A 48,964-nucleotide genomic window follows, 5' to 3' on the forward strand; every position below is an offset into this window, starting at 1 on the left:
CTTTCTGCTGAATTGCAGACAGCCGGTCTGCTGTATTTAGCATTAAAAACTATTTTTTTGGCTTTATTTAAATCTGCATCTTTATTAACATAAACATGACAGTTTCCTACCCCGGTTTCTATAACAGGTACCCTGGATTCGTTAACTACTTTCTGAATCAGACCTCTTCCACCTCTAGGGATAAGTACATCCAAATATTGATTTAATGTAAATAATATATCTACTGCTTTTCTGTCAGTTGTACCTATAAGCTGAACAGAATCCTCTGGAAGATTAGCCTCCTTTAGACCACCCTGTATAATATTTGTCAATATCTTATTTGAGTTAAATGCATTTGAACCACCTCGTAAAAGAACTGTATTCCCCGACTTTAGGCATAAACCTGCTACATCAACTGTAACATTTGGTCTCGCCTCATAGATTATTCCAATTACTCCAAGTGGGACTCTAACTTTTCCGATCTGCAGACCATTTGGTCTTTTCCACATATGAAGCACTTCACCAATTGGGTCTTCCTGAGCTGCAACCTGTCTTAACCCTTCTGCCATAGATATTATTCTATCTTCATTAAGTTTAAGACGGTCTAAAAGTGCCTCTGATAATCCCTCCTTTTTTCCCTTTTTCATATCTTCTTTGTTTATTTTTAGTATCTCTTCTTTTCTGGCAATTAGTTTATCAGCTACTAACATAAGTGCTTTATCCTTATCTTTACTTGATAAATTGGCCAATTCTCTTGCAGCTTGTTTAGCCTTTTTAGCCTGCGAAATAAGATTTTCTCTAATACTCATTATTTATCTCCTCCTAATACCATATTATCCCGATGAACTACCTCAGCCTGATTATAGTAACCAAGCACCTCACTTATTTTATTAGAATGCCTTCCCTTAATTTGTTGGATCTCATCAGAACTATAATTTACTAAACCTCTGGCAAATTCTCCTGTGAAATCCTCTATGATGACAAGCTCTCCTGCATTAAATTCCCCTTCAACATCCTTTATTCCCCCTGGAAGAAGACTTTTCCCTCTTTTTTTGAGAGCCTCTGCTGCTCCTTCATCTACTATTAATTTCCCAGCAGGTGTTATATTATAATTAAGCCACTGCTTGCGCTTACATAAACTATCACTGCAGGGCATAAATGTTGTCCCAATATTAGTTTTTTCTTTTTCAGCCATTTCCACCAGTTTAAGAATAATATTTCTATCATGTCCAGGTCCAATTATCATCATTATCCCTGAATTTACAGCAATTTTAGCAGCAGCAATTTTGGTCATCATCCCACCAGTTCCAATTTTACTGCCTTTACCTCCAGCCATTTTTTCAATTTCTTCTGTAATTTTTTCTACTTTAGAAATTAGTTTTAACTTATCACTTTTTTCACTTGGATTACCATTATACAGGCCTGGAACATCAGATAAATTAATTAATAAATCAGCTTCTACTAATCCAGCAACTCTTGCAGCTAACCTGTCATTATCTCCTACCTTGATTTCATTAGTAACAACCGTATCATTTTCATTAATTACTGGAATAATGCCATAATCAATTAAAGTTTTTAAAGTATTAAAAGCATTTAAATAACGATTTCTATTCTCTAAATCACTTGAAGTCAATAAAATTTGAGCACATTTTGCCCCATACTCTCTAAAAAATTTGTTATAGATTCCGATTAAAACTCCCTGACCAACAGCTGCACATGCCTGTTGTTCTGGAATAGATACTGGTTTTTTTGCATAACCCAGCTCTCCCATGCCAGCTGCTATCGCTCCTGAACTAACCAATATCATTTCTCGACCCTGATTTTCTAAATCAACTAACTGCCTAGTCAGAGCCTCAATTTGACTAAAGTTTAGCTTGGCGTTTTGATTGCTTATTGAACTGCTGCCTACCTTTACTACAATTCTTTTGAAATCCATTATTAATCATCCCGTTTTTAATATTAGATAAAAGTGTTTTTTTTATTATATCAAATTTATCTAAATATAAAAAGGGAAATAACTAAGTAGCAGATATCTCCCTTATTAAACATACTATTTAAGGAATTTCCCCCAAAATTACTTTTATAGTTAAAAAAGGGAGAAACTCCTTTTCTATTAAATATTTAAATAAATTATTTAATTAAGCTAATTCTATTTTAAGAACTTTTGTTCCAGCCTTAACTTTACCTGTTTTAACCAAATCCATGCTTTTAACTTTTTCCATATTGGTAATAATAACAGGAGTTAAAATAGAAGGAGCGTTATTTTTTATATACTCTAAATCTATTTCTATTAAAGGTGTTCCCACCTCTACTTGATCTCCATTTTTAACTAATTTTTCGAATCCTTCTCCATCCAATTTTATAGTATCTATACCGATATGAACTAGTACTTCTAGCCCTTTTTTAGTTTTGATTCCAACTGCATGTCCTGTTGAAAAAATCTGTACAATTTCTCCAGCACAGGGTGACTTAACTACATTTTCTTCTGGAGTTATAGCAAAACCATCTCCCACCATTTTTTGGGCAAAGGCTTCATCTGGTACCTGTTTTAAATCAGTAACATCTCCGGCAAAAGGTGCAGTCAGATATTCTTCTTTTTTCTTAAATATATTGAACATTAGATCTCCTCCTAAAATCATCATAATATATTTATTTTAATTTAGACAAGCTAATTCATTTAACCAATTTAACCAAATATACTTTATTTACATTAAACTCTTTATTTTATCCTTTAAAGCATCAGATCCTGGGCCAAATACTACTTGAACACTGTTCCCTGATTTCATAATACCTGACGCCCCTAATTTTTTCAGCTCTTTTTCATCAATTACTGCATTATCTACAACTTCTAACCTCAATCTTGTTATACAGGCATCTACACTTTCTAAGTTTTTGCTGCCTCCTAAAGCAGCTAATGTCACTAGAGCTTTACCAATCTTTTGTAATTTCTTAAAACCTTTCATTAAAATAATTCCTCATATTTATGTTGTAAATAAAATTTATCGATTAATTGAAAGTGCCATCCGGCGATAGGTATGTCTTTTTCCTCGAATTGTTTTAGATAAAGTTAAAATATTTTCAGGTAAAGCTATCCCTGCATATCCGGCATCTCCTATATGCTGAATATCAGCTCCTGCCATTTTACTCATCATAGCTATATCTCTTATTGTCTGCTGATCAGAACTTTCCTGTGAAGTTCCAATTGCAGTTAAAGCCAATTTACCACGATTATGAATCAATTGAATTATTTCTTTAAGGGAATTTAAATCAATTCCGGGAACTGTACCGGGAGCAGGTAATAAAATTATATCTGTGCCTGCAGAAATTAAAGAATCTATATATTTAGCTGCTAAATAATCTTCATTTATACCTGACATATGCATTTTTCCAGCTGCTATAATTATTTGACCACCAAAATTTTCGTCAGCAGCTTTAACTGCTTCAATAATTGCCTGATTACTAACTCCAACTGAAGGATTTCCTGTAAAAGTTATCATATTAAAACCTGCTTTGACAGCCTTTTCTATATTATTTAAAGTTGCTTTGCGGCCAGAACTCAATTTTATAAAACGTTCAGATTGAAGTTCATCTGTACTAACCGGTTCTAGGTTAATTGCTAAAGGACGACCACATAATTTTTTTATTTCTTTAACTATCTCAAAAGCTGTCTCCTTTGCTATGTTTTTGAATTTTGCCTGTTCAAGATCAAATAAATTTAAAAGTAAAATATCAGCTCCAAAAGCAGCGGCTATTTCTGCATTGCTGACATCGCGAAAAAGAGATGTTTTACCAATTACTTCACTCAAAACAGTTCTCCCTTCAGAAAGTTTAATGCTTTCTAAAAGTTCTTCTGCATTATAGTTTAAAATCTCTTTAGGAGTAGAACTCAACAGTCTCTTTAACATTTTTAATCTCTCCTATCATTTTAATTCTAAAATTTTTAAAGATGGATATAGCCCCTAGTTTCGGTCATTTACACAACTTATTATATAACTGCTAGTAAATGTTTTTTTATCATTAATCTTAAAACAAATGACACTTTTTTTGAAAAAAAATTTTAATACTTATGTATTAACTCAAATATAAAAGGTAGGTAGGTCCTACCTCCCTTTTATAGTCATATTATCTGGATAGCTCTTTTTTTATTTTATCAGCAATTAATTCTGCTTTTGTTCCAACAACAACCTGAGCATTGTTTTTATTTGCTTTTAATACCCCGGCAGCTCCCAGACTCCTAAGAGCATTTTCATCTATTTTATCCGAATCTTCTACTTCAAGTCGCAAACGTGTAATACAGGATTCAACTTTATTAATATTATTTTTTCCACCAAGAGCTGCTACATATTTTGCAGCATCACTTTCTTCTTCTGCTGTTTCAGAAGAAGATTTTTTCTTCTGTGATTCTGGCATAATATTCATTCCTGCACTGACTGCTGCTTCTTCTTCTAAACGCCCTGGTGTTGGAATATCAAATTTTTCTATCACAAAGCGAAATAAAAAATAATAAACAACAAATGTAACTAGCCCAATAGGTATAATCAAAAATGGTTTTGTGGCAAGTCCATAATTTAAAAAGTAATCTATTGCCCCTGCCGAAAAGCCAAAACCATGTTTAATACCCAAAATATATGTTACAACAAGCAAACCTCCAGTTAAAAGTGCATGAATTACATATAAAACTGGTGCCAGGAACATAAAGCTGAATTCTATCGGTTCAGTTATACCTGTCAAAAAGGAAGTTAAAGCAACACTTAAAAAAATACCTGCAACTGCTTTTTTATTTTCCTCTTTAGCTGAATTATACATTGCTAGAGCAGCAGCTGGCAGTCCAAACATCATCATTGGGAAAAATCCAGCCATAAATATACCTGCAGATGGATCACCAGCAAAAAATCTTGATAAATCTCCTGTAACTACCTCTCCTGCAGCATTTGTAAATTCGCCAAATAAAAACCAGATAAAACTGTTCATTACATGATGTAAACCAACCGGTATTAATAATCTATTTAGAAATCCATAAACTCCAACTCCAAGAGCTCCAGCATCAATAATCCACTGTCCAGCTGCCTGAATTGCCTCCTGTATTGGCGGCCATATAAATCCAAATATACCAGCCAGTATAACACTGGCAGCTCCAGTTACAATTGGCACAAAACGGCGTCCGCCAAAAAATCCTAAAAAATCAGGTAGTTCAATATCATGAAAGCGATTATAAAGAGCTCCCGCCATCAATCCACCAATTATACCAGCTAAAACTCCCATATTAATATCAGAATTAATTGCCTGTGTACCTCTGGTTAACACAAAATATCCAACTGCACCTGCAAGTCCAGCAGCACCTGAACTGTCAAAAGCAATTCCTACAGCAACACCAATACCAAATAATAAAGCAAGATTATCAAATATTGCTGAACCTGCTGCCATTACAAAAGGAATATCAAAGACATCTGGTGCTCCTAATCTTAAAAGAAGAGCTGCTGCCGGTAAAACTGCAATAGGCAGCATAAGTGATTTACCAATTCTCTGAAGCTGTGAAAAAAAATTTCTCATTTTATTTTCCTCCTATCTATTAATGGTTTCCTGACAGTTAGAAGAGATTAATCCCCCCTTTCCAATATTATATTTATTTTCCAACCTGCAGCCTCTGCAGGTGTAAAGCAAGATAACCGACTTCATCTATGGGCAAAGATTTACCTGTACGCTTTTCAATAATTTCTGACAGATTTAATGCCAGCTGAAAACTCTGTACAAATTCTTCTTTAATTTTATCTATTAGAGGATTTTTAATGGTTTTTTTATTTTCAAGCCTCTGCAGTGAAAATCTTAAATGATTGATCAATCTCATATACGAAAGATCTTCTTTAGAAAAATCAATTTTCAGTTCTGCTTTTACACATTCGACCAGTTCCTTAATTAATGAGGTCTGTTTAACTGTTTTTGAAACATCTTTATTTAATCTTGCTGCATGAATATGCATCGCAATAAAACCAATCTCAGATTCTGGAATTTTAACATTTAATTTTGACTCAATAATTTTTTTTCCCTCTTCTGCTACCTGATATTCTTCAGTATAAAGTGCTTTTATTTCTTCAATAAATGGATTGGCAACTTCCATATTATTAGCAATTCTTTCCACGGAAAAACCAATGTGGTCTGTTAGAGCTATATGTATATGAGGATTTAACGAACCAAATTTATCTACAGCTAAATCAATAATTTCTTCACTTACACCTATAACAGAATCGTCAAGCTGATTAATTAATTGATGATATTTTTCTCTATCTCCACTTTTATATGCCAGAAAATATTTTTCTATTTCTCTGGCAGGAATTTCTACATTACTGCCAACTTTAGTATTAAAACCTATACCTTTACCTACTACTACCACTTCTCGATTATCTTCTGAATTTATAGCCAGAATAACATTGTTATTATAAATTTTCTCTATTCGAAAACTATATTTAGCTGCCAATTCTCTCCTCCCTTCAGTAACTTTTGATCAATAATTAAATTTTAAAAGACAAAATATCCTTAGAAATTCTTTATTACAGTAAGGTTAAATTTTGTTGATAGCGGAAATTATGGATCTATAAATTTTATCCACAATAAATCATCCAGTATCATTTCCTGGTATTATATACTGTTGATAGATAAGAAAAAAGGACTTTTCCCATAGACATTAATAAAACCAGGATTAAGGATGATATAACTATCCCAAATCCTGGTTTATGCCTGCCAAACAGTAACACACCAATTAACTCACTATCTACTTATCTGAATATTCAATTCTATTTTTATTATACTCAATTAAAATAATTTTGTCAAGAATTTTGAGTTTTTATAAAATTCCATAATTGATTATATTTTATAGAACCCTTTCTCAAATAATCTATATTAGTTTTTTGGTCTTGCTTTGTATTTTGTATGCAGCAGGTGATGAGATTCTCCACTGAGTGGTTCTCCCAAAAATTCTTCATATAATTTGATTATCTGTGGATTTTCGTGTGATTTTCTAATTTCATTGCTGACATCTATATTACTTAAACCAGCAGCTCTTTTATCTTTTTTCTCATTTGTTGCAGGACGAGGCTGACCCCCTCCACCAACACATCCGTGTGGACAGGCCATAATTTCTATAAAATCATAATCAGATTCACCTGCTCTGACTTTATTAAGCAGTTTTTCTGCATTGGCCAATCCATTAGCAATGCCAACTTTTATTTTTCTATCTCCTATCTCCAGCTCTGCAGAATTTATACCTCTAAAGCCAAGATTCAATCTTTCAAGAGGTTCACCTGTCAATTTTTCTTTAACAGTTCTTACAGCTGCCTCAGTAACTCCACCTGTCGTACCAAAAATAGTACCTGCCCCACTAGACTCTCCCATCAGTTCATCAAATTCTTCATCAGGCAGTGAATTAAAATCTATTCCTATTTCTTTAATCATTCTTGCAAGTTCTCTAGTTGTTAAAACTGCATCTGTATCTTTAAATCGGCTTGCATTGATCTCATCTCTGTCTTTTTCGAATTTTTTAGCTGTACAGGGCATTACTGCCACTGTATATATATCTTCTGCATCAATTCCACTCTGCTGAGAGTAATAAGTTTTGCTAAGAGCAGAAAACATCTGCATAGGTGATTTAGCTGTTGAGAGATGATTAAGCAGATCCGGAAAGTTGTGTTCTGCATATTTTACCCAACCCGGACAGCAGGAAGTAATATGTGGCAGTTTTTTATTTCCTTTCAATCTCTTTAAAAACTCATTACCCTCTTCTAAAATCGTCAGATCAGCTGCAAAGTCAGTTGAAAATACTTTATCAAACCCTATTCTGTGCAGTGCAGCTACAAGTTGACCTGTAACAACTGTTCCAGCATCCATGCCAAATTCTTCTCCAATTGTCGCCTGGATGGATGGTGCAGTCTGTACAACAACATGTTTTTTATCATCTTCCAGTGCAGACCAAACTTTTTCGATTTCGCTCATTTCTGTTAGTGCTCCAACAGGGCATACTGTAGCACACTGACCACAGTTAGCACAATTTATTTCTGCCTGAGGCAGGTCAAATGCTGTTGTAACAATAGAATCAAATCCTCTCTGTGTAAATTGAAGTGCAGAAACGCCCTGTATTTCTTCACAGATTCTGACACAGCGGCCACAAAGTATACATTTATTTGGATCTCTTTTTAGAGCCGGTCCAACCGTATTAAGTGGTAGTTCTCTTCTATCACCTTCATATTTTTCTACATCTTCTTTCTGTATTCCAAGCTTATAAGTTATATCCTGAAGTTCACAGTGCCTATTTCGGTCACATCCCAGACAATCATTGGGGTGATTTGCCAGCAGCAGTTCAACATTTTTTCTTCGGGCCTTTCTCGCCTTCATACTTCTTGTGCTAATCTTCATCCCATCACCAACTGGGGTGGCACATGAAGCAAGTAGTCTGCCGCTTTCCAGATCTTCTACAACACATACTCTGCAGGCTCCGTGCAGGCTGAGATCCGGGTGATAGCACAAATAAGGAATATCTATTCCTATTTCTCTGGCAGCTTCAAGTATTGACTGATCTGATTTTGCCTCAATCGTCTGACCATCTATAGTTAAATTTATTTTACTCATTTTTAAACCTCCTATATTTCCAGATTAACCCTGGGAGATAGCGTCAACAGGACACCTATCAGCACATGCTCCACAGGAAATACATGTTTCTGCATCTATTACATAAGTTTCTTTCGGCTTACCAGAAATCGCATCAACAGGACAAACTTTAACACATTGTCCACAGCCCACACAGGATGATTCATCAATCACATATGCAGCTGCAAGTTCTTTACATACACCGGCAGGACACTTGTTTTCATATATATGTGCTTCATATTCATTTCTAAAATAATGTATTGTACTTAAAACTGGATTTGGTGCTGTCTGGCCCAGACCACATAAAGCTGTATCTTTAATATGCTGGCCTAAGTCTTCCAGAAGTTCAATATCTCCCTCTTCACCTTCACCCTCACAGATGCGGTTTAAGATTTCCAGCATTCTTTTTGTACCTTCACGACAGGGAGTACATTTTCCACATGATTCGCTCTGAGTAAAGTTTAGAAAAAATCTGGCTACATCTACCATACATGTTCCTTCATCCATTACAACCATACCACCTGATCCCATCATTGCTCCAACTTCCAGCAGAGAATCATAATCTATCGGTAAATCAAGATATTCCTCCGGTATACATCCACCAGAAGGTCCACCTGTCTGTACAGCTTTATATTTTTTACCTTCCTGCAGTCCACCACCAATATCAAATATTACTTCTCTTAAAGTCGTACCCATCGGTACTTCTACTAAGCCAGTATTATTTATTTTACCGGTCAGTGCAAAAACCTTTGTTCCTTTACTTCCTTCAGTACCAATGGAAGAAAAGGCTTCAGAACCTTCTTTTATGATATATGGAATATTACCTAGTGTTTCCACATTATTTATATTGGTTGGTTTACCCCACAGTCCACTTACTGCCGGATAAGGAGGCCTGGGACGAGGCATGCCTCTTTTGCCTTCTATTGAAGCCATAAGAGCTGTTTCCTCACCACATACAAATGCTCCAGCTCCTTTTTTAATATGAAGTTTAAAGTTAAATCCACTTCCGAATATATCTTCACCAAGCAGGCCGTATTCTTCAGCCTGTTTGATAGCTTTTTCCAGTCTTCTTATTGCCAGTGGATATTCTGCTCTTACATATACATACCCTTCATCTGCTCCAATTGCATAAGCAGCAGTCATCATTCCTTCAATAACTCTGTGGGGGTCTCCTTCCAGCAGACTTCTATCCATAAATGCTCCTGGATCACCTTCATCAGCATTACAGATTACATATTTTTTTTCACTATCAGAATTTCTTGCAAACTGCCATTTTAATCCTGTGGGGAAACCTCCACCCCCACGGCCCCTAAGTCCTGCTTTCTTAACTTCATCTATAACCTCCTGTGGAGTCATTTTGGTTAATGCTTTACCGACTGCTTCATATCCGCCTAAAGCAATATATTCGTTTATATCTTCGGGATCTATGCGGCCGCAGTTGGCAAGAACTATTCTTTTCTGCTTTTTATAAAAATCTATATCACTATATGAAGGAATATTTTCTTCAGTAAAAGGTTCTTTAAAAAGCAGCCTATCCACGATTCTTCCTTTAAGAAGATGTTCTTCTACTATTTCGGCAACATCTTCTGATTCTACCTGACAGTAAAATACACCTTCAGGATAGACAATCATAATAGGTCCTTTTTCACAGAAACCGTGACATCCTGTTTCTACAATCTTAATTTCATCACTGAGATCTTTTGCAGCTAACTCATCTTCAAGAGCCATTTTTATATTTTTTGACCCAGAAGAAACACAACCAGTACCTGTACAGACCAAAACATGGGAACGGTAAATTGTTTCTTTCATTAATCGATGCCTCCTTTTCTATATTTAATCTTCGTGTTTTGCTATTACAAGATCTTTAACAATATTTCCGTTAATAACGTGTTCCGCAATTATTTTTTTTACATCATCGGTACTTAAATTACCATAGGTAATTCTTTTTTTACCGGGCATTTTTACATCTATAAGCGGTTCTTTTTCGCACATACCTATACATCCTGTTTGAGTCACTCTTAAATCAATATTTCTTCTGTCTACTTCTTCCAGTATTGCTTTTAGAATATCTCTTGCTCCTGCTGCTATTCCACATGTTCCCATGCCAACTATAATTTCAGGTTTTGTACTCTGATCTCTCATTTCCATTTCTTTTTGCACTTTATTTCTTAATTCTTTTAATTCTTTTAAAGATTTCAACTTAATTTTCACCTCCATATATTTCAGCAAAGCTATCTTTTAGATAATTTTTTATCCAACTTATTATTTCTTTTGATTGAATAGAAATACCATCCAATTCTTTTTTTACTTCTCTGCTGTCAAAACAAAATTCTCTATTTTTAAATTTATGCCTGTAAATTAAATCGATAGAATCTCCATTTACTGCTATAAAAGAAATTATTGTGGTAATAATATCTCCCAGTGGAGCTCTATCAATATGATTATAGGGAAATTCCACCATTACTTCGGTACCTTTTCCTTTTTCTGATTTAATATAAAAATTTCCACCACATCTTTCAGCAGCTTGTTTAAACAGCGATAGGCCCAGACCAACTTCTCTGGTTGTGCGCGTGGTAACAAATGGATTAGTAATATCTTCTAATTTATCTTCATCTATACCTGAACCATTGTCTTTTAAAAAAATTTTTAAACTATCCTGTTCGGGCTGTTCAAAAATTTTGAGTTTTATTAAATCTGCTCCCGCTTCACGAGAATTCTCAATGATATCCAGGATATGAAGTGTTAATTCCCTCATTTTAGCTGTATTTAGCCAGTATTTCCGGAATTTTTTCCGGAGTCAGCCGACCGTGAGTGTTATCATTAACCATCATTACCGGAGCCAGTCCACATGCACCTACACAGGCTACAGATTCCAGAGTAAATTTAAGATCTTCCGTTGTTTCTCCACTATCAACATTCAGTTCATCTTTAAGTGCCTCTAAAACTTTGTCACCACCCCTAACATGACAAGCTGTACCCATACAGACACGGATAATATTTTTTCCTCTGGGTTCCTGATGAAACTGACTGTAAAAAGTTACTACTCCATAAACCTGACTTAAGGAAAGATCGAGTCCACTTGCTACTTCTTTTAAGACTTCTTCTGGCAGGTAGCCGTATTCTTCCTGGGCTTCCTGAAGAACTGGAATTAAATAGTGCTCTTTTTTTTCATAACGCTCTAAAATTTTTCTAACAGGTGTCAGATATTTTTCTAATTTTTCTTCTTTAATTTCTGCCATAATATAAACCTCCTAAGTTTAATTATATATCGTTAAATTTTATTTTTCTGCCGTTTTTAGACTTTAAGGCCAGTAAAAATTCGGCAAAACTTTTTTCTTTCATAACTAAAGTAATATAAGATCTAATATCATCAAGATAATGGCTGTCAGAATTCTTCATTATATTTATCTGTTCTGATATGTTGTATTTTTTGCGGAAGTTAACTGGATCAGCATTTTTTGATATTTCTACTACATCTATTGCAAGATCATCCGGTATAAATCCCAGCTGACTTATTATACTTTTATTTCTATCCAAATGTGCAGGAACAGCTATTCCATTCAGGTTTTTACTCTCTTTTATCACCTCAGATAGTGTCATATTCACAGCAGCAGCAAGCATTTTATCGTTTTTTTTGCTGTATTTGTCATTAAAATCAAGTACAATTTGGGGTCCAAAAAATTCTTCGTCATTTTTTATATCTGGTAAAGATTTATATACTTTTTCCTGCCATTTTTTTAAGGTATTTATATCGGGGAAAAATGTTAGTACATGAATTTCTTCTTTTGTCTCTACTTCCATCCCAGGTACAAACATTATATTATTTATTTCACAATAATATTGAAAGATTTCTGCATTTTCTGCAGAGTTGTGATCGGTTAAAGATATGATATCTATCCCAATTTTTTTAGCTTTTTCTATAACTGCTTTAGCTGTCATAAGTAGATCTCCACAGGGAGATAGTACAGAATGCAAATGAAAATCAGCTTTATATTCATTCATTTTATAAATTTCTTTCACACAATTTGCAGGCAATTTCATAAGCAGTTTCTTTACTTTTAAGCAGATTTACTCCTTTTTGATATGCTTTTTTAACAGCTGCTTCGTCAAAATCAAACCCTTCCACAATAATAACAGCTGAAACATCTACTAAAAGAGCTACTGCAGTTGTGTTCTGATGTCCCTGTACTGTAAGCCAAATGTTATCTTTTTTTGCATTTGCCATTACATTACTCAGCAGATCACCACAGTAAACTCCACTGACTTCTCTATCCAAATCAGGCCCGGCAATAACCTCTAATTCTAACTCATCAATCAGATCTTTTACTTTCATTATTTTCCTCCTTTTTTGATGACATTACAGGCGGCAGCTCATGTGCAAGTTCAGACAGCTCATCTGCAAGCTGACCAACATTTTTTCTCAGCATAAAGATACAATCAGATTTATTTGCGAGTCCATTAACTATATCTTCTGCAAAGGTTTTGCAGTCAGGAGCACCACAGGCAGCACAGTCAAGACCGGGCAGGCTTTCTATTTCTTTTTCCATCTGTTCTAACTTTTCCATTGCTTTTTGGAAATCTGGATCCAGTTTTCCGACATCTTCAGCTTCTATTTTCTCTGTAATTAAAAAATTGTAAATAAAATCTTTTTTATCTTTTTTATCCAGCTCAGAAATTTGTTCCATTCTTTTCTGAAGATTAAATTTTGCCTGGAAGGGATTTACCACATTTAATACTCCTCCAACACAGCCATTTATACAGGAACTGAGCTCAAAATATTTTATATCAGAAGAAATATTGTTTCTTTCAATTTCATCGAGAATTTTCTTAACCTGATGTATACCGGAAACATTTACAAAAGAAATTCCCTTCCATCTTTTTAATATATCTGTTTCTCCACCTTCCTGTCCCCATATTGTTGCAGGTGAAAAATCCGAAAACTGTTCTGTTTCTTCAGCAGTTATTTCAGAAAGTTTATCATATATTTTCTGATAAATATTTTCTACACCTATTGCACCAGTTAAAAAACTTTTTTTCTGACCCAAAGGATATTTTATGGTGGTTAATTTTGCAGGACAGGGAGTCAGCAGAAATATATCTGCTTTTATATTTTCCTTTTCCCACAGCAGTTTTTTTGTTTTTTCTGCACAGAGTTCAACTGGAGATTTAAAAGGTATGATCATATCTATGAGACCCGGATAAAGCAGTTTAATCAGCCGTATAATAACCGGACAGGAAGCTGATATAAAACTTCCGCTGTTATTTTCCAAAAATTCTAATGTTTTTCTGGAAAGAGCTGCTGCAGATTCTGCTACATCGTAAACTCTTTTAAAACCAAGTTTTAATACAGCTGCCTTTATTTTAGTTACTGAAATATCAGATTCAAATTGACCATAAAAACTCGGCGGTATTATAAGAACCGGATAATTATAATTTTTAATATCATCCAGCTGATCGGTTTCTGTATATTTAGCATGATATTCACAGGTGCGTATACACTCTGCACAATCTATACAGAGATCTTCTTTAATCCATGCTCTCCCCTGATGAACTCTTATCGCTCTTGTTGGACACTTTTTTACACAGTTTGTACATCCTTCACATTTATCTTCCTTAAGAAGCACAGAATGCTTATCTACCATCTTAATCCTCCCATGAACACTCTATAAAGGTTTTTCCAGTTTAATAGTCACTTTAATATTTGTACCTTCACCTTCAGCAGTTCTGATATCCATATTATCGGCATATCTTTTGATATTAACAAGCCCCATTCCGGCTCCAAATCCCATTTCTCTAATTTCACTTCCAGCAGTAGAAAAACCAGGAGTTAATGCCTTCTCTAAATCAGCTATCCCTGGTCCTTTATCATCTGCATAAATTACAAGCTCATCCTCTGATATTTGAGCAGTGATTTTACCGCCGAAAGAGTGAATTATTACATTCATCTCCAGTTCATAAGTCACTATTGCTGTTTTTCTAACAATATCCGAACTTACACCTAATTTGCGGAGCATATTTTTTAATTGACTGGATGCTTCTCCACCACTCTGAAAATCAAATCTTTCAATAGCAACATTTAAAATTTCTTTTTTCTGCAAGGAATAGTCAGCTCCCAATAATTTTTTTGAAGGTTATTAAATATAATTCATTTCTTCTGGACGAATACCATATTTATAAAGCAGACCACAAGCTTCAAAAAGAGTCTTTTCGGTACTGTAGAGCAGTATTTTTAACTCTTTAGCAAGAAAAACTGTTTCTGACGGTGGTTTTTTCCCCCTTACAAATATAATAGCCTGAATACCTATCATTTCAGCTGTTCTAACAACCTGTGGATTTGTCAGTCCTGTCAGCAGCATTGTTTTCTCCTGTGAAAAGGCAAGAACATCACTCATAAGATCAGCACCACAGGCACTTTTTATTATCAGGCTGTCTTCAATATTTTTTTCCCCATAAATTGTTTCCACATTGAGCAGGGATTTAACTTCAGATAGCTTCATTTTTAACCTCCATTAGCCGCCATAATAAATCATTAAAAAAGCCGATCCAGTCTAGAAAATTTATATTTATACCAAAAGCGGTGAATCAAATCACAATCTTTCTACAAAAAAAATACACCTGTAAAAATTATATGACACAAAAATCATATTGTCAAGAAAATAAATATAGGAGTTTCCCCAAAATTTATTTTCAAGCTGCAGAAAAGGTGATGTAGGAATATTTATATTTTACTTTAATTCTGCACATTTGAGCTATTTAAACACATAATCTGCTGCTTTAAAAATTAAGCAGCAGAAAAATATGTAATGATTTTAAATATCTATTAAGCCCAGACTTATTTCCAGTGAAGTATTAACATCTTCTATGACATCATCACCCAGATGGGCAATATGTCTCTGGAGTCTTTTTTTGTCTATTGTTCTTATTTGTTCCAGCAGAACAACAGAGTCTTTATCAAGATTTGTATAATCAGATGGAATTTCAACATGGGTTGGCAGTTTTGCCTTGTTTATTCGGGAAGTAATAGCCGCTACGATAACAGTAGGACTGTATTTATTACCAATATCATTCTGGACTATCAAAACCGGTCTTACTCCCCCCTGTTCTGATCCAATAACAGGATTCAGATCAGCGTAAAAAACATCACCTCTTTTTACTTTCAATTTTTTCACACTCCACAAGTCGTTGTTCATAACAATAAAAAGAATAGCAGTCAGTAGAAAGACCTTCATCGGCCAGCTGCCGGTTTAAAGCAGCCATTTTTAGGTATCCTCTTTTTAGATCATTTCTGACCTCTTCTTTTTTTCGTTCTCTTAAATATAATTTTACTGCATCAAGTAAAATAGCATTCCGATGCTCATCATTCTGCCCGGAGTAGGAGTTTAGTTCTTCTAATAAATAGTTAGGTAATTTTAGCTTTATTTCTTTAAATTCTGGCAAAGAAAGCACCCCCATTTATAAATTATATTCTTTTAAATCTAATATAATTATATACATTTATATTAAACTGTGTCAATAGAGATATTGGATATTAAAAATGGTGTATGTACTTTGAACAGCTTGATTATTTTAAAAAACAAGATGAGGCTATTTAGCCTCATCATCACTAAAAATATTTTCTTTTGCCAGGCTGCTGTTAATGGAAGCTATCTTTTTGTATCCTTCTATCATGTCCCTTGCAATCTGCCTTTTCTCAGCCTCAGTAAATTGACGCCGCTGCCGAATCCTTTTCACCATATAACCACCTCATTATTACTGAAATAAATTAAATGATTCTTTTCTCTTTTTTAGTATATAATAATAGAATATAGGTGTCAATCCCGGCAAAAAATATTATTTTTTTTTAAAGTTTATAAAAAAGTCCATTTTCTCTTATATAATCAACCAGTGATTTATATGTCTTATGTTTGGAGATAGTATTGATATCTCCAATAAATACCAGCTTTCTTCTTGCTCTTGTCAGAGCAACATTCAGCCTTCTTAAATCCCGCAAAAATCCGATATTACCTTTGCTATTGCTCCGCACTGAAGAGAAAATTATCATTTCTTTTTCTCTTCCCTGGAAACCATCTACAGTATTAATTTCAATATTTTCAAATTTACAATGCTGATAGAGCAGATCCACCTGATCTTTATAAGGAGTTATAACTGCTAAATCTTTTTCATCAACACCCCATTTTACAGCTTTATCAGCAATATCAAGTACTATTTCAGCTTCAACAGGATTGTCATAAGAATTTGATCCAGAAAGAGATCTTTCTGCTGCCTCCATTTCTGAAGTATCTAGAAAAACTACCGGATAATCTTCAAACAGAACTTTATCAGCAAAACAGTCACTTCCATCACTATCAACTGCGACTCCAATATCTTTAAGTGTGTGTTCTGCAACTTCCTCTGCTGCTTCTAAATTTGAATTGTAAAATTCCCTACTGGAAAATTCCATTATTTTTTTGTGCATTCTGTACTGTATTTTTAGCTGATAAGAAAATTCTTCTCCATACAGCTCCATAAATCTTTCAAACAAAGAACGATCCAGTCCCTGTTTCAGAACTTCTTTACTTAAAACAGTTGGAGGAAGCTGTTTGTGATCACCAATAAGAATGGTTTTTCTGCTTTTTAAATATGGTATCAGTGCAGATGGTTCTGTTGACTGTGTCGCTTCATCTATTACAGACAGATCAAAAAATTTATCTTCTAACAGTTCTGAACCGGCAGTAATATTTGTAGTGCAGACTACATCTGCTTTTTCTATCAATTCATTTACTGCTGACTGTTCTAATTCTTTTATTCTGCTGAAATAGTTATTTATTTTTGACTGAAGTTCAAGCCAAACTGCCATTTCATTAATTATTTTGGGTTTGATTCCTCTTACATGATGATCAATACCTTTTTCTGCATATTCTCTAATTTCCTGATCTGATAAACCGCGCCGATATTTCCCACTAGGATGAATATAATCTTCCTGTTCATTTATTAGTTCAGATACTTCATCTCTAAGTTTTTCGGCTTTTTTGTAATCTGGATGTTCAAGAACCATATAATCCAGGGTGTGTTCTCTTAAACTTTTTGTTATGCGAATTGGATGGCCGATTCTTAAGACATCAATATCTTCTGCAGCCAGCAGCTCCACCAAATTATCTACTGCAATATTTGAATCTGCTGCTGCCAAAACACTGTTATTTACTTCAATATTATTTTTTATAATTTCAACTGCTGTTATAGTTTTACCTGTTCCAGGTGGACCCTGAATTAAAAATATATCTTCTGCTTTTAAAGATTTTTCTACTGCCTTTTTCTGATATTCATCTAAATTATTATTAAGTACTTCAATTTCTTTTTCACTGTAGGCTGGTTTTACTTTATTAAGCAGCAGATCTCTTTTCTTTTTCATCTTTTTAGGACAATTTTTAACCTGTTCCAGAGCTGTAAACATACGCTGAAAACTTATATCATTTACATATAAATCCAATCTGAGATTTTTGCCGTAAACAAATGAAGGCGGCTGTCTGTCAAAAGCAACTGTTAATGAAAATCTTGTCTTTTCAGAAACAGTCCCGGTTGGATTATCTGAATTTAAAGGGTTATTTAAACTTATCATCACAAGATCTCCAGGGCCAATTTCTGTATCCGGAAGTTTTGTACCTTTATTTTGTTTAATAAATTTTACAGCAGGTTTATGGCCAAAAGCTGTTCCATCATCTTTACCTTTTAAATCTAATATAGCCCTTCCTTTGGCCTGCCTTTCTTTCGGACTGAGGTATTTTATCTCAAGCTTATGTCTTTCCATCTCTTCCTGTCTTTCCAATTCAACAAGACTGCGGAATTTTTTGTAATATTCAATTACTTTTTTATCATTTAAATCATCTGGGCTTTTTGCTTTTACTCTGACATGTACTCCACCGATCTGATTATCATCCATTATTTCCACAACTTTTTTAGCACTTTCTTCTGCTACTTCTACTTCTGCTTTTTTATTTTTCTTGTCTATTTTTATCTTTCCAATATCATTACTGTTAAGGCCAACCTCATTTATAAAAGCACCTACAATATCACCAGGTCCAATTGATTTATCTATATCAAAAATTTCGAGGTTTATAATTGTGAACACCTCCTACGGTTAAAATTACTTATTCTCTAAATCATCATATACTCTGCTTCCTACTGTATTTTGCTGGAACTGATATTTACCTCGATAAGGATTTTCAGCTGTATTATCCATTTTTGCAAAAACCAGCTGACAGATTCTGCGGTCAGCTTCCAGTTTTATCGGCAGACGATTAGCATTATATAATTCCAGAGTAATCTGACCTTCAAAACCGGGATCAACCCAGCCGGCGTTCTGTATAAACAATCCCATTCTCCCAATAGAACTTCTACCTTCCACAAATGCTGTTAAATTATCAGGCAGTTTAATATACTCATTTGTAGTTGCCAGCAGAAAAGAGTTGGGAGGAATAATTATTTCACTTCCCCTAAATTCCTTATATTTTATTTTATCAGTTAGTGTCATAACTGGCAGCATATTTTCATCAACTTTCAAAAAATCACGACCAAGTCTCATATCTACAGATGCAGGCTGAATCTGAATTTCATCCAGGGGTTCTATAATAAGTTCTTTATTTGCTAACATATTTTTAATTGTTTTATCAGATAATATCATGTCTTTTCTCCTTTATTAATTTATTAATATTTTCTTATCAGCTGCTTCCAGACAACTGATAAGTTTTCTATTATATCTCCTGCAGTCATATAGTATTCAGTATACTTTTCTGCTGCTTTTTCACCAGCTTTTCCATGTATATAAGCTGCCAGCACTGCTGAAGAAAAAAGATTCATCTGCTGAGCAGCCAGTCCTGCAGCAATACCAGTCAGAACATCACCACTGCCTGCAGTAGCCATACCATCTGTACCTGTTGTATTAATGTATGTTTCTCCATCAGGAGAAGATATGACAGTTGAAGCACCTTTAAGTATTAAATTAACTCCATATTCAGCAGCAAATTTTTCTGCAGTTTCAATTCTATTTTTATTTATTTCCACTGCTGTCTTCCCAAGCAGTCTGGCCATCTCTCCCGGATGTGGTGTTAAAAGAATCTCTCCTCTACTTTTTTTCAGTATAGCTGGGTTTATTATAGAATTAATTCCATCAGCATCAATTATAAGTGGTTTCGAAATACTGGTTATTAGTTCCTGCATAATCTCCTGAGTGTTTTTACTGCTGCCCATACCTGGGCCAACCACAACCAAATCAGCCGTTTCCGCTGCTGCAAATATAGTATCCAGGGCTGCTGTGTCCACAATGTTATCACTGCTTTTTAATGAAATTACAACAAGTTCTCTACTTAAAGACCCACAGGTTCTAGCAGCAGTTTCCGGTACAGCAATATAAACCAAACCCGCACCAGTGTGGAGGCAGGATTCGCCACTTAAAACAGCTGCACCTTCCATACCCATCTTCCCACCGATAATTAGTACTTTACCAAAACTGCCTTTATGACCATCTCTCTTCCGCTCCGGAAGAAGTGCTAAAATCTCCCTATCAGATAATACTTTTAAATTTGAAGTGTGCTTTTTTATTACATTATCAGTAATACCAATATCAGCTACACGAATTTTACCGGCATATTTTCTGCCCGGAAATAATAATAATCCTCTTTTGTATGCTGCCATTGTCACTGTAAACAGTGCTTTAACAGCTCTACCACATATCTCCCCGGTTTTTCCATTTATTCCTGATGGTATATCAACAGAAAGAACAGGAGAACTGCTTTCATTCATTACATCAATTAAATATCTGTAAACACCTCTCACTTCTCCTTTTATACCTGTACCGAGAAGTGCATCAATTATAAGATCAGAATTTTTTATTTTTAAGGCATTACTATCATTTAAACTACCGGTTATTTTACAAATATCGACTCCGCGATTTTTTAAAATGGAATAATTTTTAGCTGTTACACCCTTAAGATCATCCTCTTCTGCAGCAAGAAAAACCTTAACTTCATATCCCCACTGGTGAAGAAATCTGGCTGCAGTAAGGCCATCTCCTCCATTATTACCCTTACCTGCTGTAACTGAAATGATTATTTTATCTTTCTGCAGAATGCAGTCATCAACACTGGTAAGTATTTCATCTGCATACTCAGCAGCAGAGAGACCAGCAGACTCCATAAGTAAAATCTCCGGAAATCCATTTTCTATAGTTTCTTTATCACATTCAGCCATTTCAGATGGTGTTAAAATATACATTTAATCTTCTCCTTCCAGAATAACCTGGGCTATACTATAGTTTTGTTCATGTGAGATGGTGACAAATATTTTTTTTACACCCATTTTGGCTGCTATTTCAGCCGCATTACCTTTTAAATTAATTTCTGGTTTTCCCAATTCACTGTGAAATATTTCTATATCATGCCAGCTGTTGTCCCTAAGTCCGGTACCCAGCGCTTTTAAAGCTGCTTCTTTTGCTGCATATCTTGCTGCAAAACAGCTTACATATTGCGCCTTATCTTTACAGTAGTCAGCTTCAGATAACAAAAATAATTTTTCAATAAACCTGTCTCCATATTTTTTTATCAATTTTTCTATCCGCTGATTTTCTACAATATCAACACCTGTACCAATTATCATTTGGCCGATCCTTTCCCAAATTGCTTTATTTCTAAAAAGATTAATCTTTAATTTATTATAATAAATTAAGGCAATAAATGCAAAGTCCGGGCCAGACTCGACCCGGACTTGTTAATCTAAAATATATTTTACTCAACAGTAACACTTTTTGCTAAATTGCGCGGCTGATCAATATCCCTTTCACAGATAAGGGCTGTATAATATGCAAGAAGCTGCATCGGCACAACAGCAAGCAGGCCGGCAAAATAATCATCTATATCAGGCAGTTCAATGGCTTCATCAACAGTGTTTTTATCACAGCTGTTTCCTGCCAGAGTAATTAGAAATGTTTCTGCTCCTCTGGATTTAACTTCTTTTAAATTGCTGAATAATTTTGCAAAAAGTCTTTTCCGCACAGCAATTGATATTACCGGTACCCCTTCTTCAACAAGAGCAAGTGTACCGTGCTTCAACTCGCCGGCCGGATATGCTTCAGAATGTATATAAGAAATCTCTTTCAGTTTAAGTGCACCCTCTAAAGCCAGTGCATAATCAGTATTCCGACCAATAAAGAATATATGTTCTTTATCTGCATATTTTTCTGCAATTTCTTTTATTTTTTCTTCAGTATTATCTATTACCTGCCTCAGCAGTTCCGGTAATTTTATTAACTGATCTGTTAATTTTTTTAGCTCTTTTCTGCTAAAATCATCCTTCTGCCTTAGACCATCGAGAACCAGCATATAAAAAGCAGCTACCATATTGGTATATGCTTTGGTAGATGCAACAGCAATTTCCGGACCGGCATTTAAATAGAGAACCATATCAGATTCTCTGGCAATACTGCTGCCTCTAGAATTTGTAAATGCCAGAATATCTGCCCCTTTCTTTTTAGCAAGTCTGAGTGCAGCAAGTGTATCTGCTGTTTCTCCTGACTGACTTACAGCAATCATGAGGGTGGATTTATCTACAAGTGGCTTTCTGTATCGATATTCTGATGCAGCCTCAACTTCAACCGGTATCTGCAGCAGCTCCTCATACAGATATTTTGCCAGCAGTCCGGAATGATAGGCAGTTCCACAGGCAACAATATGAATTTTACTGTATTTAGACAGCCAATTCTTATCAATATTACTGTCTCTCAGATCTATCTGACCATCTGTTAGGTGATCCTGAAACAGCCATTTTAATGCTTCAGGTTGTTCATTAATTTCTTTGAGCATAAAATGTGCATAACCCTGTTTTTCAGCCATTTCTGCATCCCAGTCTATATGTGTCTTAATTTTTTCTTTTTTTTCACCGGAAAAAAAATTGTAGATATCTATAGAATCCTGCCTTATCTCAGCCAGTTCCCCATCTTCTAAGATATAAAATTCATTGGTTCTGCTCAAATATGCAGGAATATCAGATGCAAGAAAGTTTTCATTTTCTCCGATACCAATAATTAGAGGACTGTCTTTGCGGACAGCTATTATACGGTCACTATAATCTACCGACATAACTGCCATTGCAAAAGAACCTTCAAGTTTCTGCACAGATTTCTCAACTGCCTTTTTAAGATCATGCTTGTAATTGCTCGAAATAAGATGGGCCACAACTTCAGTATCTGTATCTGATTTAAATTGATGACCCTTTTCTATCAGCTCTTTTTTTAAGCTTTCAAAATTCTCAATAATCCCATTATGAACAATTACTATCTCCCCATTATAGTCATCATGAGGATGAGAATTTCTGTCTGATGGTTTGCCGTGTGTTGCCCATCTTGTATGTCCTATCCCTGCCTTCCCCGAAAAAATCTCTGATTTAATTTCCGAACTTAAATTATCAAGTTTACCTTTTTTCTTCTTTATTTTAATTTCATTGTTTTCATGTACTGCAATACCTGCAGAATCATATCCTCTGTATTCAAGTTTTTTTAAACCTGAAATGAGAATTGATGCTGCATCTTCTTTCCCAATATAACCTACAATTCCACACATTGATTAATTTAACCTCCATTTATTTTCTATATTTAACTGTCAGCCGACATTTATCTCCTCTGTACTGATAATCACTTATCAGTTTTTAAAGACAAACTATTAGGTGCTCGGCCAGCACCTGAGAGCATCCGCCGAATTTTCGATAACTCTCTCCCTCGTCAACTTGGATTTTCTGCGTCCATCCAAGCCCTGGCGCTTTTTTTATTTTCTTTTCTGGCCTCACCTCCTTAAATTAATACATATGTATTAATTTAACTCTTTCACTATTACTTCTCTTATTTTTTTAGACCATTTAGCCAATTTATTTTCTTCCTTTCCTTCCAACATAACTCTTACAAGTGGTTCAGTTCCAGATGCTCTGACAAAAACTCTGCCCTGACTGCCTAAATCAAGCTCAGCTTCAGCAATCACTTCAGCAATTCTGTCATTATCTTTCCACTTATTTTTTTTCTTCACTTTAATATTATCCAAAATTTGTGGCCAGTAATACATAACAGATTTCAAATCACTTAAACTCTTGTTTTCTTCTTTCATTATTTCTGCAATTTTAACTGCAGTTAAAATTCCATCACCTGTTGTATTATATTGACTAAAAATAATATGGCCGGACTTTTCTCCACCAAGTTTATAATCATTTTTCAGCATCTCTGCCAGAACATATCTGTCTCCATTTTTAGTTAAAACAACTTTTCCCCCAGCTTTATGTAATGTCTCTGTTAGCCCAAGATTGCTGTATCTTGTAGTAACAACAGTATTTTTGTTCAGCTCATTTTTTTTCATCATATTTAAAGCTGCAACTGCCATTATATTATCCCCTGGTACAACCTCTCCAGTTTCATCTATTAGTATTACTCGATCTGCATCACCATCATAGGCAATTCCTAAATCTGCATTTATTCTTTTTACTTCTGCTACAGCAAGTTCTGGCGAAGTTGAACCACAGTTAACATTGATTGCAGCTCCATCTGGATGATTATTGATTACACTTATCTCTGCCCCCAGTTTACGGAATACTTCTGGGGCTGTTTTGTAAGCAGCTCCATTCGCACAGTCAATTACAACTTTAAGTCCTTTTAAATTTTTTTCAGCAGAAGAAATAAGGTATGCTATATACTGAGAAATCCAGTCATATTTCTCATCTACAATACCAATATCACCATCCACAGGATAGGGAAGTTCTTTTTCTTTGCCTGCAAAAAAAATCGACTCTATTTCAATTTCTTCTTCATCACTCAGCTTTACTCCTCTTTCGTTAAAAAATTTAATTCCATTATCGGCAGTTGGATTATGTGAAGCAGAAATCATTATACCACCCTGTACATCTTTATTTGCTGTAAGGTAACATACTCCTGGAGTAGGTATAATACCAAGTCTGCAAACATCAATTCCAACAGAAGTTAATCCGGCCATAAGAGCTGCCTCCAACATATCACCAGATAATCTAGTGTCTTTACCAATGATGACTGTTGGACGCTGTTTCTTATTATAATTTTCCGTCAAAAAAAAGCCACCTATTCTACCCAGCTTATAGGCTAAATCGCCCTTCAATTCCTGGTTTGCAACACCACGCACACCGTCAGTTCCAAATAACTTCTTCAAAAAATTCACCTCAACATATAATTTATTTCTCTTCAATATTAACAACAACATAGCCAGGATCTATACTAATTAGTCTCGCTCCAGTTGGAACATTTACTTCAATTATTTTTATATTATCACCAATTGAAACATCTTTCAAATCTATATAAGCATTTATATCTTCTTTATCAAGCTGAACTAGATATGACACATAATCAATCCTTATCACAGCTTTATCGCCTGATATTGATTTAATTCGATATTTGTCATCCAGATTCCGGTATTCTAAATCAACAATAAACGATTCATTTTTTTCTTCACCAAAACTGAAGAGGTTATTAGCCTGATTATTGGCATAAGTCCACAGTAAAATAGCTATAAATAAAGCAAGCATTATCTTTTTGTGTTTTTCCTGCAGAGAAAACATATTATCCGTGCCTCCTCATAAAGGATTTCCCTTTACCTTTAGTAATATCAAAATAGCTGAAAAGGGATTCCCTTAATTCGGCTTCATCCAGGTGCCGCCTGAGCTGTCCCGAAGCCGCAAGGGATATTACACCTGTTTCCTCTGAAACAACTATGGCTAAAGCATCAGATTCTTCTGTAATACCTATAGCAGCTCTATGCCTTGTTCCCAATCGTGGATTGAGATCTGATCTGGTAGATAAATTCAAAAAACAGCTGGCTGCCTTAATTTTCCCATCTTCTATTATAACAGCTCCATCATGAAGGGGGGCATTGTGAAAAAAAATATTTTCCAGCAGCTGCTTACTTATATCTGCATCAAGGCTAATACCGGTCTGGATGTAGTTTTTTAAACCCACTTTTCTGGATAATACAATCAAGGCCCCTGTTTTATTTTCTGATAATTCTGTTGCAGCAGAAACAATCTCATTAAATTCTCTCGGTCCCCAATTCTGCCAGAACTGCTCACGCAGAAATCCACCTCTACCTATCTGTTCCAGTGCTTTTCTTAATTCTGGCTGAAATACAATCGGCAGAGCTACCATCACAACCGTTAAAAAGCTCTGCAGAAACCAATTTACAGTATTGAGTTCTAACAGCTGGCTTATTAAAGCTGCAGCAAATATTAAAATTAATCCTTTTATAAGCTGTACTGCTCTTGTACCTGATATTATATTTAAAAGATAATATATTATCACTGTTATTATAAATATATCTACTATACTGGTTATTATTTTCCAGTTCATATAAAAACACCTCTAAAATATTTATTCTGTAAAGATAGCTGTTTTACCTTCCTGATATATAATTATTAATTAAAAATTATTTCAATTTAAAGGTTTTCTCTAAATATTATAGAAAATATATTAAATGAGGTGAAAATAATGGAAAATCTATTTAAAGATGAGAGATTAAATTATAAAGATGTACTGATAATATTATTCACCTGGAGTTTTTTATTTATCACTGTTTTTTATTTAAACACCTCTGAATTTGCTGACATTATTATTATAAATGATTTTCTAGCATTTATGCTAAAAACTACTGCTTTAGCTGTTTTTACTGCTGTTTTTTACAGCTATTTTAATCTAATTTATGACTTGTCTCTTAAAGATCTGGGCTTTGATTTTAAAAATTTTAATTTCAATATCTCTCTATCAGCAGCTTTTTTTGTTATATTTTTTATATCAGCAGTTTTAATAACTTATACAGCTGACCAATCAAATACAGTTGGGGAATTTAATCCTGTTTATAGAGCAAACAGTTTAAAAGCAATAATGAGTGGTTTCCCACTCATTATGATAATCTTAATTTCAACAGCTATTATTTCAGCTGCAGAAATGTTTTTAGTTAACAAAGTAATCTTTGCCCTTTTTGACCTAAAATTCCCGTCTGCTATTGCATCTGTGCTAACAGCTCTGTTTTTTCCGATAATGCTCCTGGAATTTAGGCCGAATAAAATACTAATATTATTTCTGGCCGTTTTAACAGCTAATTATATCTACAGGATCAGCAAAAGCAACCTGCTGCCTGCTGTTTTATTTTACACAGCTTATCTGACAAATTATATAATATTTATTTACGGATATGATTTTTTGCTTTAAATTTAAAATTGACCATTTACAGCAGTTTTACAGTAAGGGCATTTACCATTTTTAATTAAATTTTTTATGCTGTATCCACTTCTGTTTATTATAGTTTCCCCACAGTTGGAACAGATAGTATCTCCAGCACCCGCTATATTGATATTACCCAGGAATATATAGGAAAGCTTTCTTTTTGCTGTTTGATAGGCCTTTTTTAATGTCTCAGGATCCGTAGATTTTTTCTTTAGTTTATTAGCAGGGTAATATCTGCTCAAATGGAGAGGTATATTTTTATTAATAGATGCAATCCAGTCTGTTATTTTTTCTATCTCTTCTCTGCTGTCATTCAAATCTGTTATTATAAGATTGGTCAGCTCCAGATGTATAGTCTCTGCCATTATTTTTATTGTATTTTTTACTGGCTCTAAACTTCCACCACAGTATTTTTTGTAGAAACTGCTGTTAAAAGACTTTAAATCAATATTTGCTGCATCAATAAATGGAATCAGTTCTTCCAGTGGGTCTTTCTCTATAAAACCATTGCTGACAAGAACTGTCTTTATATTATTTTTTTTGGCCAGTTCAGCAGTCTCTTTAACATATTCATACCAGACAATAGGTTCAGAATAAGTAAAAGCAATCATTTTTATATCCTCTTTTTCAGCAGCAGCAATAATTTCTTCAGCACTGTATTCTCTTAATACAGGTGTCTCCTGACTAATCTGCCAGTTCTGACAGAAAGTACAGCTGAAATTACAGCCATAGGTCCCCACAGAAAGAACTTTACTGCCTGGATAAAAATGATACAGAGGCTTTTTCTCTACCGGATCAACTGCTAACGAACTTATTTTATTATAATTTAAGGAATATAACCTTCCTCCTTCATTTTTTCTTACTCTACAGATACCACTTTTCCCTTCTTTTATCAAACAGTTATGTGGACATAATTTGCAGTGAACCGATAAATTGTCCCCTCGGCTGTAATAAAGCGCTTCTTTTTTAGCCATTTTCTTCAAACCTTCTTACAGAAAACCTATATATTGTTATATCCTCACTTTCCGACAGACCCGCTTTTTTTCTTGCCACAGCAATCTGTTTTTCTACTGTATCTATACCATCTAAATCAGGCAGCAGAAGACCTGTCTGATGATTCCCCTGAACAATTATACCATACTTTTTTGGATCAAGCTCATCCAAAGATTTTACTTTTTCAGGTTCTGACAGCAGATCCACCGATATTTCCAGCTCATCAAGCTCATCTTTCTGCACCGGACTAAAACGCGGATCTTTTTCTGCTGCACTTATAGCATTGCAGATAATTTCTTCGGCTGCATTTTTTTGTACTGCTTTTATAGTCCCAATACATCCCCTGAGCTTATTATTTTTCTTCAATGTTACAAATGCTCCACATCTTTGCTGCAAAATTTCTGGCAAATCATCTGGAACATCAATCTGAATACCAGATTTAACATATGCTTCAACTGATTTTCTTGCAAGATCTGTAATAAATTTTGTATCACTGCTCATAGTTTTAACTCCTTTAACAATGTTTTTAAATAGTTTTTTAAAAAATGAAGTTTTTCTTCAAAAATTTATTTAACCTGAAAATATAATTCAGCATAACCAACACCAAAAGGTCCTTCATAAGAATAAAAATCGACATCAACATCTTTATTTTCTATAGATCCAAGCATCATAATTATTGGGCGCAGACCACATTCTCCTGCATTTTCGATTAATTTTTTATTAATCTCTAAAACTTCTTTAAATTTTTTGGTTTTTAGCTTATCAATTAATATTTTATCAAAAACTTCTCCATCAGGGTGATAACCAGCAGGTGCACCTCTTTTTAAGCGGTGAGAAAGATCTCCACTGGCTAAAACAGTAATATTATAATCCATCTGTTCTGCTGTTTCCGCTATAATTTTACCAATCTTAAAAAGTTCACTATAGGAAATAAAGCCTATGGTGATAGGAATAATCGGCAGATCGAGACCGGCCTGTTTGAGATAATACCAGGGAACCAGTATTCCGTGATCAAGCTCTTCCTCAATTCCATATTTCTTGAGAACTTCAGCTTCAAGTCCAGCCAAATTTAAACCCTTTTTTTCTGCATTATTGACCAGACTATGAGAAAAATCAATATCAGACTTTTCTTTAAATTTTAAAGATGGTTTTCCAAATTCTTTAAAGCTGCCAAATAAACTCTCTTTAATTATTACAGCTGCATGTGATTTAAATACCGGTCCATGTGGTGAAATTGTAATCAGCAGATCCAGATCTTCAGTTTTAGCGATTTTTGCAGCTGTTTTTTTAACCCCATCCACAGTCTTTTCAGCATTATCAAGCTCTCTACCACCAATTTCTGGTATAATAATCGGTGGATGTGGAAGCAGAGCTGTACATTTAACAGTCATTTTTACTCACCTCTTATTTTATTTAATATTTATATAAAAAAACAGAGAGATAGAAATCTCCCTGCTGTATAAATAAATTTATCTTTTTGAGAACTGAGGTGCTTTTCTCGCTTTTTTGAGTCCATATTTTTTTCTTTCTTTCATACGAGAATCTCTTGTTAAATATCCTGCTTTTTTTAGTGGTGTTCTGTAATCTTTATCAACTTCCAGTAGGGCTCTTGCTATTCCATGTCTTACAGCACCAGCCTGACCGGAAAGACCTCCACCCTGTACATTAACAATTATATCAAATGTATTAGTAGTATTGGTTACTTCTAATGGTGACATTATATCTTTAATTAGGGATTTTCTATTAAAATAGTTATCTATTTCACGCTCATTAACAATAAATTTTCCATCTCCAGGCAGCAGGCGAACACGTGCAGTAGAAGTTTTTCTTCGCCCTGTACCTCTGTATTGTACTTCAGCAGCCATCTATTAAAATTCCTCCTTTCTCATTTTACAGTTCGATTTTTTCAGGCTGTTGTGCCTGATGAGGATGATTTGCACCCTTATAAACTTTTAATTTTTTAAACATTTTTCTACCTAATTTATTACTCGGAAGCATGCCCTTAACAGCTTTTTCAATAATAAACTCAGGTCTTTTACTGCGCAGATCTTCATATGTGAATTCTTTAATACCACCTGGATAATTACTATGGCGGTAATATTTTTTATTATTCCACTTATTTCCAGTAAGTTTTACTTTTTCAGCATTAACTACAATAATATAGTCTCCAACATCAATATGAGGAGTATATGTTACCTTATGTTTTCCGCGGAGATATTCCGCTATTTTAGAAGCCAGACGGCCCAGAGTTTTTCCTTCTGCATCAACTATATACCAATCTCTTTCTGCTTCTTCTGGTTTTGCCATAAAAGTTGTCATCATTATCCCTCCTTATTACTTATTCGTTACGTCAACTGCTGAATATATTCTCAACGGGGCTTGTTGGACAGAATAATTCATAGTAATTTTAATACAATCTTCTTAATTTGTCAAGCTTCTTTTAAAATTAATCATAAAAGACTTCAATAAGTGTTAAACCTTTTGCAGGAGCTGTAAACCCAGCATGTTTTCTTTTACCTTCTTTTACAGCCTTTTTTACATTTTTTAAACTCCTCTTTTTTTTGCCAACTTCAATTAATGTACCTGCGATTATTCTCACCATATTATATAAAAATCCATCACCGATTACATCAATCCAAATCTGATTTGACCGGGCTGGATAAACATTCAGTGAATAAATATTTCTAACTGTAGAATCTGCCGCTCCACCAGAAGCCATAAAAGCAGCAAAATCATGACTTCCTTCTAAAATTTCTGCAGCACTCTGCATCAATTCTATATCCAGTTTTTTGTGAACTTTATATACATAATTTCTAATAAAAACTGAATTAAAATCACTGTTCAAAATCCTGTACCGGTATTTTTTCCCTCTTGCATTATATCTGGCATGGAAATCATCTGATACTTCTTCAGCATTTATACATACAATATCTGAAGGTAGATAAGTATTTAAAGCTAATGGTATTTTTTCTACAGGTATTGAAACATCAAGGAAAAAATTTGCCGACTGACCAGCCGCATGAACCCCGGCATCTGTTCTTCCTGCACCTGTAATATCTACTCTCGATTTATTTAATTCTGAAAGAGCTTCCTCTAATACCTGCTGAATAGTGTGTGGAGTATTTTTTTGTATCTGCCATCCACTGTAATTAGTACCATCATATTCAACAACTATTTTTATATTTCTCTTCATCATATTCACCTAAAAATTACTAACCAGTACAGACAAACATAGTATAATAAATAAGGCTATAAAATCAGTATAATGATATTTCATTTCATGTAATCTTGTTCTACCTTCACCACCGCGATAACAGCGTGATTCCATAGCAAGTGCAAGTTCATCAGCCCTTCTAAAAGCACTTATAAATAAAGGAACCAGCAGTGGAACAAGACTTTTAGCTCTTTCAATTAGGTTGCCTGATTCAAAATCTGCGCCTCTGGCCATCTGAGCTTTCATTATTTTATCTGCTTCTTCCAACAGTGTTGGTATAAACCTGAGGGCAATTGTCATCATCATTGATAGTTCACTGGCCGGAACACCAAATCTTTTTAAAGGGCTGAGAATATACTCAATTCCATCAGTAAGTTTTAAAGGAGAAGTTGTTAAAGTTAATAATGAAGTAAACATAATTAACAGAAAAATCCTTGTCACCATAAAAAATCCAGTATAAACTCCATTTGATTCAATAGATATAAATTTCCATGACCAGAGAACTTCACCCCCACCAGTTAAAAACACATGAATAAATAATGTAAGTAATATTAAAAATAAGATGGGTTTTAATCCTTTTATAACCCTCATCACAGGTAATTTGGAAAGCAGTATTGAAACCATCAAAAATAAAAAGAAAATACCAAAACCTGTAAAAGAATCGACCATAAATAGAGCTGCAATTAAAACTGCTGTTATTATTATTTTTATCCTGGCATCCAGTGAATGTACCAGAGAATCTCTGGCAATATACTGTCCTATTGTAATATCTTTTAGCATTTTCAACTACCTCTCAATGCTTTTATAATTTCAGATGAGGCATCATTAATCGAAAACAGATCTGTCCTAATATCAAGACCTTTTTCATTCAACCTGTGCAGTATTTCTGATATTTGCGGAAGCTCCAGCGAAAGCTGATGCAGTTTTTCCCCTTTGGAGAAAATTTCAATTGGACTTCCATCCATCACTATTTCACCTTCGTGCATAACAATTACTCGAGTTGAAAGCTGGGCAATTTCCTCCATTCGGTGTGAAATCAATATAATTGTCATATTTAAATTTTCGTGGAGATGTTTCAGCAGATTAGAAAGCTGATCTCTTCCATTAGGGTCTAAACCAGCAGTTGGTTCATCTAAAACTAAAACTTCCGGTTTTAACGCTAAAACTCCAGCAATGGCAGTTTTCCTCTGCTGACCACCACTTAACTTAAAAGGAGAGCGATCTTTAAACTCATTAAAATCCAGCCCTACCAGCTCCATTACTTCTGCAACCCTTGTTTCTATTTCATCTTCATTAAAACCAAGATTTTTAGGTCCAAAAGCAATGTCTTCATAAACTGTTTCTTCAAATAGCTGATGTTCTGGATACTGAAACACAAGCCCAACACGCCTGCGTATTTCTTTTAAATTTTTTTTCTCACCACTTACCTCTATATCATCAACCTTTACCACACCCTGAACCGGCTTAATTAACCCATTAAAAAGCTGAACCAGAGTTGATTTACCAGAACCTGTATGTCCTACAATACCAATAAATTCACCTTTATCAATTTTTAAATTTATATTATTTAATGCGGTTACATTGTTTTCATCATTATAAACATGTTTAACATTTTTTAGATCGATTAACATAAAGAATCCACCAACTCATCAATCGTTAAGATATCTGGAACTTTAATTTGATTCTGGCGCAGGATTTCTGCTACTTCAACAGCTACCGGAACATCAAGGTTAACCTCTTTTAATTCACTAACCTTCCGAAATATCTCTCTAGGGTTTCCTTGATGAATAACTTCTCCCTGGTGCATAACTAAAATTTTATCAGCACCTGCAGCCTCTTCCATAAAGTGAGTTATGTGTATTACAGTTATATTTTTTTCTTTATTTAAAAACTCAATAGTATCCATAACTTCTTTTCGTCCCCGTGGATCAAGCATTGCAGTAGGTTCATCAAGAACTATACAGTCAGGTTCCATGGCAATAACACCGGCGATTGCAACTCTCTGTTTCTGACCACCAGATAATTTATGAGGAGCAAACTTTTGAAAACCGGCCATCCCGACCATTTCCAGAGATTTATCTACTCTTTCTCTAATTTTTTCAGCAGGAATACCAAGATTCTCAGGCCCAAATGCTACATCATCTTCAACCATAGAAGCAACCAGCTGATTATCAGGATTCTGAAAAACCATGCCTACCTGCTGCCTAATTTTCCAGGTATTTTTTTATCTCTGGAATTTAACCCATTGACCAAAATATCACCTTCAGAAGGCAGCAGAAGAACATTTAATAATTTTGCCAGGGTGGATTTGCCAGAACCATTTGAACCAATTACTGCAATGAAATCACCAGACTCTATATTGATGCTTACATCTTTAAGGGCCGGCTTTTCATTATCATCATTTTCATATATATAACTTACCTCATTTACTTCTATAAGGCTCATAATAACACCTACATTCAGAATTATTCTACCAATTCAATAATAGCTTTTTCAGCAGCATCTCCTCTGCGTGGATACATCTTTAAAATTCTTGTATAACCGCCAGGCCTCTCTGAATACTGAGGTGCAATTTCATCAAAAAGTTTTGCAACTACTTTTTTATCTTTAATTTTTTTCATAACTCTGCGTCTTGAATTTAAATCATTGCTTTTAGCAGCAGTTATCAATTTTTCCGCATATGATCTCAGTTCTTTTGCTTTCGGCAGAGTAGTCTCTATACGCCCATGACGAAAAAGTGAGGTGGCCAAATTTCTCATCATGGCTTGACGATGAGCAGATCTCTTCTGCAGTTTGCGTTTCACCATCTAAACTCCCTCCTTAAACTTCAGTATCTTTTAATTCTAAGTCAAGTTCATCAAGTTTATCCTTAATTTCCTGTAAGGATTTTTTACCAAGATTTCTAACTTTCATTAAATCATCTTCGGTTTTGTTTATTAATTCTTCTACAGAATTTATTCCAGCACGTTTCAAACAATTTGAAGACCGTACAGATAATTCTAATTCTTCTATTGTTGTGTCTAAAATCTTATCTTTTTCTTCTTCTTCAACTTCTACCATTATTTCCACATCTTCTATTTCATCTGTTAAATTAATAAATAATTCCAGATGTTCTACCATTATCTTTGCTGCCAGGCTTATTGCATCATCAGGATGGATACTTCCATTTGTAAATACCTCTAATATTAAACGGTCATAATCAGTTACCTGTCCTACTCTAGTATTTTCTACCTGAAAATTAGCTCTAAGAATAGGACTGAAGGAAGAATCAATTGGAATTAAACCAATTACTTTTTCAAAATGTTCTTTATTTTCTTCAGCAGTATAATATCCTCTACCCTTTTCTACAGTAGCTTCCATTATCAGATGCCCATCTTCTGACAGTTCAGCAATATGGTGATCTTTATTAATTATCTCAACATCACCTGCAGAAACAAAGTCTCCTGCGGTGACTTCACCTTCACCTTCCACTTCCAGCCTGATAGTTGTTTTTTCGTCTCCAGAATACTTTAATACAACTTCTTTTAAGTTGAGAATAATATCAGTAACATCTTCTACAATCCCAGGCATAGAAGAAAATTCGTGTTTAACTCCTTCTATTTTTACAGATGTTATTGCTGCACCTGGCAGTGAAGAAAGCAGTATTCTTCGCAGAGAATTACCAAGGGTTGTTCCATATCCTCTTTCCAGAGGAGAAATCTCATATTTTCCATAGTTATCATTGCTTTCAAGTCTTTCCACATGAGGTTTTTCTATTTCTATCATTATTATTAGCTTACCCTCCTTTTATTATGCAGTTTTCAACCTGAGGGCAGTCAATTAACGTGAATAAAACTCGACAATCAGGTGTTCTTCAACTGGATAATCGATATCTTCCCTCTCCGGTAAAGAAACTATTTTTCCTTCTGCTTTTTCAAGATCAACATTTAACCATTCTTGATTAGAAAAGTCAGCATTATACTCAAAGATTTCTTTAAATCGCTTGGATTTTCTGCTGGAATCTTTTACACTGATTACATCATCAACATCTACCTGATAGGAAGGGATATTTACTTTTCTTCCATTAACAACTATGTGACCATGTAAAACAAACTGTCTTGCTTCATTTCTGGATACAGCAAAACCCAATCTATAAACAACATTATCCAGCCGTCTTTCTAACAGACTTAAAAAGTTCTCACCTGTTATTCCTGGAGCTTTTTCAGCAGCTTCGAAATAATTTCTGAACTGCTTCTCCATAATACCATACATTCTTCTTACTTTCTGCTTTTCCCGCAGCTGTAATCCGTATTCAGAAACTTTATGACGTCCCTGACCATGTTCACCTGGAACATACGGTCTGCGGTCAAAAGAACATTTATCACTAAAACAGCGGGCGCCTTTTAAGTAAAGTTTTTCACCTTCACGCCTGCATAATTTACAAACTGGCCCTGTATATCGTGCCATTATTTACACCTCCATTTATTTTAAACTTATAATTAAACACGTCTTCTTTTGGGTGGTCTACAGCCATTATGTGGAATAGGAGTGATATCTTTTATTAAAGTAACATTTAATCCAGCAGCCTGCAGAGTTCTAATTGCAGATTCTCTACCTGAACCAGGTCCTTTAACAAAAATCTCTATTTCCTTTAATCCCATATCTTTGGCTTCATTTGCAACATTTTCAGCAGCTAACTGTGCTGCAAAAGGAGTACTCTTTCTTGACCCCTTATAGCCAACTTTTCCAGCACTGGACCAGGCAACTACTTTACCTTCAGTATCAGTGATAGAAATAATTGTATTATTAAATGTAGATTTTATATGGGCCTGACCTTTTTCTATATTACGTTTAACTTTTTTTCTTTTTCTATTTTTTTTGGACTTAGCCATTTATTTCCCTCCTTACTTAGTGGCTTTGCTTCTACGTACACCAACAGTCTTTTTCGGACCTTTACGTGTGCGAGCATTTGTTCTTGTTCTCTGTCCGCGTACTGGAAGACCGCGGCGGTGACGAAGACCTCTATAACAACCAATATCCATCAACCTCTTAATATTAGCTCTTCTTTCTCTTCTTAATTCACCTTCTACAATATAATTATCTATTTCACTTCTCAAACTGGAAATCTCAGCTTCTGTCAGATCTTTTACACGGGTATCTGGATCCACTCCAGTAGCTTCTAAAATATTTTGAGAAGTAGTACGGCCGATTCCATAAATATATGTCAATCCTACTTCAATTCTTTTATTTCTAGGAAGATCAACACCTTCTATTCTAGCCATAATCTCACCTCCATTATATTATTAACCCTGACGCTGTTTATGTTTTGGATTTTCACAAATAACCATTACTTTTCCTTTACGCCTAATAACTTTACATTTATCACAGATAGGCTTTACTGATGGTCTTACTTTCACTACAATCACCTCTTATGATAATTTATTTTGCTTTATGCCTGTAAGTAATACGTCCACGGCTCAAATCATATGGAGAAAGTTCAACTGTAACCTTATCTCCGGGTAAAATGCGAATAAAATTCATCCTCATCTTTCCTGATACATGAGCGAGAACTTTATGTCCATTTTCCAATTCCACTCTAAACATAGCATTTGGTAGGGGCTCTACAACTGTACCCTGGACTTCAATAGGATCTTCTTTTGCCATAAAACTATTTAGCCTCCTCTTTTTTTCTGTAGTTCTTTAAAACATACTGAATATCTTCATTACGCAGTCTTTTACCTTCTGTAAGCCAGATTGAAAATTCTTCATGTACTATACCTGTGCTCTCAATGTGTTTTATATTTTTCTTTTTTGGATTATTTATTTTTTTATATTTTCCATCTGCAGCCAATATATATTTAGGTGAAAGTATTTCCACAACTATATAATAATTTCCCAAATCTCTCCCAGCTGTTGAACGGACAATTTCACCTGGTTGAAATTTTTTATCCATTATTTAATCACTCGTCCTATCATAATTAAAACCTGTATTTGTAAGCACACTGGTTATTATACCATAGATTAATTAATTAGTGCAATAAAAGTTAAAGTACACTCAAAATTCTCGGACCTTCTTCTGTCAGGGCAATAGAATGTTCAAAATGAGCAGAAAAACTGCCATCTTTGGTCACTACTGTCCATTCATCTGCAAGTGTTTCCACTTCATAACTACCCACATTAACCATTGGCTCAATAGCAAGGACCATTCCTACTTTTAATTTTGGTCCTCTTCCTGCAGGTCCAAAATTTGGAATTTGCGGATCTTCGTGCATATCACGACCAATTCCATGGCCAACATAATCTCTTACTACAGAAAATTTATTAGATTCAACATGTTTCTGAACAGCATGAGAAATATCAAATAATCTATTTCCAACAACGGCTTTTTCTATACCTTTTAGAAGTGATTCTTCAGTAACTTTTAGGAGCTTTTCTGCTTCCTCATTTATATCTCCCACTGCAAATGTTTTTGCAGCATCTCCATTAAATCCCTCATAAAAAGTACCAATATCGATGCTTACGATATCTCCATTTTTCAAAAAGCGATTTGGACTGGGGATACCGTGAACAACCTCATTGTTGATTGATATACACACAGAAGCCGGATAACCTCTATATCCTTTAAATGAAGGTACAGCACCTCTGCTGCGGATAAATTCATCTGCCAATTTATCAAGTTCAGCAGTTGAAATACCTGCTTCTATGATTTCTGATAGATACTGATGAGTTTCAGCAACAATTCTATTGGCCTCCCTCATGATATCTATCTCTCGTTCGGATTTTAAAATTATCATTAGCTATTCTCCTTAACCAAACTCAAAAGACGCGAATGTACTTTATCGATTCCTCCAGTACTTTGAACTTCATAAAGAAGGCCTTTATTATTATAATAATCAATCAGTTTTTTTAGTTTTTCTTCATTGACCTCTATTCTCCGTCTAACTGTTTTTTCTTTATCATCACTGCGCTGAATTAATTCAGTGCCGCACTTATCACAAATTCCTTCTTTTTGAGGAGGATTATTATGAATGTGATAAGTTGCACCACAATTAGGACATACCCTTCTGCCAGAAAGCCTTTTCACCAGTTCTGATTTTTCAGCTTTCAGATAAACGACCATATCCACTTCTCTGGAAAGTTTATCCAAAATATCATCCAGAGATTCAGCCTGATTTATAGTTCTTGGAAAGCCATCAAGAATAAAACCATTTTTACAGTCTTCTTCATTAAGTCTTTCTCTAACAATCCCAATTGTAACTTCATCTGGTACAAGTTCTCCAGCATCAATATAGGATTTAGCTTTTTCCCCAAGCGGAGTTTTTTCTTTTATTGCTTTACGAAAAATATCTCCGGTAGCAATATGAGGAATATTTAAATCCTCTTCCAATTTTTTTGCATGAGTACCTTTACCTGCCCCCGGCAGTCCCAGAAAAATCAAATTCATCTGACTTCCTCCTTCTTATTTCATAAAACCTTCATAATGCCTCATCAAAAGATGTGATTCAATCTGCTGCATTGTCTGCAGAGCAACACCTGTCATAATAATTAGTGAAGTACCGCCAAAGTTAATCGAGACACCTGTCAGCGGCTGTATAACAAACGGCAGCAGTGCAACAGCTGTTAGGAATACAGCTCCAGCCAGTGTAACACGCATTAAAACTTTATCAAGATATCTAACGGTAGATTTGCCAGGTCTGATTCCAGGAATAAAACCTCCATATTTTTTCATATTATCAGCAACTTCTTCCGGATTGAAAGTAATTGCAGTATAAAAATATGTGAAAAACAGAATCATTAAACCATATAATATCATATAAAGTGTTGAGCCAGGTCTTATCATATTTGCCATTGAAGCTGCCCAGTCATATGGTAGAACCTGTGCAATCACACCAGGGAAGAGAAGAACTGATGAAGCAAAAATTACCGGAATAACACCAGCCTGATTAATTTTCATTGGTATATGTGTACTCCTACCACCATAGACTTTTCTTCCAACAATTCTTTTAGAATACTGTACAGGAATTCTTCTTTCTCCCTGCTGAACAAAAATAATTCCAGCAATAATTATAATGGCCAAAACACCAAAAACTAACACATTTAAAACAGATATTGTTCCTGCCTGCAGCAGTTTAAAAGTATTGTACAGATCTCCCGGAAAGCGAGAAATTATTGAAGTGAAAATAATAATGGAAATACCATTTCCAATCCCTTTATCTGTAATCTGTTCTCCAAGCCACATCAAAAATGCCGTTCCTGCAGTTAAACTGGTTACAATTAAAATTAGATCAAAAATTCCTGGATTTTCTACAGCACCGAATCTCTGTATATAAAGAGTAATACCAACACCCTGAATAACAGCCAGTACAATAGTTCCATATCTTGTATACTGAGCAATTTTCTTCCGGCCCTCATTACCCTGTTTTGATAATTCCTCAAGTTTTGGTATTACAACAGTTAAGAGTTGAAGAATAATTGAAGCAGTAATATATGGAGTTATACTCATAGCAAATATGGTGAAATTCCTCAAAGCTCCACCGGCAAAAAGATCTAAAAAGTCAAATACTCCTCCTACACTTCCCTGGAAAAGCCTCTCTCTAATAATCTGAACATTTACTCCAGGAACCGGAATATGAGCTCCCAATCTATAAACAGCCATCATAGCAAGAACAAATAATACTTTTTTTCTTAACTCTTTTACCTTAAAAACATTACTGAGAGCCTTAAGCAAATTAAATCACCTCATACTTTCCGCCAGCATCTTCGATTTTTTCTCTGGCAGAAGAAGTAAAAGCATTAGCTTTAACAGTTAATGATTTATTCAATTTACCCTGTCCAAGTATCTTCACTCCACTTTTTGCCTTTTTTTCAATAATACCCATCTCCAATAAACTTTCAGATGTTACAATATCACCATCAGAAAATTTATTTAATTGATAGATATTAACTTCATTGTATTCTTTTTTAAATCTATTATTAAATCCTCTTTTCGGAAAACGTCTAAAAAGTGGAGTCTGCCCACCCTCAAAGGTAGGACGAACTTTACCGCCAGAACGTGCATTCTGACCATTAGCTCCGCGGCCTGAAGTATAACCACGTCCGGAACCAATTCCACGTCCAACACGTTTGCGATCTTTTTTATATCCTTCAGCAGGTTTTAGATTATTTAGTTTCATCTTGACACCTCCTCGGTATTATCCTAATAATTCTTCTACTGTTTTTCCTCTTAATTCTGCAACTTCCTCAGCACTCTTTAATTCTGTTAAACCTTTTATTGTAGCTTTAATCATATTAATAGGATTTGAAGTGCCAAGTGATTTCGTTAAAATATCGCTTATTCCGGCCAATTCAATTACCGCACGAACTGGTCCGCCAGCAATTACACCAGTACCAGGTGCGGCAGGCTTTAATAGTACTCTCCCGGCACCAAAAACACCTACTATTTCGTGAGGAATTGTTGTATCTACAATTGGCACTTTAATTATTTCTTTTTTGGCTGCATCAATTCCTTTTCTAATTGCTTCAGGAACTTCATTAGCCTTACCAATTCCGGCGCCGACATGTCCTTCTCCATCTCCAACAACAACTAAAGCGCTGAAGCTGAACCTGCGGCCACCCTTTACAACCTTGGCAACACGATTTATATTAACTACTCGTTCTTCAAGGTTGAGTTTTTCAGGATCTATATTTTTCATTATTATACCTCCTTTTTTAGAACTTTAACCCATTCTCTCTGGCTGCATCTGCCAGTGCTTTAATTCTTCCGTGATATTTATATCCACCTCTATCAAATACAACTGTATCGATACCTTTTTCCAGAGCTCTCTGGGCAGCAACTTCTCCGACCAGTCTGGCTGCAGCTTTATTGCTGGATACCTCAATGTTCTCTCGAACAGCTGGATCAAGGGTAGATGCAGAAACAAGTGTATTGCCTGATAGATCATCTATAAACTGCACATAAATATGTTTAAGACTGCGGTATACACTCATTCTGGGTCTGTCAGATGTACCAACAACTTTATTTCTGATACGCATATGACGTTTTTTTCTTGCTTCACTTTTACCCACTCATATTCACTCCCCTCTATTAACCAGTCTTACCAACCTTGCGTCTAATATGTTCTCCGACATACTTAATACCTTTTCCTTTGTAAGGTTCTGGTTTTCTTACTTCGCGGATTTTTGCTGCAACATCTCCAACCCGCTGCTTATCTATACCTTTAACGGTAATATTAGTATTTTTTTCTACCTCAAATTCTATATTTCCTTCAGCCTCAATAAATACTGGATGTGAATAACCAACCTCAAGTTTTAATTTGTCTCCCTGAACCTGAGCATTATATCCTACGCCAACCATTTCTAGCTTTTTTTCAAATCCTTTAGTAACACCTTCTACCATACCTTCAATCAGACTTCTCACCAGACCGTGCATAGAACGATCTTCAATATCATCACCATTGCGTTCTACAATAATCTGGTTATCCTCAACTTTTATATCAATACCCGGCTTAAATTTTTTAGTCAGCTCACCTTTGGGCCCTTTTACTGTAACAGAATGCCCATCAACAGCTATATCAACTTTTTCCGGTATATCAATAGGCAGTTTTCCTATACGTGACATTTATTTCACCTCCGTAGATTTTATCTTAGAAAAGTTCTCTCAAGCAAAAGTCATCAGTCAGTCACTAGAGACAATCTTAATCATCTCTAACATCCAACCTCTGACGCGCTCGATGCGCTAATGCTGAGCTATCCTTGCGTTTATAAAAGAAAGCTCAGTGCAACTTCGAACTACCAGATATAACAGAGAACTTCTCCACCCACACCTATTTCGCGAGCCTGCTTATCAGTCATTACTCCCTGAGGAGATGAAATTATTGCAATTCCTAAACCTCCCAGTACACGAGGCACTTCATCTTTACCAACATAAACACGCAGTCCAGGCTTGCTTATTCTCTTTAGACCAGTAATGACTTTTTTATCATCTTTACCATATTTCAGATATATACGAATCATATTCTGTGGTTTCTTTTCAACTACTTTTACATCATTGATAAATCCTTCTTCTTTCAATATCTCACCAATACTGGCTTTGATATTTGAAGCAGGAATATCAACAGTATCTTTCCCGACATTATTTGCATTGCGAATTCGGGTAAGCATATCTGCAATTGGATCAGTTATATTCATTTTGTTGACCTCCTTCCAAGTTTACCAGCTTGCTTTTTGAACTCCAGGTATTTCACCTTTATGGGCCAATTCTCTAAAACAAATTCTGCAAAGATCAAATTTTCTCATATATCCACGCACTCTGCCGCATCTGCTGCAGCGGTTAACTCTGCGTGTCTCATATTTCGGCTCTTTATTGGCCTTTTCAATTAATGCTTTACGTGCCAAATCAAACCCCCCTTATTTTATAGGTGTTTATTTTTTAAACGGCATTCCCATTGCACTTAACAGCTCAAATGCTTCCTCATCTGTTTCTGCAGAAGTTACAATGGTAATCTCTAATCCATGTACTTTATCTACATCATCGATATTGATCTCCGGGAAAACAGTGTGTTCGTTAATACCTAAACTGTAATTTCCACGCCCATCAAATGATTTTGGCGATACTCCTCTAAAGTCACGAATACGCGGCAGTGCAATATTAATAAGTTTGTATAAAAACTCATACATCATTTCACCGCGGAGTGTAACTTTAACACCGATAGGCATACCTTCACGAATTTTAAAATTTGCAATGGATTTTTTGGCTCTGGTAACTGTTGGTCTCTGTCCAGTTATTTCAGCAATTTCATCAACTACTGTATCAAGCAGTTTAGTGTCTTCTTTAGCATCACCGAGGCCGACATTAACAACCAGCTTTTTCAGTTTAGGAACTTCCATAACGTTGTTATAGGAAAATTTTTCGACCAGCTGTGGCGAAATTTCTTCCCTGAATTGTTTAGCTAATACTGACATCCCTTGACCTCCTTTCGATTATTATTTATCCACTATTTCATTACATTTTTTGCATTTACGAACTTTTTTTCCATTATCTAAAAATTCTGCTCCAACCCTTGTTTTTTCGTCACAACGGGGGCAGACGAGCTGTACGTTTGAAACATGAATCGGTGCTTCATTTTCTATAATTCCACCCTGCGGCATATCCTGTGTAGGTCTAACATGGCGGTTTACAATATTTACACCTTCAATAATTACTCTATCTTTCTTATGAATCGCTTTTAAAATTTTACCGCGCTTACCTTTATCTTTACCTGCAATAACTTCCACAGTGTCACCTTTTTTAATTCTCAATCTAATCCCCTCCTTTATAATACCTCCGGTGCAAGGGAGATAATCTTCATATAATTCTTATCCCTCAGCTCACGAGTTACAGGACCAAAAATACGTGTGCCTTTTGGATTGTTATTGTCATCTATAATCACTGCAGCATTTTCATCAAATTTAATATAGGTGCCGTCTCTGCGTTTTAAAGGGTTTTTCGTCCGCACAATTACTGCTCTTGCTACTTCACCTTTTTTAACCATTCCATCTGGAATAGCCTCTTTAACGGTCACTATAATTTCATCACCGATTTTAGCATATTTTTTCTTTGATCCACCAAGCACCTTTACACAAAGTAATTCACGGGCACCTGAGTTATCTGCTACCTTTAAACGGCTTTCAGATTGAATCATGGTCAGGTCCTCCTTTCCTATCAGAACTTATTTTGCTTTTTCTAAAACTTCAACTAACCGCCATCTTTTTGTTTTGCTGATGGGACGAGTTTCCATAATTGTAACTTTGTCACCTTCACTACAAACATTTTCTTCATCATGAGCAGTATATTTTTTAGTCTGTTTTATAATCCGTTTATATAAAGGGTGCTGTGTTCTTCTTTCTACAGCAACAGTAATGGTTTTATCCATTTTGTCACTAACAACAACACCTGTTCTCATCTTACGATTGTTTCTCTCCATGGGAAAACCTCCTTTCAACAAACGGTTAAGCCCGTTCTATACCTAATTCTCTTTCACGTAAAACTGTTTTAATACGTGCAATAATTCTTTTTACCTCTTTAATCCGCATAGGATTATCCAGCTGAGCTGTAGCATGTTGGAAACGAAGATTAAATAGTTCTTCCTTAAATTCGCGGGCTTTTTGTTCCAGTTCTGCATCAGTTAAATTTCTTAATTCATCAGCTCTCATCGGCCTCACCATCCATTCCCTCTCGTGTTACAAATTTAGTCTTGATCGGCAGTTTATGAGATGCAAGCCGCATTGCTTCCCTGGCAATTTCTGGTGATACACCAGCTAACTCAAACATGACTCTACCTGGCTTAACAACAGCAACCCATTTTTCCGGGGCACCTTTACCACTACCCATACGTGTTTCGGCAGGTTTGGCTGTTACAGGTTTATCAGGAAAAATTTTAATCCACACTTTTCCTCCACGTTTAATATGTCTTGTTAGAGCAACACGTGCAGCTTCTATCTGTCTATTAGTAATCCAAGCAGGTTCAAGAGCCTGCAGACCATATTCACCAAAAGTGATTTGGGTGCCGCGGACCGCCTTACCCTTCATTCTTCCTCTCATTTGCTTACGATGTTTTACTCTTTTCGGTACTAACATCAAAGAGCCTCCTTTCTTCCTGAAATTATCTATTCGTCAATTTCTGGTAATACTTCTCCTTTATTTATCCATACTTTTACACCGATTTTACCATATGTGGTATCTGCTTCAGCAAAACCATAATCAATATCAGCGCGCAAAGTATGTAGTGGTACACTGCCTTCACTGTATCCTTCTCTTCTTGCCATTTCAGCTCCACCAAGACGACCACTGCTCTGAACTTTAAAACCTTCAGCTCCCATACGCATTGCACGGTTAAGTGCCTGCTTCATGGCACGGCGGAAAGAAATTCTGCGGAGAAGTTGGCCAGCAATATTTTCTGCAACTAATTGAGCATCCATCTCAGGTTTGTCTACTTCAACAACATTTATCTGTACTGTTTTTCCAGTCAATGCTTCAATATCATTTCGTAAAGCTTCTACTTCTGAACCACCACGACCAATAACCATACCTGGTCTTGCAGTATATACATCTAATTTAAGGCGGTTAGCAGCTCTTTCTATTACTATTCTAGAAATACCTGCTTCGTACATTTTGTCCTTAACATGATTTCTGATTTTTTGATCTTCATTTAAGAGTTTTGAATAGTCATTTTTATCAGCATACCATTTAGCATCCCAGTCTTTAATGACTCCTACTCGAAGACCATGTGGATTTATTTTTTGACCCAAATTCTATCCCTCCTTTTTATCACTTAACACAATTGTTATATGGCTTGTCCTCTTATTTATCGGGCTTGCCTGTCCCATAGCACGGGCACGCCACCTTTTCATTGTTGGTCCTTCATCAACAAATGCTTTTTCTACATAAAGATCATCAACAAACATATCATGATTATTTTCTGCATTTGCAATAGCTGAATTAAGAATTTTTTCTGTCATTCTAGCAGCTCTTTTTGGTGTATTCTTTAAAATAGCAAGTGCTGTTCCTGCATCCTTACCTTTTATCAAATCAGTGACCTGTCTTGCTTTACGGGCAGTAATGCGCAGATACTTGCCAACTGCTTTTGCTTCCATTTTAAAACCCCCTTACTACGAAAGTGTTTATCCAGTCTCTATTTAAGTGCTGTTGAACGCTCGGTATGACGGCCATGCCCTCTAAACTTCCGTGTTGGAGCAAATTCTCCTAATTTATGTCCAACCATATCTTCAGTTATATATACAGGTACATGTTTGCGTCCATCGTGAACAGCAATTGTATGACCAACCATTTCAGGGAAAATGGTTGAACTTCTTGACCATGTTTTAACAACCTGTTTTTGACCGCTTTTATTCATTTCTTTTATTTTGGAAATTAATTTTTCCGAAACAAAAGGTCCTTTTTTTACAGATCTACCCATCTATAATCCTCCTTTCTACTATATTACCGTTTTTTAGCATGACGAGAACGAATAATATATTTATCAGAACGTTTTGGCTTACGTGTCTTTTTACCCATAGTAGGTTTACCCCAGGGTGTAACAGGATGTCGCCCGGCAGGTGATTTACCTTCGCCCCCACCGTGTGGGTGGTCATGTGGATTCATTACTACACCACGCACATGTGGTCTTTTACCTTTCCAGCGGCTGCGTCCAGCTTTACCAACTGTAATATTTTCATGATCAATATTTCCAACCTGACCAATAGTAGCTTTACATTCCTGATGAACAAGTCTAACTTCTCCAGAAGGCATTTTTACATGTACATATTTTCCTTCTCTAGCCAAAATTTGTGCCATAGAACCGGCTGAACGTGCAATTTGTCCACCTTTTCCTGCATGCAGTTCTACATTATGAATAATTGTACCTACAGGTATATCTTTAAGTTTTAGAGAATTTCCTGGAGTAATATCTGCATCCGGTCCAGTTTCCAGTATATCTCCCACCTGTACCTTATTGGGAGCAAGTATATATCTTTTTTCTCCATCAACATACTGCAGAAGAGCTATCCTGGCAGAACGATTTGGATCATACTCAATTGTTTTTACTTCAGCAGGAATTCCTTCTTTATCTCTTTTGAAATCAATCATACGGTAACGACGCTTATGTCCTCCACCGCGATGACGGCTTGTAATTCTACCATTAACATTACGGCCACCTGACTTCTTTAATGGAGCCAGCAGACTTTTTTCCGGCTCTACACTTGTAATTTCTTCAAAAGAAGAAACTGTCATATAGCGGCGTGATGGTGTGGTTGGTTTAAATTTCTTAATCGCCATCTTCTTTCCCTCCTTTTACTATAATTTTAGAGGCCTTCAAAAATTTCTATCTCATCACCGGCTGCAAGCTTAACCATTGCTTTTTTCCAGTCAGGTCTTTTCCCTTCATGAAAACCGAGTCTTCTTTTTTTACCTCTAATATTCATTGTATTTACATTAGTAACTTTTACATTAAAGATTTCTTCAACTGCTTTTCTAATTTCAACTTTATTTGCCTTTTTGGCAACTTTAAAAGTATAAGTATTTGCAGTTTCCATTAATTCCATACTATTTTCGGAAATAATAGGTGCTATTATAATATCACGTGCTTCTTTCACTGGCCAAGCACCTCCTCGATCATCTTAACTGCTTCCTCCACAAAAATTATCATTTCATTATCTAACAGATCATAAGCATTAACTGAACCTGCTAATAGAGTTTTTACATTAGGTATATTTCTAGCAGATAAATAGAGATTTTTATCTTTTTCCGGCATTACGATTACAACTTTTTTATCTATTAAATTAAAATTATTCAAAATCTCAACAACAGCTTTTGTTTTCGGTTTATCAATTTTAATTTCATCAACCAGCATAATTTCTTCTCTATTTAACTTATCTGTTAAAATAGATTTCAAGGCAAGCCTGCGCATCTTTTTGGTTAGCTTTTTATCATAATTTCTTGGAGTAGGACCAAATGTAATTCCCCCTCCTACCCAGAGCGGTGAACGAATGCTTCCGTGACGTGCACGACCTGTTCCTTTTTGTCTCCAGGGCTTGCGGCCACCACCTCTAACCTTGCCTCTTGTTTTTGTAGAAGCATTTCCACTTCTTCTAGAAGCAAGCTGTGCATTTATAACCTGATGAACAACATGTTTATTTATTTTTTCGTTAAATACAGATTCTTTTAAACTGACTTTATCTATTTCTTTTCCAGTTTGGTCGAATTTTGCTACCTGCGGCATCTGTAAATCCTCCTTCCTCTAACTTTATTTAATTTTCCACAGTCTGGATTTCTAGGATACCTTTTTTGGGTCCGGGAACAGGGCCTTTTATTAATAAAACATTGCGCTCTGTATCCACTTTTACGATCTCCAGATTTTTTTCTGTTACTTTATTTGAACCCATTCTACCGGGCAATTTAAATCCTTTAAACACTCTTCTTGCATCTACAGCTCCAATTGAACCTGGTGCACGATGAAAATGTGAACCATGTGATTTTGGACCTGTATTGTGATTCCAGCGCTTAATATTTCCTGCAAAACCTTTACCTTTTGAAATACCAGTTACATTTACCAGCTCACCGGCCTCAAAAATATCTACAGTTATCTCACTACCTTCACTAACATCCATATCATTATTTTTAAATTCTCTAAGATGCCTTTTTGCTTCTATATCTCTGCTTTCAAATTGGCCTTTTATGGGTTTGTTCAGCCTCTGAGTTTTAACTTCTCCAAAACCCAGCTGTACTGCATTATAGCCGTCCTTTTCAGTAGTTTTTACCTGTGTAACAACACAGGGACCGGCTTCTACTACTGTTACAGGTACGACTTCACCATTATCCTTAAAATACTGAGTCATTCCCAGTTTTTTAGCAATTATAGTTTTTGCCATGGCCTAATACACCTCCTGACATTAAAGTTTAATTTCTATATTTACTCCTGCGGGCAAATCAAGTCTCATTAATGAATCAACGGTCTTTGAAGTAGGATCTAAAATATCGATCAACCTTTTATGAGTCCGCATTTCAAATTGTTCTCTTGAATCTTTATGAACATGAGGTGAACGAAGTACAGTAAATACTTCCTTCTCTGTTGGAAGAGGCACAGGGCCAGATACGTTAGCTCCTGTTCTTTCAGCAGTAGAAACAATTTTCTGGGCTGACTGATCCAGAAGCTCATGTTCATAAGCTTTTAGGCGAATCCTTATCTTTTCATGTTTTGCCATTTGCTTACCTCCTTTATCTATCCGGTTTTGGCTGTATATAAGCAGCATAGAAAAAGAGAGGAGAGCAGCTCCTCTGCTTTTTAATACTTACTCAATAATTTCGGTAACAACTCCGGCACCAACTGTGTGGCCACCTTCACGGATTGCAAAACGCAGTCCTTCTTCCATAGCTATTGGAGTAA

69 protein-coding genes and 1 pseudogene (1 of these 70 running past the window's edge) are annotated in these 48,964 nt (G+C 35.3%); 1 reads left to right on the top strand and 69 read right to left on the bottom strand.

Annotated features, from left to right (window positions below):
• The 28 genes from DFR78_RS04420 to cdaA all read right to left on the bottom strand — a co-directional run.
• Positions 1 to 788, bottom strand: the 5' portion of a protein-coding gene (locus tag DFR78_RS04420; RefSeq protein ID WP_114457633.1) for a glutamate-5-semialdehyde dehydrogenase. Its footprint begins 469 nt before the window's first position; the window shows 788 of its 1,257 coding nt (coding positions 1–788); its start codon is at positions 786 to 788; the stop codon falls past the left edge of the window.
• Positions 788 to 1,915 (bottom strand): glutamate 5-kinase, encoded by a 1,128-nt coding sequence (gene proB, locus DFR78_RS04425; RefSeq protein ID WP_114457634.1) that lies wholly within the window; start codon positions 1,913 to 1,915, stop codon positions 788 to 790. The genes DFR78_RS04420 and proB overlap by 1 nt, the downstream gene beginning before the upstream one ends.
• 202 nt (positions 1,916 to 2,117) lie before the next feature.
• Positions 2,118 to 2,597 carry a PTS glucose transporter subunit IIA gene (locus tag DFR78_RS04430; RefSeq protein WP_114457635.1) on the bottom strand — a complete coding sequence of 160 codons (480 nt, stop codon included), beginning with the start codon at positions 2,595 to 2,597 and terminating at the stop codon, positions 2,118 to 2,120.
• A gap of 87 nt (positions 2,598 to 2,684) precedes the next feature.
• Entirely contained in the window at positions 2,685 to 2,942 is a 258-nt protein-coding gene (locus tag DFR78_RS04435; RefSeq protein WP_199505550.1) for a glucose PTS transporter subunit EIIB, read from the bottom strand.
• Between the two features lie 36 nt (positions 2,943 to 2,978).
• Positions 2,979 to 3,884: a haloacid dehalogenase-like hydrolase gene (locus DFR78_RS04440; RefSeq protein WP_114457636.1), complete on the bottom strand. Its 906-nt coding sequence runs from the start codon at positions 3,882 to 3,884 to the stop codon at positions 2,979 to 2,981.
• A gap of 217 nt (positions 3,885 to 4,101) precedes the next feature.
• Positions 4,102 to 5,529, bottom strand: coding sequence for an N-acetylglucosamine-specific PTS transporter subunit IIBC (gene nagE, locus DFR78_RS04445; protein ID WP_114457637.1), 1,428 nt, complete (start codon positions 5,527 to 5,529; stop codon positions 4,102 to 4,104).
• A 73-nt stretch (positions 5,530 to 5,602) separates the two neighbouring features.
• Positions 5,603 to 6,451 (bottom strand): PRD domain-containing protein, encoded by an 849-nt coding sequence (locus DFR78_RS04450; RefSeq protein ID WP_114457638.1) that lies wholly within the window; start codon positions 6,449 to 6,451, stop codon positions 5,603 to 5,605.
• A gap of 422 nt (positions 6,452 to 6,873) precedes the next feature.
• Complete coding sequence (locus tag DFR78_RS04455; RefSeq protein WP_114457639.1) at positions 6,874 to 8,595, bottom strand: NADH-dependent [FeFe] hydrogenase, group A6; 1,722 nt, start codon at positions 8,593 to 8,595, stop codon at positions 6,874 to 6,876.
• Positions 8,596 to 8,619: 24 nt separating this feature from the next.
• Positions 8,620 to 10,422 carry an NADH-quinone oxidoreductase subunit NuoF gene (nuoF, locus tag DFR78_RS04460; RefSeq protein WP_114457640.1) on the bottom strand — a complete coding sequence of 601 codons (1,803 nt, stop codon included), beginning with the start codon at positions 10,420 to 10,422 and terminating at the stop codon, positions 8,620 to 8,622.
• A 24-nt stretch (positions 10,423 to 10,446) separates the two neighbouring features.
• Entirely contained in the window at positions 10,447 to 10,812 is a 366-nt protein-coding gene (locus DFR78_RS04465; RefSeq protein ID WP_114457641.1) for a ferredoxin, read from the bottom strand.
• Between the two features lies 1 nt (position 10,813).
• Entirely contained in the window at positions 10,814 to 11,368 is a 555-nt protein-coding gene (locus DFR78_RS04470; RefSeq protein ID WP_114457642.1) for an ATP-binding protein, read from the bottom strand.
• A 1-nt stretch (position 11,369) separates the two neighbouring features.
• Positions 11,370 to 11,852, bottom strand: a complete 483-nt coding sequence (gene nuoE / locus DFR78_RS04475) for an NADH-quinone oxidoreductase subunit NuoE (protein ID WP_114457643.1) — start codon at positions 11,850 to 11,852, stop codon at positions 11,370 to 11,372.
• Between the two features lie 22 nt (positions 11,853 to 11,874).
• Positions 11,875 to 12,654, bottom strand: a complete 780-nt coding sequence (locus tag DFR78_RS04480) for a PHP domain-containing protein (protein ID WP_369834909.1) — start codon at positions 12,652 to 12,654, stop codon at positions 11,875 to 11,877.
• Positions 12,617 to 12,946, bottom strand: coding sequence for a serine kinase (locus tag DFR78_RS04485; protein ID WP_114457644.1), 330 nt, complete (start codon positions 12,944 to 12,946; stop codon positions 12,617 to 12,619). Before DFR78_RS04485 ends, DFR78_RS04480 begins: the two co-directional genes overlap by 38 nt.
• The gene (locus DFR78_RS04490) at positions 12,924 to 14,255 is read right to left on the bottom strand and encodes a [Fe-Fe] hydrogenase large subunit C-terminal domain-containing protein (protein ID WP_114457645.1); all 1,332 of its coding nucleotides are present in this window, start codon (positions 14,253 to 14,255) and stop codon (positions 12,924 to 12,926) included. The genes DFR78_RS04485 and DFR78_RS04490 overlap by 23 nt, the downstream gene beginning before the upstream one ends.
• Positions 14,256 to 14,276: 21 nt before the next feature.
• Positions 14,277 to 14,711 carry an ATP-binding protein gene (locus tag DFR78_RS04495; RefSeq protein ID WP_114457646.1) on the bottom strand — a complete coding sequence of 145 codons (435 nt, stop codon included), beginning with the start codon at positions 14,709 to 14,711 and terminating at the stop codon, positions 14,277 to 14,279.
• Positions 14,712 to 14,747: 36 nt separating this feature from the next.
• The gene (locus DFR78_RS04500; protein ID WP_114457647.1) at positions 14,748 to 15,110 is read right to left on the bottom strand and encodes a hypothetical protein; all 363 of its coding nucleotides are present in this window, start codon (positions 15,108 to 15,110) and stop codon (positions 14,748 to 14,750) included.
• Between the two features lie 312 nt (positions 15,111 to 15,422).
• Positions 15,423 to 15,773: a type II toxin-antitoxin system PemK/MazF family toxin gene (locus DFR78_RS04505; RefSeq protein ID WP_114457648.1), complete on the bottom strand. Its 351-nt coding sequence runs from the start codon at positions 15,771 to 15,773 to the stop codon at positions 15,423 to 15,425.
• Entirely contained in the window at positions 15,754 to 16,050 is a 297-nt protein-coding gene (locus DFR78_RS04510; RefSeq protein WP_114457649.1) for a CopG family transcriptional regulator, read from the bottom strand. The genes DFR78_RS04505 and DFR78_RS04510 overlap by 20 nt, the downstream gene beginning before the upstream one ends.
• 147 nt (positions 16,051 to 16,197) lie before the next feature.
• Positions 16,198 to 16,347 (bottom strand): hypothetical protein, encoded by a 150-nt coding sequence (locus DFR78_RS11920; protein ID WP_158531711.1) that lies wholly within the window; start codon positions 16,345 to 16,347, stop codon positions 16,198 to 16,200.
• A gap of 106 nt (positions 16,348 to 16,453) precedes the next feature.
• Positions 16,454 to 18,718, bottom strand: a complete 2,265-nt coding sequence (locus DFR78_RS04515; RefSeq protein WP_369834911.1) for an IGHMBP2 family helicase — start codon at positions 18,716 to 18,718, stop codon at positions 16,454 to 16,456.
• Positions 18,719 to 18,733: 15 nt separating this feature from the next.
• Positions 18,734 to 19,270 carry a dCTP deaminase gene (gene dcd, locus DFR78_RS04520; RefSeq protein WP_114457650.1) on the bottom strand — a complete coding sequence of 179 codons (537 nt, stop codon included), beginning with the start codon at positions 19,268 to 19,270 and terminating at the stop codon, positions 18,734 to 18,736.
• Between the two features lie 23 nt (positions 19,271 to 19,293).
• Complete coding sequence (locus DFR78_RS04525; RefSeq protein WP_114457651.1) at positions 19,294 to 20,859, bottom strand: NAD(P)H-hydrate dehydratase; 1,566 nt, start codon at positions 20,857 to 20,859, stop codon at positions 19,294 to 19,296.
• Complete coding sequence (gene acpS, locus DFR78_RS04530; protein WP_114457652.1) at positions 20,860 to 21,240, bottom strand: holo-ACP synthase; 381 nt, start codon at positions 21,238 to 21,240, stop codon at positions 20,860 to 20,862. It abuts the gene before it with no gap.
• Positions 21,241 to 21,368: 128 nt separating this feature from the next.
• Positions 21,369 to 23,198, bottom strand: coding sequence for a glutamine--fructose-6-phosphate transaminase (isomerizing) (gene glmS, locus DFR78_RS04535; RefSeq protein WP_114457653.1), 1,830 nt, complete (start codon positions 23,196 to 23,198; stop codon positions 21,369 to 21,371).
• 246 nt (positions 23,199 to 23,444) lie between these two features.
• Positions 23,445 to 24,797: a phosphoglucosamine mutase gene (gene glmM, locus DFR78_RS04540; protein WP_233486977.1), complete on the bottom strand. Its 1,353-nt coding sequence runs from the start codon at positions 24,795 to 24,797 to the stop codon at positions 23,445 to 23,447.
• 22 nt (positions 24,798 to 24,819) lie between these two features.
• Positions 24,820 to 25,203, bottom strand: coding sequence for a hypothetical protein (locus DFR78_RS04545; protein ID WP_114457655.1), 384 nt, complete (start codon positions 25,201 to 25,203; stop codon positions 24,820 to 24,822).
• A gap of 1 nt (position 25,204) precedes the next feature.
• On the bottom strand, positions 25,205 to 25,987 hold the full coding sequence (gene cdaA / locus DFR78_RS04550) for a diadenylate cyclase CdaA (RefSeq protein ID WP_114457656.1): 783 nt from the start codon (positions 25,985 to 25,987) through the stop codon (positions 25,205 to 25,207).
• Positions 25,988 to 26,125: 138 nt separating this feature from the next.
• Between cdaA and DFR78_RS04555 the strand changes: the two genes are divergently transcribed.
• Positions 26,126 to 26,845, top strand: coding sequence for a hypothetical protein (locus DFR78_RS04555; RefSeq protein WP_114457657.1), 720 nt, complete (start codon positions 26,126 to 26,128; stop codon positions 26,843 to 26,845).
• A 2-nt stretch (positions 26,846 to 26,847) separates the two neighbouring features.
• Here DFR78_RS04555 and amrS read toward each other — a convergent pair whose 3' ends face one another.
• From amrS to DFR78_RS12260, 41 genes and pseudogenes are all read right to left on the bottom strand, one after another.
• Entirely contained in the window at positions 26,848 to 27,834 is a 987-nt protein-coding gene (amrS, locus tag DFR78_RS04560) for an AmmeMemoRadiSam system radical SAM enzyme (RefSeq protein ID WP_114457658.1), read from the bottom strand.
• Positions 27,827 to 28,354, bottom strand: coding sequence for an AmmeMemoRadiSam system protein A (amrA, locus tag DFR78_RS04565; RefSeq protein WP_114457659.1), 528 nt, complete (start codon positions 28,352 to 28,354; stop codon positions 27,827 to 27,829). Before amrA ends, amrS begins: the two co-directional genes overlap by 8 nt.
• Positions 28,355 to 28,419: 65 nt before the next feature.
• Positions 28,420 to 29,244, bottom strand: coding sequence for an AmmeMemoRadiSam system protein B (amrB, locus tag DFR78_RS04570; protein WP_114457660.1), 825 nt, complete (start codon positions 29,242 to 29,244; stop codon positions 28,420 to 28,422).
• 78 nt (positions 29,245 to 29,322) lie between these two features.
• Positions 29,323 to 29,718, bottom strand: a complete 396-nt coding sequence (rpsI, locus tag DFR78_RS04575; RefSeq protein ID WP_114457661.1) for a 30S ribosomal protein S9 — start codon at positions 29,716 to 29,718, stop codon at positions 29,323 to 29,325.
• 25 nt (positions 29,719 to 29,743) lie between these two features.
• Positions 29,744 to 30,172: a 50S ribosomal protein L13 gene (rplM, locus tag DFR78_RS04580; protein ID WP_114457662.1), complete on the bottom strand. Its 429-nt coding sequence runs from the start codon at positions 30,170 to 30,172 to the stop codon at positions 29,744 to 29,746.
• Between the two features lie 127 nt (positions 30,173 to 30,299).
• Positions 30,300 to 31,046 (bottom strand): tRNA pseudouridine(38-40) synthase TruA, encoded by a 747-nt coding sequence (gene truA / locus DFR78_RS04585; RefSeq protein WP_114457663.1) that lies wholly within the window; start codon positions 31,044 to 31,046, stop codon positions 30,300 to 30,302.
• A 9-nt stretch (positions 31,047 to 31,055) separates the two neighbouring features.
• The gene (locus DFR78_RS04590) at positions 31,056 to 31,847 is read right to left on the bottom strand and encodes an energy-coupling factor transporter transmembrane protein EcfT (RefSeq protein WP_114457664.1); all 792 of its coding nucleotides are present in this window, start codon (positions 31,845 to 31,847) and stop codon (positions 31,056 to 31,058) included.
• A gap of 2 nt (positions 31,848 to 31,849) precedes the next feature.
• The gene (locus DFR78_RS04595; protein WP_114457665.1) at positions 31,850 to 32,698 is read right to left on the bottom strand and encodes an energy-coupling factor transporter ATPase; all 849 of its coding nucleotides are present in this window, start codon (positions 32,696 to 32,698) and stop codon (positions 31,850 to 31,852) included.
• Positions 32,692 to 33,512 (bottom strand): annotated as a pseudogene (locus DFR78_RS04600) (energy-coupling factor transporter ATPase). The gene DFR78_RS04595 and the pseudogene DFR78_RS04600 overlap by 7 nt, the downstream one beginning before the upstream one ends.
• A 20-nt stretch (positions 33,513 to 33,532) precedes the next feature.
• Positions 33,533 to 33,874, bottom strand: a complete 342-nt coding sequence (gene rplQ / locus DFR78_RS04605) for a 50S ribosomal protein L17 (protein ID WP_114457666.1) — start codon at positions 33,872 to 33,874, stop codon at positions 33,533 to 33,535.
• A gap of 13 nt (positions 33,875 to 33,887) precedes the next feature.
• The gene (locus DFR78_RS04610) at positions 33,888 to 34,832 is read right to left on the bottom strand and encodes a DNA-directed RNA polymerase subunit alpha (protein ID WP_114457667.1); all 945 of its coding nucleotides are present in this window, start codon (positions 34,830 to 34,832) and stop codon (positions 33,888 to 33,890) included.
• Positions 34,833 to 34,886: 54 nt separating this feature from the next.
• The gene (gene rpsD, locus DFR78_RS04615) at positions 34,887 to 35,513 is read right to left on the bottom strand and encodes a 30S ribosomal protein S4 (protein WP_114457668.1); all 627 of its coding nucleotides are present in this window, start codon (positions 35,511 to 35,513) and stop codon (positions 34,887 to 34,889) included.
• A gap of 32 nt (positions 35,514 to 35,545) precedes the next feature.
• On the bottom strand, positions 35,546 to 35,938 hold the full coding sequence (rpsK, locus tag DFR78_RS04620; RefSeq protein WP_114457669.1) for a 30S ribosomal protein S11: 393 nt from the start codon (positions 35,936 to 35,938) through the stop codon (positions 35,546 to 35,548).
• Between the two features lie 12 nt (positions 35,939 to 35,950).
• Positions 35,951 to 36,328, bottom strand: coding sequence for a 30S ribosomal protein S13 (gene rpsM / locus DFR78_RS04625; protein ID WP_114457670.1), 378 nt, complete (start codon positions 36,326 to 36,328; stop codon positions 35,951 to 35,953).
• A gap of 21 nt (positions 36,329 to 36,349) precedes the next feature.
• The gene (rpmJ, locus tag DFR78_RS04630) at positions 36,350 to 36,463 is read right to left on the bottom strand and encodes a 50S ribosomal protein L36 (RefSeq protein WP_013406387.1); all 114 of its coding nucleotides are present in this window, start codon (positions 36,461 to 36,463) and stop codon (positions 36,350 to 36,352) included.
• A 22-nt stretch (positions 36,464 to 36,485) separates the two neighbouring features.
• Positions 36,486 to 36,710, bottom strand: a complete 225-nt coding sequence (gene infA / locus DFR78_RS04635; protein ID WP_005487029.1) for a translation initiation factor IF-1 — start codon at positions 36,708 to 36,710, stop codon at positions 36,486 to 36,488.
• Between the two features lie 4 nt (positions 36,711 to 36,714).
• Positions 36,715 to 36,999, bottom strand: coding sequence for an RNA-binding protein (locus DFR78_RS04640; RefSeq protein ID WP_114457671.1), 285 nt, complete (start codon positions 36,997 to 36,999; stop codon positions 36,715 to 36,717).
• Positions 37,000 to 37,090: 91 nt separating this feature from the next.
• A complete protein-coding gene (map, locus tag DFR78_RS04645) occupies positions 37,091 to 37,840 on the bottom strand; it encodes a type I methionyl aminopeptidase (protein WP_114457672.1) in 750 nt (249 codons plus the stop codon).
• Positions 37,840 to 38,490, bottom strand: coding sequence for an adenylate kinase (locus DFR78_RS04650; RefSeq protein ID WP_114457673.1), 651 nt, complete (start codon positions 38,488 to 38,490; stop codon positions 37,840 to 37,842). Before DFR78_RS04650 ends, map begins: the two co-directional genes overlap by 1 nt.
• Positions 38,491 to 38,505: 15 nt before the next feature.
• Positions 38,506 to 39,774 (bottom strand): preprotein translocase subunit SecY, encoded by a 1,269-nt coding sequence (gene secY / locus DFR78_RS04655; RefSeq protein ID WP_114457674.1) that lies wholly within the window; start codon positions 39,772 to 39,774, stop codon positions 38,506 to 38,508.
• A gap of 1 nt (position 39,775) precedes the next feature.
• A complete protein-coding gene (gene rplO, locus DFR78_RS04660; protein WP_114457675.1) occupies positions 39,776 to 40,219 on the bottom strand; it encodes a 50S ribosomal protein L15 in 444 nt (147 codons plus the stop codon).
• An 18-nt stretch (positions 40,220 to 40,237) separates the two neighbouring features.
• Positions 40,238 to 40,744 carry a 30S ribosomal protein S5 gene (rpsE, locus tag DFR78_RS04665; protein ID WP_369834918.1) on the bottom strand — a complete coding sequence of 169 codons (507 nt, stop codon included), beginning with the start codon at positions 40,742 to 40,744 and terminating at the stop codon, positions 40,238 to 40,240.
• 10 nt (positions 40,745 to 40,754) lie between these two features.
• Positions 40,755 to 41,111 (bottom strand): 50S ribosomal protein L18, encoded by a 357-nt coding sequence (rplR, locus tag DFR78_RS04670; protein ID WP_114457677.1) that lies wholly within the window; start codon positions 41,109 to 41,111, stop codon positions 40,755 to 40,757.
• A gap of 19 nt (positions 41,112 to 41,130) precedes the next feature.
• Complete coding sequence (rplF, locus tag DFR78_RS04675) at positions 41,131 to 41,664, bottom strand: 50S ribosomal protein L6 (protein ID WP_114457678.1); 534 nt, start codon at positions 41,662 to 41,664, stop codon at positions 41,131 to 41,133.
• A 170-nt stretch (positions 41,665 to 41,834) separates the two neighbouring features.
• Positions 41,835 to 42,233 carry a 30S ribosomal protein S8 gene (gene rpsH, locus DFR78_RS04680; protein WP_114457679.1) on the bottom strand — a complete coding sequence of 133 codons (399 nt, stop codon included), beginning with the start codon at positions 42,231 to 42,233 and terminating at the stop codon, positions 41,835 to 41,837.
• Between the two features lie 21 nt (positions 42,234 to 42,254).
• Positions 42,255 to 42,440 carry a type Z 30S ribosomal protein S14 gene (locus tag DFR78_RS04685; RefSeq protein ID WP_114457680.1) on the bottom strand — a complete coding sequence of 62 codons (186 nt, stop codon included), beginning with the start codon at positions 42,438 to 42,440 and terminating at the stop codon, positions 42,255 to 42,257.
• A gap of 27 nt (positions 42,441 to 42,467) precedes the next feature.
• The gene (gene rplE / locus DFR78_RS04690; RefSeq protein WP_114457681.1) at positions 42,468 to 43,007 is read right to left on the bottom strand and encodes a 50S ribosomal protein L5; all 540 of its coding nucleotides are present in this window, start codon (positions 43,005 to 43,007) and stop codon (positions 42,468 to 42,470) included.
• A 21-nt stretch (positions 43,008 to 43,028) separates the two neighbouring features.
• Positions 43,029 to 43,343 (bottom strand): 50S ribosomal protein L24, encoded by a 315-nt coding sequence (rplX, locus tag DFR78_RS04695; protein ID WP_114457682.1) that lies wholly within the window; start codon positions 43,341 to 43,343, stop codon positions 43,029 to 43,031.
• A 14-nt stretch (positions 43,344 to 43,357) separates the two neighbouring features.
• Positions 43,358 to 43,726: a 50S ribosomal protein L14 gene (gene rplN / locus DFR78_RS04700; protein WP_114457683.1), complete on the bottom strand. Its 369-nt coding sequence runs from the start codon at positions 43,724 to 43,726 to the stop codon at positions 43,358 to 43,360.
• A gap of 27 nt (positions 43,727 to 43,753) precedes the next feature.
• Positions 43,754 to 44,008, bottom strand: coding sequence for a 30S ribosomal protein S17 (gene rpsQ / locus DFR78_RS04705; RefSeq protein ID WP_114457684.1), 255 nt, complete (start codon positions 44,006 to 44,008; stop codon positions 43,754 to 43,756).
• 25 nt (positions 44,009 to 44,033) lie between these two features.
• Positions 44,034 to 44,237: a 50S ribosomal protein L29 gene (gene rpmC, locus DFR78_RS04710; RefSeq protein WP_114457685.1), complete on the bottom strand. Its 204-nt coding sequence runs from the start codon at positions 44,235 to 44,237 to the stop codon at positions 44,034 to 44,036.
• On the bottom strand, positions 44,227 to 44,661 hold the full coding sequence (rplP, locus tag DFR78_RS04715; RefSeq protein ID WP_114457686.1) for a 50S ribosomal protein L16: 435 nt from the start codon (positions 44,659 to 44,661) through the stop codon (positions 44,227 to 44,229). Before rplP ends, rpmC begins: the two co-directional genes overlap by 11 nt.
• A 29-nt stretch (positions 44,662 to 44,690) precedes the next feature.
• Positions 44,691 to 45,332 (bottom strand): 30S ribosomal protein S3, encoded by a 642-nt coding sequence (rpsC, locus tag DFR78_RS04720; protein ID WP_114457687.1) that lies wholly within the window; start codon positions 45,330 to 45,332, stop codon positions 44,691 to 44,693.
• Between the two features lie 3 nt (positions 45,333 to 45,335).
• Positions 45,336 to 45,677 (bottom strand): 50S ribosomal protein L22, encoded by a 342-nt coding sequence (gene rplV, locus DFR78_RS04725; protein WP_114457688.1) that lies wholly within the window; start codon positions 45,675 to 45,677, stop codon positions 45,336 to 45,338.
• 38 nt (positions 45,678 to 45,715) lie between these two features.
• Complete coding sequence (gene rpsS / locus DFR78_RS04730) at positions 45,716 to 46,000, bottom strand: 30S ribosomal protein S19 (RefSeq protein WP_114457689.1); 285 nt, start codon at positions 45,998 to 46,000, stop codon at positions 45,716 to 45,718.
• A 23-nt stretch (positions 46,001 to 46,023) separates the two neighbouring features.
• Entirely contained in the window at positions 46,024 to 46,857 is an 834-nt protein-coding gene (rplB, locus tag DFR78_RS04735; RefSeq protein ID WP_114457690.1) for a 50S ribosomal protein L2, read from the bottom strand.
• A 26-nt stretch (positions 46,858 to 46,883) separates the two neighbouring features.
• Entirely contained in the window at positions 46,884 to 47,174 is a 291-nt protein-coding gene (gene rplW / locus DFR78_RS04740; protein ID WP_114457691.1) for a 50S ribosomal protein L23, read from the bottom strand.
• Positions 47,171 to 47,800 (bottom strand): 50S ribosomal protein L4, encoded by a 630-nt coding sequence (gene rplD / locus DFR78_RS04745; RefSeq protein ID WP_114457692.1) that lies wholly within the window; start codon positions 47,798 to 47,800, stop codon positions 47,171 to 47,173. The genes rplW and rplD overlap by 4 nt, the downstream gene beginning before the upstream one ends.
• Positions 47,801 to 47,828: 28 nt before the next feature.
• Complete coding sequence (rplC, locus tag DFR78_RS04750) at positions 47,829 to 48,449, bottom strand: 50S ribosomal protein L3 (RefSeq protein WP_114457693.1); 621 nt, start codon at positions 48,447 to 48,449, stop codon at positions 47,829 to 47,831.
• Positions 48,450 to 48,470: 21 nt separating this feature from the next.
• Complete coding sequence (gene rpsJ / locus DFR78_RS04755) at positions 48,471 to 48,782, bottom strand: 30S ribosomal protein S10 (RefSeq protein ID WP_114457694.1); 312 nt, start codon at positions 48,780 to 48,782, stop codon at positions 48,471 to 48,473.
• Between the two features lie 87 nt (positions 48,783 to 48,869).
• The coding region (locus tag DFR78_RS12260; protein WP_143009710.1) for a hypothetical protein at positions 48,870 to 48,964 on the bottom strand (95 nt) is incomplete at its 5' end.

The organism is Halanaerobium sp. MA284_MarDTE_T2, from assembly GCF_003337245.1.
GTDB lineage: Bacteria > Bacillota > Halanaerobiia > Halanaerobiales > Halanaerobiaceae > QPJE01.

Excerpts from the sequence above, each read along its gene's own strand:
- proB (WP_114457634.1), bottom strand. The coding sequence starts at position 1,915 with ATGGATTTCAAAAGAATTGTAGTAAAGGTAGGCAGCAGTTCAATAAGC.
- DFR78_RS04430 (WP_114457635.1), bottom strand. The coding sequence starts at position 2,597 with ATGTTCAATATATTTAAGAAAAAAGAAGAATATCTGACTGCACCTTTT.
- DFR78_RS04435 (WP_199505550.1), bottom strand. The coding sequence starts at position 2,942 with ATGAAAGGTTTTAAGAAATTACAAAAGATTGGTAAAGCTCTAGTGACA.
- DFR78_RS04440 (WP_114457636.1), bottom strand. The coding sequence starts at position 3,884 with ATGTTAAAGAGACTGTTGAGTTCTACTCCTAAAGAGATTTTAAACTAT.
- nagE (WP_114457637.1), bottom strand. The coding sequence starts at position 5,529 with ATGAGAAATTTTTTTTCACAGCTTCAGAGAATTGGTAAATCACTTATG.
- DFR78_RS04455 (WP_114457639.1), bottom strand. The coding sequence starts at position 8,595 with ATGAGTAAAATAAATTTAACTATAGATGGTCAGACGATTGAGGCAAAA.
- nuoF (WP_114457640.1), bottom strand. The coding sequence starts at position 10,422 with ATGAAAGAAACAATTTACCGTTCCCATGTTTTGGTCTGTACAGGTACT.
- DFR78_RS04470 (WP_114457642.1), bottom strand. The coding sequence starts at position 11,368 with ATGAGGGAATTAACACTTCATATCCTGGATATCATTGAGAATTCTCGT.
- nuoE (WP_114457643.1), bottom strand. The coding sequence starts at position 11,852 with ATGGCAGAAATTAAAGAAGAAAAATTAGAAAAATATCTGACACCTGTT.
- DFR78_RS04480 (WP_369834909.1), bottom strand. The coding sequence starts at position 12,654 with ATGAAATTGCCTGCAAATTGTGTGAAAGAAATTTATAAAATGAATGAA.
- DFR78_RS04485 (WP_114457644.1), bottom strand. The coding sequence starts at position 12,946 with ATGAAAGTAAAAGATCTGATTGATGAGTTAGAATTAGAGGTTATTGCC.
- DFR78_RS04490 (WP_114457645.1), bottom strand. The coding sequence starts at position 14,255 with ATGGTAGATAAGCATTCTGTGCTTCTTAAGGAAGATAAATGTGAAGGA.
- DFR78_RS04500 (WP_114457647.1), bottom strand. The coding sequence starts at position 15,110 with ATGAAGCTATCTGAAGTTAAATCCCTGCTCAATGTGGAAACAATTTAT.
- DFR78_RS11920 (WP_158531711.1), bottom strand. The coding sequence starts at position 16,347 with ATGGTGAAAAGGATTCGGCAGCGGCGTCAATTTACTGAGGCTGAGAAA.
- dcd (WP_114457650.1), bottom strand. The coding sequence starts at position 19,270 with ATGATATTATCTGATAAAACAATTAAAAATATGTTAGCAAATAAAGAA.
- DFR78_RS04525 (WP_114457651.1), bottom strand. The coding sequence starts at position 20,859 with ATGTATATTTTAACACCATCTGAAATGGCTGAATGTGATAAAGAAACT.
- acpS (WP_114457652.1), bottom strand. The coding sequence starts at position 21,240 with ATGATAATTGGTACAGGTGTTGATATTGTAGAAAATCAGCGGATAGAA.
- glmS (WP_114457653.1), bottom strand. The coding sequence starts at position 23,198 with ATGTGTGGAATTGTAGGTTATATTGGGAAAGAAGATGCAGCATCAATT.
- DFR78_RS04545 (WP_114457655.1), bottom strand. The coding sequence starts at position 25,203 with ATGTTTTCTCTGCAGGAAAAACACAAAAAGATAATGCTTGCTTTATTT.
- cdaA (WP_114457656.1), bottom strand. The coding sequence starts at position 25,987 with ATGAACTGGAAAATAATAACCAGTATAGTAGATATATTTATAATAACA.
- DFR78_RS04555 (WP_114457657.1), top strand. The coding sequence starts at position 26,126 with ATGGAAAATCTATTTAAAGATGAGAGATTAAATTATAAAGATGTACTG.
- amrS (WP_114457658.1), bottom strand. The coding sequence starts at position 27,834 with ATGGCTAAAAAAGAAGCGCTTTATTACAGCCGAGGGGACAATTTATCG.
- amrA (WP_114457659.1), bottom strand. The coding sequence starts at position 28,354 with ATGAGCAGTGATACAAAATTTATTACAGATCTTGCAAGAAAATCAGTT.
- amrB (WP_114457660.1), bottom strand. The coding sequence starts at position 29,244 with ATGACTGTTAAATGTACAGCTCTGCTTCCACATCCACCGATTATTATA.
- rpsI (WP_114457661.1), bottom strand. The coding sequence starts at position 29,718 with ATGGCTGCTGAAGTACAATACAGAGGTACAGGGCGAAGAAAAACTTCT.
- rplM (WP_114457662.1), bottom strand. The coding sequence starts at position 30,172 with ATGACAACTTTTATGGCAAAACCAGAAGAAGCAGAAAGAGATTGGTAT.
- truA (WP_114457663.1), bottom strand. The coding sequence starts at position 31,046 with ATGAAGAGAAATATAAAAATAGTTGTTGAATATGATGGTACTAATTAC.
- DFR78_RS04590 (WP_114457664.1), bottom strand. The coding sequence starts at position 31,847 with ATGCTAAAAGATATTACAATAGGACAGTATATTGCCAGAGATTCTCTG.
- DFR78_RS04595 (WP_114457665.1), bottom strand. The coding sequence starts at position 32,698 with ATGTTAATCGATCTAAAAAATGTTAAACATGTTTATAATGATGAAAAC.
- rplQ (WP_114457666.1), bottom strand. The coding sequence starts at position 33,874 with ATGGTGAAACGCAAACTGCAGAAGAGATCTGCTCATCGTCAAGCCATG.
- DFR78_RS04610 (WP_114457667.1), bottom strand. The coding sequence starts at position 34,832 with ATGATAGAAATAGAAAAACCTCATGTGGAAAGACTTGAAAGCAATGAT.
- rpsD (WP_114457668.1), bottom strand. The coding sequence starts at position 35,513 with ATGGCACGATATACAGGGCCAGTTTGTAAATTATGCAGGCGTGAAGGT.
- rpsK (WP_114457669.1), bottom strand. The coding sequence starts at position 35,938 with ATGGCTAAGTCCAAAAAAAATAGAAAAAGAAAAAAAGTTAAACGTAAT.
- rpsM (WP_114457670.1), bottom strand. The coding sequence starts at position 36,328 with ATGGCTAGAATAGAAGGTGTTGATCTTCCTAGAAATAAAAGAATTGAA.
- infA (WP_005487029.1), bottom strand. The coding sequence starts at position 36,710 with ATGGCAAAAGAAGATCCTATTGAAGTCCAGGGTACAGTTGTAGAGCCC.
- DFR78_RS04640 (WP_114457671.1), bottom strand. The coding sequence starts at position 36,999 with ATGGATAAAAAATTTCAACCAGGTGAAATTGTCCGTTCAACAGCTGGG.
- map (WP_114457672.1), bottom strand. The coding sequence starts at position 37,840 with ATGATAATTTTAAAATCCGAACGAGAGATAGATATCATGAGGGAGGCC.
- DFR78_RS04650 (WP_114457673.1), bottom strand. The coding sequence starts at position 38,490 with ATGAATTTGATTTTTCTGGGACTGCCGGGGGCAGGTAAAGGTACTCAT.
- rplO (WP_114457675.1), bottom strand. The coding sequence starts at position 40,219 with ATGAAACTAAATAATCTAAAACCTGCTGAAGGATATAAAAAAGATCGC.
- rplF (WP_114457678.1), bottom strand. The coding sequence starts at position 41,664 with ATGTCACGTATAGGAAAACTGCCTATTGATATACCGGAAAAAGTTGAT.
- rpsH (WP_114457679.1), bottom strand. The coding sequence starts at position 42,233 with ATGAATATAACTGATCCAATTGCAGATATGCTTACCCGAATTCGCAAT.
- rplE (WP_114457681.1), bottom strand. The coding sequence starts at position 43,007 with ATGTCAGTATTAGCTAAACAATTCAGGGAAGAAATTTCGCCACAGCTG.
- rplN (WP_114457683.1), bottom strand. The coding sequence starts at position 43,726 with ATGATTCAATCTGAAAGCCGTTTAAAGGTAGCAGATAACTCAGGTGCC.
- rpsQ (WP_114457684.1), bottom strand. The coding sequence starts at position 44,008 with ATGGAGAGAAACAATCGTAAGATGAGAACAGGTGTTGTTGTTAGTGAC.
- rpmC (WP_114457685.1), bottom strand. The coding sequence starts at position 44,237 with ATGAGAGCTGATGAATTAAGAAATTTAACTGATGCAGAACTGGAACAA.
- rplP (WP_114457686.1), bottom strand. The coding sequence starts at position 44,661 with ATGTTAGTACCGAAAAGAGTAAAACATCGTAAGCAAATGAGAGGAAGA.
- rplV (WP_114457688.1), bottom strand. The coding sequence starts at position 45,677 with ATGGAAGCAAAAGCAGTTGGCAAGTATCTGCGCATTACTGCCCGTAAA.
- rpsS (WP_114457689.1), bottom strand. The coding sequence starts at position 46,000 with ATGGGTAGATCTGTAAAAAAAGGACCTTTTGTTTCGGAAAAATTAATT.
- rplB (WP_114457690.1), bottom strand. The coding sequence starts at position 46,857 with ATGGCGATTAAGAAATTTAAACCAACCACACCATCACGCCGCTATATG.
- rplD (WP_114457692.1), bottom strand. The coding sequence starts at position 47,800 with ATGCCGCAGGTAGCAAAATTCGACCAAACTGGAAAAGAAATAGATAAA.
- rplC (WP_114457693.1), bottom strand. The coding sequence starts at position 48,449 with ATGGCAAAAACTATAATTGCTAAAAAACTGGGAATGACTCAGTATTTT.
- rpsJ (WP_114457694.1), bottom strand. The coding sequence starts at position 48,782 with ATGGCAAAACATGAAAAGATAAGGATTCGCCTAAAAGCTTATGAACAT.